The following is a 57671-nucleotide window of genomic DNA, read 5'->3' as shown; positions in this document are numbered from 1 at the left end:
GGCTTGTAGGCGCCGGTCTCCTCGGCCGTGATGACCATGTGGAAAGGTGCGCCGAGTTTCTCCACGTTCGACATGATCAGGCTCTTCATGGAGTTCGACAGGATCACCAGCGGAATCTCCTTGGCGACCTTGGCCAGCCCCGCCGGTACATCCGGGTGCGGACCCCATGTCGGTATTTCCGCATAGATGCGCTGGGCGTCCTCAGGCCGGAACGTCACATTGTTGCGCTTGCAGGCGCGCTCCACGGAATTGTGCACGACCTCGCTATAAGGCTTCCAGGCGCCAAGAACCTCATCGAGACGATAGGCCGAGAAGTCCTTGATGAACTGCGCCGTCACGGTTGCGGATAGTCGCGCGCCATAAACGCGTCGCGCCGCGCCGGCCATGTCGAAGTTGGTCAGCGTGCCATAGCAGTCGAAAGTGATGTATTTCGGTCTGAACTGGGTCATGGGCGTCGATCCTTCCAATCTTTCGGCACTGCGTGCCTTTAACAGCGAGGATCATAATGAGAGCCGAACAAGACGAGTCGCCGCATTCGATGCGCCCCGAAGCAGATTGTTTCGTATCGCGGTAGAGCCTTGGCAGAGAGTTGCGCCCGAGACCGTTTCGGTCTGCGAGGGGAGCGCGATCGGCCCGCTGTCCGTCCGCATAACATGCGGCGCCGGCGGCAAAGGAAAGTCAAAACACCTATCGCTCAGCTCCTGGTCGGAAGGAACTGCTGTCTGCGGCAGCCTACCTTGAGCTCAGAGAATTCAGGCCCGGACTGAACCATGACCACGCAGCAAATTACGCTGGAAACGATGACATTCGCGCATCTGAGGGATGCTCTCGAATTGTCACGTCATGTTGAATGGCCGCACCGTCGTGAAGACTGGGAACTGATGCAATCGCTCAGCCAAGGCGTCGTTGTCCAGGAGGAAGGACGCGTGGTGGGGACGATCTTGATGACGCCCTATGGCGACGATGCCGCCACCGTCAACATGGTCATTGTCGATGCCGCAATGCGTGGTCGCGGGCTCGGTCGCAAGCTGATGGAGGAGGCGCTTGCCAAGGCAGGCGGGCGCACCTGCTATTTGGTGGCGACGCAGGAAGGGCTCGCGCTCTACGAGAAGCTGGGATTCGTCGCGACCGGCAAGATCGTGCAACACCAGGGCCTGGCGCCGTCTGTAGACGCACCGGCACATGTGTCATGGGGCAAGGACGGCGACCACGCGCGCCTTGTTGCTCTGGATCGCGCGGCGTTTGGTCATGACCGGTCGGCGCTCATGCGCTCGTTGCGCGAGCGCGCGAAGTTCGCCGTCGTTCGCGATGAAGGCAATGTTCAGGCGTTTGCCGCAGTTCGTCGGTTTGGCCGAGGGCTGGTGATTGGGCCGGTGGTGGGGAGGAAGCTTCACGAAGCGAGATGCCTGATCGACTTCCTGCTGGCCGACAGTGCGGGCGAGTTTGTCCGTATCGACACCGACGAATCCACGGCTCTCGGCGAGTGGCTCACCCGTCGCGGGCTGGCCCACGTCGGCGGTGGCATCACGATGCGACGAACCGCAGACGAGCCGAAGGTCGAAATCAGGTCACACCAAACTTATGCGCTCGTTAGTCAGGCGCTAGGCTGAATCGGAGGAAGAAATGCTGGCCAACTCATTGATCGAACTCGATCGTGCACATCTGGTTCACCCATTTTCAAGCTATCGGAGCCATGAAGAGACGGGCGTGCGGGTGCTCAAATCCGCCAAGGGCGCAACGGTGACCGAGGCAAGCGGGAAAACCTTGCTGGACGGGTTCGCGGGTCTCTGGTGTGTCAACATCGGATACGGGCAAGAAAGCGTCGTCGAAGCAGCGGCGAAGCAGCTAAGAGAGCTTCCTTATGCGACAGGATATTTCGGGCTAGGATCTGAGCCCGCCATTCGTCTCGCAGCGCGCCTTGCCGAACTGGCGCCTGGCGATCTGAACTATGTCTATTTCACGCTGGGCGGTTCCGACGCGATTGACAGCACGATCCGTTTCGTTCGCTATTACTACCATGCCAAGGGGACGCCGCGAAAAGACCAGTTTATCTCGGTCGAGTATGGCTACCATGGATCCTCTACGGTTGGCGCAGGTCTGACCGCGCTTCCGGCTTTCCATGCTGGCTTCGGCGTGCCTTACGACTGGCAGCACAAGATACCTTCGCACTACGCCTATCGCAATCCGGTCGGTTCCGACCCGCAGGCGATCATCAACGCATCGGTCGCGGCACTGCGGGACAAGATCGCCGAACTGGGTGCTGATCGCGTCGCGGCCTTCTACGCCGAACCCATCCAGGGTTCGGGCGGTGTCCTGGTTCCACCGGCAGGCTGGCTGAAGGCACTGCACGCCGTGTGCAAAGAACACGACGTCTTGTTCGTTGCCGACGAAGTCATCACCGCCTTCGGCCGCACCGGGCCCCTGTTCGCATGTGAGGAAGACGAGGTCGTGCCGGATTTGATGACCACGGCAAAAGGACTGACGTCGGGCTACGTGCCGATGGGCGCCGTCTTCATGACCGACCATGTTTACAATACGATCGCGGACGGGGCCGGCAAAACGGCTGTCGGCCACGGCTATACCTACTCAGCCCATCCGGTGAGCGCGGCGGTCGGGCTGGAATGCCTGCGTCTCTATGAAGATGGCTTGCTCGAGAACGGCCGGAAGGCCGGGAGGCGCCTGATGAAGGGCCTCCGCTCGCTCGCCGATCACCCGCTGGTTGGCGATATTCGCGGTCGCGGCATGCTGGCCGCGGTCGAACTGGTGACCGACAAGGCGCGCAAAACGCCGCTGCCGGCGGCGGCAGATCCGGGACGCCGCATCTTCGACCGCGCTTGGGAGAATGGCCTTGTCATTCGCGCCTTCAACAGCGGCATTCTCGGCTTTGCACCACCGCTCTGCTGCACGGACGACGAAATCGATGGTATCCTGGAACGCACCCGGATGACGCTGGATCAAACCCTCGAAGACAAGGATGTGCGGGCGGCGATGAAGGGCTGATCCTCGCCATCGCCGGAGCTCCCCCGTCCAGGCGGCAGACGCCGAGCGGGGACGAAGCAAACCCTCAGGGTGGTGCCGCATTCCGCCAGGTGCCAAGCAAGTTGCAGCTATGGGACCTCAGCAGAAGAAAACACCGGCGCGCGCTCCAGGTGTTCAGACCGCGGAGCGGCTTTTCATTTGTCGAAAATGACATCGAGAGGCAAATGGGATTTTACGATCGGTGACTTCAGCACGACGAAGCTGAAATATTTGTCGATCCCGATATCCAGTTCGAGCATGCGCTCCATGATCGTCTGATACTCGCTTATGCCCGCTGTGACGAACTTCACAAGATAATCATACCCGCCCGAAATCAGATGGCATTCGATGACGGAATCCACTTTCTGAACGGCTGTGAGAAACCTCGCGAAGTCGTTTTGTTGATGGTGCTTGAGCGTGACCTCGGTGAAGATCGTTAGAGTCTGTCCGAGCTTGGACACATCGATCTGGGCGGAATAGCCGGTAATGAAGCCTTCCGCCTGAAGCTTTTTCACCCGCATCAGGCAAGGGCTCGGCGAGAGGTTGACCAGGTCGGCAAGCTCGACGTTGGTGACCCGCCCGTTCTTTTGCAGTTGGGATAAGATCTTGATGTCGATCTTGTCGAGCTTCATCGCAAACCTGTCACACGTTCGAACTGCGGATCGTCCGGCAGACGGCGTCCGTCACGTCCTGCGTGGTCGCTGTGCCACCCACGTCCGGCGTCAGCACGCCCTCACTGGTCACTGTTTCCACTGCGCTCATCAACCGGACGGAGGCTGCGCTTTCGCCCAGATGTTCGAGCATCTGGGCAGCGGTCCAGAAGGTGGCGACCGGGTTGGCAATACCTTTGCCGGCGATGTCGAAGGCCGATCCGTGAATTGGCTCGAACATCGAGGGGTAGCGCCGCTCGGGATCAATGTTGGCGGTCGGTGCAACGCCGAGACTGCCCGCCAGCGCGCCCGCAAGGTCCGACAAAATGTCGGCGTGAAGATTGGTGGCGACGATCGTATCGAGGCTGCGAGGTTTGAGTGTCATACGCACCGTCATAGCATCAACCAGCATCTTGTCCCACGAGACGTCTGGGAACTCTTGCGCCACCTCGGCTGCGATTTCATCCCACATTACCATGCCGTGACGCTGCGCGTTGGATTTCGTAACCACAGTCAGGAGCTTTCGCGGCCGTGACCGCGCCAGCCGGAATGCATAGCGCATGATGCGCGTGACCCCGACGCGCGTGAAGATCGCGACTTCGGTTCCGACCTCCTCTGGGAGGCCGCGGTGGGCACGGCCGCCATGGCCGGAATACTCACCCTCCGAATTCTCCCGCACGATCACCCAATCCAGATCGCCGGGGCCAACGCCCGCCAGCGGCGAAACGATGCCCGGCAATATCCTGGTCGGCCGCACATTCGCGTATTGATCAAAGCCTTGGCAGATCGGCAGCCGGAGACCCCAAAGCGTGATGTCGTCGGGCACATCGGGAGCGCCGACCGCACCAAAGAAGATGGCATCGAAGCGCTTCAGTTGCGCCACTCCATCTTCGGGCATCATCCGGCCATTGGCCTTGTAGTAGTCCGAGCCCCAGTCGAAGTGCTGGACGCGCAGCTTGAAGTCGCCGCAGCGCTGCTGCAGCGCCTCAAGCGCCTGGAGACCGGCGGCGATCACCTCCGGGCCGATCCCGTCGGCAGGAATGGCGGCAATCTCGTATTCGCGCATCGTCACTTCCCTGTTTTCAGCACGGCTGCTCGCAGCCTTAATCTCGTGTGCGACCGATTGTTACCTGTAAGTTGATCTTCTCAGAATTCAGCGACCTTGCCCCACGCAGCGGTCTTCAGGCGTTCGGGCCTATAAGGACGCGGGTCGACAATAGGCTCGCTGCCTGTAATGATGTCGGCGATCATATGCCCCGCGCCGGGGCCAATGCCGAAGCCGTGACCACTGAATCCCGCCGCCAGGATGAAGCCCGGAATCCCCTCCACTTCACCGATCGCGGGAATGCCGTCGGGTGTACTGTCGATATAGCCCGCCCAGGCATCGGAGATTGCGACGCGCTGGAGTTCGGGGATCAATTCACAGGCTCTTCGATATGTCAGTCGAATCTGTCCCATGTCGGGCTTCGGGTCGAGAATCCGGTTCCGTTCCATTGGCGTAATATCGTCAAGGCCCCATTTGCGCAGGCTTTCATGGCCTTGGCGCCAGCCCTCGAAGGCGCCCGGGGCGAGATTGCGCCAGCGGCGGGCGAACATCGGGATAAACTCGCGGCTGAACCTGAACTGCTGCGGCGTTGGATCGACGCGAGCCCGCCCGCTGATAGCCAGCGTGTATCCACCGTTGCTGCGCCGCGTCAGCGAGACGCTCGCTGTATGCAGGGCATCGGGCAGGCCGCTTGCGCCTGGCGCCACGGCTAGAATGGATTGACGCACGGCAGCTTGCGGGAAGCGCATACCAAGCTGGTTGCAGAAGGAGGAAGCCCACGCGCCTCCGGACATGACCGCGGTCTTCGTACGGATGGTTCCCGCTTCCGTAACGACGCCACTGACCCTGCCAGCGCTCAACTCCAGCCCGCGCGCCGCGCAATGCTGATGGACGGTACCGCCGGCCGCCATGATACCGCGGGCGGCAACCGGCACTGCCTTGGACGGATCCGCCGTTCCGTCAGTCGGTGAGAAAACGCCGCCCTTCCACTTGCGTCCGGTCACCTTGCCCTTCTCGGTGGCTTCCTCCGCGCTCAGCACATGCGTCGTAACGCCCACTGTCCCGGCGAAGTCACGCCACTTCGCCCAGCCCGCCAGCTCATTTTCGTCTTGTGAGAGATAGAGGAGCCCGCACCGGCGAAATCCAGTGTTCTCGCCAGTCTCCTGTGCCACCTTCTCCCAGAGATCGAGGCTCTTGGTCGCCATCGGCAGCTCGCGCGCATCACGGTTCTGCTGGCGGCACCAGCCCCAGTTTCGACTGGACTGCTCGGCGGCCACCCGCCCTTTCTCGACCAGGGCGACGCTGAAGCCGCGGCGTGCGAGATAATACGCCGTGAACACGCCCACGACGCCGCCGCCGATCACGACGACGTCCGCCTCGCGGGGCAGGGAAGGGCTGCACTCGATGTGCATTAGCGGCGCGGGCATCTACGGGACTCCGGTTACTCTGAAGCATTCTAACCCGCGCCGAGAATAGACAGGCTGCGGAGTTGTGTGCCTGGACGGAATATCCTGCGGTTAGTGAGCCTTAGGACATGCAAATTATTGCGTGAAAAGCTCGCTGGCGTCCCACCTCACAGAGGGGAGGTAGGCTGAAGCCTCAAAGCCATCTCGTGTGAAGGGGCGTCGATTGCGTAAGCGGCCTATGGGGTCGAATCCCACGTGCCCGCATGGCAATCCGCGCCGTCGCTGGAGAAGACGTTGTCGCTGCGGCATTGCGGGGCCGGGCCAAGCAAGGCCTCGGCCGGTAGCGAAGCAGACGGCTTGATGTCGGCGTCGGCGAACAGTTGGACAAGGCCGGGCTTCGTCGGTTTGTCGCAAGCGGCTGCGCAGAACGAAAACCGCACGCCTGATCCGCTCTGGATCCGAAGCGCGGTGCCACATCCGATGACAACGCCCGCTTGCGGCCCGAGCACCAGCGGGCCGTCCCGGTCGCCGTGGGGATCAGCTCTCCTTCCACCACGACGATGGTTTCGATGTGGGGGAAGCTTGCGACTTCGAGCTCACCAATAAAGCTGGTTCGGCCCACGATCATCGAGTCCGGTCCTTCCCAGGCGATTTCGCGATGCCCCACCAAGGGGTCGTCCTTGCCGAACGCTGCCCTGCGGAAAGAGCTTGCAACGGGTGCGCCGTCGGCGCGATGCAGCACTATAGCCACGGTCATGATTGCTCTTGCGCCTTGCGTCATGATTTCACTGAAACCTAGCAGTCGGTTCCGTCGTGCTAAGCAGTCAACTGGGATCGCTCAGAGTGTGCGAGATCAGTTCCCGCGGGTGGGTAGCAGGGTAGAGCGGTTGACGTTGCCAGCAACACTTCACATCCTTCCTCGCCCAAGGCCACCGCACTGTGCTCAACGCCATATGGAACGACGATGAACTCTCCGGGTTCGATGATCTCTTCACGGTCACGAAATTTCATGAGCAGGCGTCCCCGGTGAACGAAGAACAGCTGATCGTCGTGCTGCCGAAATGACCAGTTAGAGCTTCCCTTGAACAGGGCGACCTGGATTTGCATGTTGTTGACATGCACCTCGACTTTAGGCTCCCAAGGCGCGTGCAGCCCGGCAAACTCAATTGACAAATTCTTCTTGTGAATTGGCGAAAGGTGCTTGTTCAGGGCAGCGACGTCGCGAATGATCGCGGTGAGTTGGCTTGGTAGGTCATTCCCATTGGCCGGGTACTTGCCATCCAAAGCCGCAGTCCCAATCGTAAAACCAGCTGCGCCTGCGCTTTGGACGACTGCGATTCGTTCAGGGGTGTCGATCGAACCTGCAATGTAGACAGGCTTGGTGACCGCAGCGCAGACAGCCTTCATCAACTCGGGCACGTTCTGCGCCGAACGGTATGCCAGCAGGTCCAGGCCATGCACTCCATCGCGCCCTGCAATCGTCTTGGCACTTTCGACAATTTCGTCGATGGCGCCTTCAAGCACGCTCGGATGACCGGCAATCCGACCCGGAAACGGGAAGTACTGGATGCCGGTGTCCCTGAGGATCGGCAGCACATCGTCGACCCGCGTGCCACCAAGAAGAACGTCAACGCCGATTGCGGCAGCTGCCTTTGCCGAAGCAATTTCGCTTTCGCGGTCCAGTGACACGACTTCCAGATAGGAAGTTGCACCGCCCGTCCTGATGGCTGCATTGAGGCCTTTCAGCTGCTCGATCGGCACGCCGATGTCTTTGAACCCGATGTGCCGCACGCCAAAGCTGAGCGCGGTTTGAAGTTGCTGCGACGCGTCCGGAACCGTGCGGTCATTGCGCGTAAGCATGAAGATAAAGCGTAACCCCATCGGTGGTGGTTCCTTTCGAATCTAGTTCGTTTTGGTTCGCGCCGCTACCAGCCGCTTGGCGTAGGCAAGCGCCGTTTCCAAGCTGGCCTGGTCTGCAATCCCCCGGCCCGCGATGTCGAAGGCCGTGCCATGATCTGGGCTGGTGCGGACGAACGGCAGGCCAAGCGTGATGTTCACGCCCTTTTCCAGCCCGAGATACTTCACAGGGATCAGCCCTTGATCGTGGTATTGTGCCACCACAACATCGAATCGGCCTTGACGTGCTTGCATGAAGACGGTGTCGCCCGGATAAGGGCCAGTGGCGTCGATGCCCTCGGCTCGGGCCGCGTCGATTGCAGGTTGTATGATCCGGATTTCCTCGTCCCCGAAGAGGCCGCCTTCACCTGCGTGCGGATTGAGACCTGCTACGGCGACACGCGGGATCGCGAAGCCGAGAGCTTTTCCACCGTCGTGGGCGAGCCGAATGGCGGATAGCTGAGCGTCGAAATCGCCCTGTTCGATCGCCTTGCTCAGCGACGTGTGGATCGTGACGAGCACCGTGCGGATGTCATCGTTCGCAAGCATCATCGCCACGCGCTTGGCGCAGCCGTAGTCGGCCAGAATTTCGGTATGGCCGGGGTAGCGGATTCCCGCGCTGGCCATCGCCTCTTTATTGATCGGGGCCGTGACGATGCCGCTCACTTGTCCGGACTTCGCTGCTGCGATCGCTGCAACGATGGCGTCGAAGGCCGCCTGCCCGGAGATCGCGCTGATACGCCCGATTGGTGGGGACCCGGTAATGCGGGTGGTTTCGATAACTTCAATTCGCCGCGGCTCGAATTGAGCTGCATCGGCAGCGTTGATGCGTCGCACCTCGATGTTCAACCCGAGCCGGCGTACAATATCCTGCATGACAACATAGCTGCCGAACACGACGACGCGTTCGCCGCCCTTCGCAAGCACCTTCGCCACGATCTCCGGTCCAATGCCGGAGGCGTCGCCCATCGTGAGAGCAAGCGGGGGAATGTTCTTCATTGGGTTGCTCCACGTATCCGCGCGACGGCGCGCGTCAGGGCGTCGTCACTGCCAAAGCCACCGGCCTTCATCGCGAACAGGAGCGAGCGCCCATCGCCAAGCCTGGCGAGACCAAGTGGGAATCCGGGATCGAGTTCTTGCAGGATCTCGAACTCACGGACGTTGAGAAGATCCAGGATCGCGTCCATCGTGTCGCCGCCGGTGGCGATCAAAGCGCCGAAGCGTGGGCTTTGAAGCTCTTGCGCTGCGTCTTGTGCGATACGGCGCAGCACCGCTGCCGAGTCCGCCTCGCGCGCCCTTGGTCCGCGCAGCAGCATCACGCCCCTGACCTCCTGGAGTTGGTCTGCCTGCTGATGACTGCGCAAATTTGCGCTCCCAATGACGACCAAGACATCGCTACTGATGCCATCGAGCAATGGCGGTGGGGTCTTCGCTTGCACAAAACGCCGCGATAGGGCTGCAGCCATTCCGGGAGAACCAACCCAAAGGACCGACTCTGGATCCTCGATGGAAGCAATCTGCGAATCGAGTTCTTCCTGCGTTTCTGCATCAAGCAGCCTGACATTCTTGATGCAGTTGGGGACCAGGTCGACTAGCGCGGAATGCCGCACGGGATGCACGGGGTCATGGCTATACGCACTTTCCGACACCGGGATGCCGTCAACGAACTGAATGCCCCTCACTGTCGTACGTCCGGCCTGGGGGAACGCCGGCGCGAAGAGCAGCGATTTGCGGCCGCTCGCCGCAAAACATGCTTCAAGCTCCTCCGTTATGTGGCCGCGTAGAGTGGAGTCCACCGTTTTATAGAGCACGGCACGGCTGGCAAGTCGTGCGGTCAATCGAGCGACCGCCTCGAACGCTTGCGACGAAGTAGCAGACCGCGAACCGCTATCGACTGCGATTACCGCTGCCGCTTGGTTCGGAAGCTGGCGTCTGCCGATCGATGCAGTCAAGCCGCGGGCGACGAAAGGTGCTGCGCCATCTGCCGCGCTGGTGAGGTCATCGGCGAGGACCGCTATGCTGGGTTGATGATGGGTGCGCATGCATCAATTAACAAAACGTCGCCAAGTATGAATAGCGATAGTTTCTGACGAAATCGGTGATAGATTGTCACTGATGGATCGCTCGGACATACCTTCGCTCGACGACCTGCGAGCGTTCGAAGCAACAGCGCGGCTGGGTTCGGTCCGGCTTGCAGCAGACTCGCTTGCGCTCACGCACGGCGCCGTGAGTCGCCGTATCACCAAACTCGCCCATGACATCGGGGTCAGGTTGTTTGAAAAGAATGGGCGAGGCCTGCGGCTCACCCCGGCTGGCGAGACACTCAACCTGACTCTCGGGAAGTTCTTCGGTGAGTTGGCCACCACAGTGCAAAGCCTGCGTACCGCCAATGCCGGGAAGAATGCCCTTGTGCTCTCCTGCGAGCCTTCAGTTGCCATGCGTTGGCTTATTCCGCGCCTGGCGGCGCTTCAAGTGGCGCATCCGAACATGGCCCTCCACCTCTCCGTGGGTGGTGGGCTTGTGGAATTTCGCAAGAAACAGGTCGATCTCGCTATTCGACGGCTGGACTTCGCTGTGCCCGAGACATGGAACGTCCGGACCCTTTTCCCCGAAACGGTTGGGCCCGTTATGAGGCCGGAAGTGGTGCCAGCGTTCGAACGTGGCGACTATCTCGCTCTCGGGTCGAAGACTCGACCTGACGCGTGGGCGCAATGGCTGAAGACCCATCCGTCGGCGCGTCGACCCACAGAAATGCGATACTACGACAATCACGCGCTGATCGTCGAGGCAGCGTCCGCAGGCTTGGGTGTAGCCCTCAGTCCGCTCGTACTCGCGGTTGACGATGTGGAACGAGGAAGCCTGGCGGCGCCTGCTGGCTTTGACCCCGACGGCAGTCAATATGGGTTGATATGGTTGGGGTCGAGTGAACTGCAAGGTGTGGAGTTTGAACTCGCAGAGTGGCTCCAAGCGCAGTTCAGCGGCCTGAGCCCCCAGCACCTTTGAAAGAGCGCCCTGCGAGCTTCGCCTAGCTGAATGTGGTCGACCGGCATCGAAAAGCAGCAACCGAGCATTGATAGGCCGGGTAGAGTTTCTCGATGAGCGGCACAGTTTGCCGTGCTTGGTTCCGCACTACCATTTTACAGGCATCCTGATGAGGCATCGCATGGGCGCATCACGGGCTTCGTACAGGTGACGCCGGTTACTACCTACCTTCAACGCCTGGATGGGTGCCAATCCATTTCAAATGCGGAAAATCCCGGCGCGGCGGATCGTGCAAATTCCTGTGACAAGGAATGCCGTGCCCGCCTTGGACAGGTCGGCACGGCGGCTGGCCTCATTGCTCATTCATTTTTGGGGCAATCACTCTCAGACTCTCACCTATCCCACGCTATCATCATCAGGCCAAACAGAGTGAAATGCCAATTCGGACGCTCTTTTCAGAAGTTCGTGCTGCTCGCGGGCCAAGTTTCGATGACTCTGCGGAAACAGAACAGTCAAACTGGCTGAAAGAACGGAGCCAACCTCTTTATGGCGGGCAGGCTCCAGAGGACATCCGATAAGGCACAGTTTGCCCCATCGGTGAGTTCTCCAAGAAAAGGGAACACAGTTCGGTACACGGCCGGATTTTCATAAGGGAGTGGCCTGGATGAGCAGAACCCGTCTCTCGCGGCCTCAGCGTGCGAAGCGTCGAGATGCCCAGGCTACGGCTGTTGCGGTGAGGCGCTTCTGCTCAAAGGGCGATGATGCGGTCCGCAACAGCGTGGACCCGCTCGGTTGAAGGGGATCTGATCCAGATGGTCGCAAGCATCCAGGCTGTTGCCCCCCATGACATAGCGCTTTCGGTGCGCGATCTGACCGTAAGCCTGCCGGCCGGGATGGAGCGGGTCCATGCGGTCGAGAATATCTCGTTCGATCTGAAACGCGGCCAGATCCTCTGCATCATAGGCGAGTCCGGATCAGGCAAGTCGGTCACGGCGAACGCGATCATGGGGCTCCTGCCCAAGGTGATCCGCCTCTCATCGGGTTCAATACAGTTGGAGGGGATGAACATCATCGGCATGTCGCCCGACAAGCTGCGCAACCTGCGTGGTCGGGTCGTGTCGATGATCTTTCAGGATCCGCTCTCGGCGCTCAATCCCCTGATGACCGTGGGCGCGCAGATTGACGAGGTCATGGCCGCGCATGGATACGGCACGCCAAAAACCTGCCGCGACCGCGCCATCGAGCTGCTCACTGAAGTGGGCCTGCCTGACCCCGAACTCATGTATCATCAGTACCCTTTCCGGCTTTCGGGCGGGCAGCGACAGCGCGTCATGATCGCCATGGCCTTGGCGCTCGAGCCGACGGTGCTGATCGCCGATGAGCCAACCACTGCGCTCGACGTGACCACCCAGGCACAGATTCTGGAGTTGATCCGCGACATTCAGCGCCGCAAGGGCATGAGCGTGATGTTCATCACCCACGATTTTGGCGTGGTGGCGGAGATCGCCGACAGCGTCGTGGTGATGGAAAAAGGTCACATCGTCGAGCAGGGCAGCGCCGAGCAGGTGCTGAAGTCGCCCAAGCATCCCTATACGCAGCGCCTGATCGCGGCCGTACCGCATCTGACCGGCGAAGATCGCCCTCGTGCGGAAGCCGCCAGCAAGGAGCCGATCCTGAAAGTCGAAGGTCTGGTGAAGACCTATCGTGGCGGCAGCGCGCTATTCGGAGCGCAGCGGATTGTGATGGCGGTGAACGAGGTTTCGTTCGAACTGGCGCAAGGCCGCACCCTGGGCGTCGTAGGCGAGAGCGGTTCAGGAAAATCCTCGCTGGGCCGGCTTCTGATCAAATTGCTGGACAGCGACGGCGGCGAGATTTTGTTCGAGGGATCTGACATCGCCAAGCTTTCCGAAGCGAAGTTCCGCCCACTTCGACCGCGGATCCAGATGATCTTCCAGGATCCCTTCGCGTCTCTGAACCCACGCTCAACGGTCGGCCATATCATCACGGTCGGTCCGGTGGCACACGGAATGCCTTACGCCCAAGCGCGCGAGGAAGCGCGGGCGCTCCTGGCCCATGTCGGTCTCGATGTCGGCGCCTTCGGCCGCTATCCGCACGAGTTCTCGGGTGGGCAACGCCAGCGCATAGGCATCGCGCGCGCGCTGATGTTCAAACCGAAGCTGCTCATTGCCGATGAGGCGGTTTCCGCGCTCGACGTGTCGATCCAGGCGCAGATCCTGCAGCTTCTGGACCAGATCCAGCGCGAGACTGGCGTATCGATGGTCTTCATCACGCACGACCTGCGAGTCGCCAGCCAAATCTGCGATGAAATCGCCGTGATGCAGAAGGGCCGGATCGTCGAGCGCGGACCGCCCTCGCAGATATTCCTGAACCCGCAAGCAGCCTACACGCGCCAACTCGTGGCGGCGATTCCGGGGGAGCGGCCAGGCAATGCCCGTCCCATTGCAGCAAACGCATGAAAAATAACAAGAGAGGAACTACGATGACCAAAAATGCAACGACTACATCCAACTATTCGAGACGCCAGGCACTCCGACTGATGGCGCTAGGGGGGGCTGCAGGCTTGATCGCGCCCAATCTTCTGGGCAAGTCCGCTTTCGCCAAGACCCCTGCCACGGGCCCGGCCGGTCGCGTCGTCGTCGGCCTCTCACAAGAGCCGACGGTGTTCAATCCGCTGATGGCGCATATCGAAGTCGATGACGCGGTCCATTTCTCGGTTTTCGATGCGTTGGTCAGGATGGATGCCGAAGGTGTCCTTCAGCCGAACCTCGCGGCCGAGGTGCCAAGCCAGAAGAACGGCGGCATTTCGGAGGATGGTCTCAACTGGCGCATCCGGTTACGTGACAATGTTCGCTGGCACGACGGCGAGCCCTTCACGGCCGAGGACGTGAAATTCACCCTTGAGCTCATCACCAACCCGAAATTTCGCGCTTGGCGTACAAGCGGCCATTCGCTCGTGCAGGACATTACGGTGGTTTCGCCCACCGAGATCACCTGGCGGATGAAGGAGGCTTTTGCGCCCTATCTGTCGTTCCTGGCCGAAACCTTCATAGTGCCCAAGCACATCCTGGGGAAAGAGGGCGATCCGAATACAGCGGCGTTCAACCAGGCGCCGATCGGCACCGGCGCTTTCAAGTGGAGCCAACGGGTAGCCGGCGACCATATCGAGCTCGTCGCCAACCCCGAGTATGCCGGCGAGGGCCCCTATGTCGAGCAGCTCATCTTCAAATACATCCCCGATATGACGGTGCTCTACACGCAGTTCAAGAGCGGCGACGTCGACCTGGTCGATCAATCCTACATTACCGCCGACCATTATGCTGAAGCCCGCGAATTGCCAGACCGCGTGGTGACACTGGAGACCGGCGCATCCGTGGAGTCGATCTACCTCAATCTGGGGCGCCCGCAGTTCAAGGACCTGGCAGTGCGCCAGGCGCTTTACGCCGCAATGGACAGGAAAGCGATCGTTGACACGATCTATTACGGCGTGGGCACTCTCACCGAGACCTTCATGCCGAAGGAGTCCTACTACTACAATCCGAACCTGCCCGCGCAGGAATTCAATATGGACCGCGCGCGACAAATTCTGGATGAGGCCGGCTGGGCGCCAGGCCCGGATGGAATTCGCGCCAAGGATGGAGTGCGACTGTCCTTTGCCAATTCGACGACGTCAGGCAACAATCTTCGCGAGCAGACGCAGCAGTTCCTGCAGCAGACGTTTGCCGAGATCGGCGTCGAGATGACGATCTCGAACTTGCCGGCTGCGGTCATGTGGGGCGAATTCTGGCTGAAGTCGCAGTTCGACACCGCCATGGTGGGCGTTACCTATCTGATTGCCGCGGACCCCGACGCCACAAACCGCCTCCATACGAAGGCAATCGCTGCTCAAGGCGGGCACGGTTCGAACACCGGGCAGTATTCCAACCCCGAAGTCGATGCCCTGCTTGAAAAGGGTGCTCGCAGCTTCGATCAGGAAGAGCGGCACGGGATCTATAACCGCGTGCAGGAAGTGGTGCGTCACGATCTGCCCTTCCTGCCGCTGTTAGCGATCACCAACGTGCTCGGACGCAAGGCAGGGTTGGACGGTTTCAAGCCCAATGCCAACACGCGCACCGCGTCGTGGCATGCCGCAGACTGGCGCTGGAAGGCCTGATCCATCCTATTGCCGTCGCCGGATTTCACTGCGGCGACGGCAACAGCCTAAAATCGCCAACCCACAACGGAGGACTCAGAATGCGCGGCTTCCTGCTCAATCGCCTCTCGCAGAGCCTGGTGCTGCTTGTGATCGTTTCGATCATCGGCTTCGGCATTCTGAACCTCCTCCCGGGCGGCCCACTGGCGCAATTCGGGCTCGATCCCGGAATGACCCAGCAGGATATCGAGCGGCTGAAGGGATTGCTTGGCCTCGATCGGCCTATATGGATCCAATACCTGGACTGGGCATGGCGGCTGCTGCAGGGCGACTGGGGACACTCCTTCCGCGACGGAGCGCCGGTATTGCAGATCATTGGCAGCCACGTGTTCGCCACGCTGCTGCTGATGGGATCTTCAACCGTGATTGCGATCTCCATTGGCGCCTGGATTGGAATTCGGGGCGCCACACGCCGCTACTCGCTATTCGACTATCTAGCGACTGTCGGTGCCATGATCGCTTTGTCGGTCCCTACCTTCTGGTTCGGACTCGTCGGCATCTACATCTTTTCCCTGAAGCTGGGCTGGCTGCCCGCGGGCAATATGTCCGAGATCGGAGATGCCTCGATCCTGGGATATCTCCACCATTTGATCCTGCCAAGTATCGTGCTGTCGCTGGTCCATGTCGCGATCTGGAGCCGCTACATGCGGACGGCGACCCTCGACGCCATCAGCCAGGACTTCGTCAAGACGGCTCGGGCCAAGGGATTGAGCGAACGGCGGATTCTGATGAGGCATGTCGTCGGCAACGCACTCTTGCCGATGATTACCTTGGCCGGGATGCAGCTTCCCAGTGTTCTCACCGGCGCTCTGGTGACCGAAACCGTCTTTACCTGGCCGGGAATGGGACGGTTGTTCCTGGATAGCCTTGGCTATAGCGACTATCCGGTTGTGATGGGGCTTTTGATGTTCTCGGCCATCCTCGTTCTGCTTGGAAACCTAATCGCCGACATTGTCGTCGCTATTGTCGATCCACGTATTCGCCTGGCTTGAGCGCGCAACTTCCCCGACAGGAGACAGCCGATATGACCGCTCTCACCGCAAATGCAGCTCCAAGCCGATGGACAAACAACCGCGCGGCGCTTCGTTTCATGAGACACCGCCTGGCGCTGCTCGGGTTGGCGATGATCATTTTCCTCGTGCTTGCTTGCGTGCTCGGCCCCCATCTACTGCCTTATGACTCACTGTATATCGATCTGCGGGCCCGCTTTGCCCCACCGCTGACGGGCCACCACTTTCTGGGCACTGATCCGCTTGGCCGCGACCTTGCGGCAAGATTGTTGATGGCGGGACGAATCTCGCTGCTGGTGGGTTTCTTCGCCATGGTGTTGTCGACCCTCGTCGGCACGCTTGTCGGCGTGATCGCCGGCTATCGCGGCGGCTGGATCGGGGCGACGCTGATGCGCACGGTCGATGGCTTCCTGTCGTTCCCTTCGATCTTTCTGCTCCTGGCGCTGGCTGCGGCACTGAAGCCCAGCCCTGTGATGATCACCGTCATCATCGCCCTCACCAGTTGGATGGAGGTTGCCCGTATCGTGGAAGCGGAAGTCCGCTCGTTGCGGGAACGCGAGTTCGTCCTGGCCGGGCGCATGCTGGGATTGAGCGGCACCCACATCATGTTCCGCGAGATACTGCCCAACGCCATGGGACCCATTATCGTTGCTTCCACCCTGACGGTCGCGCGCGCCATTCTGATGGAAGCCTACATCAGCTTCCTGGGCTACGGAATTCAGCCGCCATTGCCCAGCTGGGGCAACATGCTCAACGGCGCCCAGCAATATCTGGGCAGCGCACCTTGGCTGGCCATCATTCCCGGAGCTGCAATCACCATCGCGGTGACCAGTTTCAATTTCATTGGTGACGGACTGCGTGACGCGCTGGACGTCCGGGACGACCATATTTGAAGTGCCGCGAGCGGCCGCTTTCTTAATCCCTGGAACATCAAGAGAAGTCAGTCACGTGCAAGAGCCCAAAGTCGCCGAAAAGAACACGCCCTACTGGTGGGAAGCGGCGCCCGTCATGCCGCTGCCGCGGCAGCCGCTGGCAAAGAAGCTCGATGTGGTGATTGTCGGCGCCGGCTATGCCGGGCTTTCGGCTGGGCTTGTGCTGGCGCGCGAGGGGCGCTCGGTCGCCGCTTTCGATGCGATGCATCCGGGCGAGGGTGCTTCCACGCGCAACGGCGGGATTACGAGCGGCAGCATCCGGCCGGACCATGCCACGATCACCCGGCGCTTCGGTGAAGAGAAGGCCATGGCGATCGAGGCCGAGGGCAAGATCGCGCGCGAATTCCTCTACGACTTCATCAAGACCGAAGGGCTCGACTGCGACTTCCGGCTGGTTGGCCAGTTCAAAGGCGCTTTCGGGTATCAACAGTATGAGATAATGGCGCGTGGCGCCGAGACACTGGCGAAGAAACTGGGGATCCAGTCCTACGCCGTTCCGCATGCCGAGCAGCGAAATTATATCGGCACCGATTTCTACCGCGGTGGAACCGTCCGGATGGACATTGGCGCGCTGCATCCCGCAAAATTCCACGCTGAACTCCTGCGGGTGGCGCTCGGATCCGGGTTGACGGTCCATTCGCATACAGCGGTCAAATCGATCGAGAGGAATGGTTCGGGGTTCCGCGTCACGACACCGGCAGGGACGGTGGATGCACGGCAGGTTCTGGTCTGCACCAATGGCTATACCGACGGCGCCGCTCCGTTCCTGCGTCGCCGCTTGGTTCCGGTCCGCAGCCGGATCATCGTGACCGAGGAACTTGCGCCCGATGTCATGGCGCAACTGATGCCGAAGCTGATGACGATCACCGAAAACCGGCAACTCGGTTTTTATTATCGTCCCTCGCCCGACGGGAAACGCATTCTGCTGGGCGGGCGCGACAGTTCTCGCGTCGGCGATCCGGTGGCGCCGAAACTTCTGCTACGCAAGGGCTTGGTGAACCTTTTCCCGGAATTGGAAAACGTCCGCCTTTCGCATTGCTGGTTCGGCAACGTGGCGATGAACCGCGATATGCTGCCCCGCATCTTCGAGAAGGAAGGTGTGGTCTATGCCACCGGCTTCTGCGGTTCGGGCGTGGTCTGGGCGCCATGGATCGGCATGCGTGCGGCCCACAAGCTGATGAGGCATGGCGAGCAGTCCCGCACGGCGTTCGACTTTCGACCGCCTTCGGCCATCCCGCTCTATCGCGGCGATCCGTGGTTCATGCCTGCGATTATCCAGGGCTACCGGTTGCAGGACCGTATCGCCTTCTGGCGCGCCAGCCGCTGACGGCCAAAGGTGACGGCCTTTTTTGACTATTCGTCGCTGCGGCCCGGCTGGAGGCACCGCGGAGCTTGAGGGCGCTGGCGAAGCGCTATGGAATCAACCAGAAGACCGTCGCGAAGTTGCAGAGTCGAATCTGTGTCCTCGATCTGCCGATTGGGCCGAAGGAGGCGCGGTCGACCCTGCTCACGGTCGATGAAGAGGCCGTCATCGTCGCCTTTTGACGCTATACGCTGCTGCCGCAGGATGACTGCTTCTATGCGTTGCAGCCGACGATCCCGCATCAGGGCAAGCAGCACAAGTTCGTCGCCATCTATCGTACCTCGAAGGGCGCCTTCATGGAATTGCATGAGAAGGCCACCACTGTCGTCTCCCGAGAGTTCCTGCTCCGGCTGATCGCGGCCGTTCCCCATAAGATCCACACAGTGCTCACCGACGATGGAATCAGTTCACCACACCTAATGCCGGAGGCTCGGCCGTGCCGCAGATCAATGAGGCTATCGCCAACGGCGAACGCTTCTGGGCGCACGCCTTCGAATATGCCTGCGCCACGAACGACATCGAGCACCGTACGACTAAGGCCAAGCATTGGACCAATGGACAGGTCGAGAGGATGTACCGCACGATTAAGGACGCCACGGTCAAACGCGTCTACTAGGGAAGTCACGATCAGCTCAGGTAACACCTCGGACTTCTTCGCCGACTACAACTTCGCACGCAGGCTCAAGACCCTCAAGCGCGTTCCAACGGACTCGCGAAGCGGTTACGCCGCCCTGCGCCGAACTGGAACTCGGTCGGGCTTGAGCAGATCGTATCGGTCAAGGGATCAAGAAACCGCACATCTGGCGAAGTCCTAGATGATTTCGGCACATTCTTTCGAGCGCACGATGCGATGAAGGGCTGATCGGAACTTTGCTTCCGCATTCATGGCAGCCGAGGTTGGTTGGAACATGTCGCCCCGAGTCGAGCGCATTCACAGCGATGAGCGTCTCCCGGCCGAAGTCGACGTCGTCATCGTCGGCGGCGGCATCCTCGGCTCTACGGCCGCCTATTTCCTGGCGAAGCGTGGCCTCTCTGTGGCTCTGCTAGAGAAGGGCCACGTCGCCTGTGAACAATCGAGCCGAAACTGGGGTTGGTGCCGTCAGCAGAACCGCGATCGGCGCGAACTGCCGCTCTCGGTGATCTCCATGCGACTGTGGGACGAGCTGACGCGCGATATCAATCGGGACCTTGGATTTCGACGCTGCGGTCTCGTCTATGCGACTCACGACGAGGCTGTGCTCGCCGGCTGGGAAAGGTGGCGCGAGGTCGCCAGGGAGTACGAGGTCGACACCCGCATGCTGAGCCGGGCGGAGGTGGCCGAGCGCGTCCCCGAAGCACGCGACAAATGGGTCGGCGGGACCTATTCAGACCGGGATGGTAAGGCAGAACCTGCGCTCGCCGCGCCGGCTATCGCCGAAGGGGCCAGAGCTCTGGGCGCCACCATCCACCAGGAATGCGCCGCGCGGGCGCTCGACTTGGCCAATGGCAAGATTGCGGGCGTGCACACGGAGAAGGGCTACATCAGAACCGGCGCGGTGCTGTGCGCCGCTGGCGCCTGGTCCTCGCGCTTCCTTAGGCCGCTCGGGATCAGTTTCCCCCAAGCAAGCATCCGGCAGACCGCGCTGCGTTCCACCCCGACAATCAACATAGGCGAGGCGGTCTCCACACCCTACTGCACGATCACGCGCCGACTGGACGGCAGCTATACGCTTGCGATCAGCGGCAAGGCGAACCTCGAAATCACGCCCCAAGCTATCCGGTATAGTCGGGAATTCATGCCGCAATTCTTGCGTCGCCTAAAGAACGTCAGGCTCGGCATCGGCCAATCGTTCCTTTCGGGGCCGGATTCAATGCCGGCGCTGCTGACCAGCGACGATCGGATCTTCGAACAGAATCGGGTGCTGGATCCTCCACCCTTAAAATGGCTGGTAAGCCAAGTGGTGGAGAGTGTCCGGAAGACCTTCCCCCAACTCGGCGACATAGAGATCGATAGTGCCTGGGGCGGCTTCGTCGATTGCACGCCGGACGCAGTGCCTGTGGTGTCGCAGGTGGACGCGGTGAAAGGTCTCGTCCTCGCGGCGGGCTGCTCGGGCCACGGCTTCGGTTTGGGCCCGGGGCTTGGCTATCTGGCCGCAGAGCTGGTCGTAAACGACACGCCTTGCGTCGATCCTACACCGTTCCGCCTGTCGCGTCTGGTCGACGGCTCGAAGCTGGACATCGCCGCTATCTGAAGATCAGTGGGAAGTCAGGCCTGACGCGCACCAACAAGCGCCGCTATGGCCTGCAGGACAAGATCGCCTGGTGGCGGGCCCAACGCTGACGGCTAAAGCTGGCGGCCCATTGACCATGCGGCGCTGCGGCCCGGCTGAATGATCGCGTCTCCAACGAAGACCATCACATGCACTACATCTCCACACGCGGCCATTGGTTGGGACTAGCCTCAAGGGGGCGATCTACGGCACGAACGTCCATGGCAGAATTCTGATGGCGACGATGACGCTGGTTTCTCACTCAGGCTATCGAATCTGGGACTTGGTTGCCATTCGGTCGTTGGCGGTGGACCGGAGTCTTGAGCTCCATGCGGCGCCATGAACCACGGCTCGGCTGTAAAGGTCTTTTCCAGTGCAGCGGAAAAATTCGTCGGCTGGGATCTGCCGGTGTGAAGGCGGTCAGTGGTGGGACGCTTTCGCGCGGATCAGCGCGTTGGCCATGTAGAGATCCTGGAGAGAGATACCGGAACTGTCGAAGACAGTGATTTCATAGTCGAAGCGGCGTCCGGGGGCACGCCTTTCAATGACGTCGCCGATTGGTGTTATCGCATGCACGCCGGCATCGATCTCGTCGAGCACGTGTTGGAACTCGCCGATCTGGACGGACTGGGAAAGCAGATCACAAAAGAGACGTGCTCTGGGAAATAGTTCTCTCGGCAATTCGCACTTGCCCGGAGCATCCGACCCCATGCTGACGATATGGGTTCCGGGTCCCACCCAAGCGGAATCGAACAGGGCTTCGCGTGAGGGTGTCACTGTGACCACGATGTCGGCTGCGCGGACGGCTTCTTCGGGCAAGGCAGCGCGCGCGTCCAGGCCCCTTCTCGCGATCTGATCGAGAAGAGCGTCGCGCCGTGGTGAAGGCCGGGCGACGACCAGCACGGTTTCGATTGGGCGGATGCGTGCCAGCGCCATCACTTCGAAGCCCGCCTGATTGCCGGCGCCGAATATCGCCAGGACCTTGGCTTGCTTGCGCGCAAGGAAATCGGCAGCAACCGCGTCGGCTGCGGCCGTCCTGTAGGCGTTGACCTTCCCAGCCTCGATAACGGCGCGGAGCCGACCTGAATGCTGATCGAGCAGCACGATTGTGGAGTTGTGGCGGGGAAGGCCACGTGCCGGGTTGCCCGACCAGAAGGAGCCAATTTTCACCCCGGTTAGGTCATCCGACGAACCGGATTTGATTGAGAAGGTATTGGTTGCCTCCTGTGTGCGCCCGAGAACAGCGGGAAAGATCCAGCTCCGCCGCGACGCTGCTGCCACGAAAGCCTCCCGCGCCGCCTCGAAAGCAAGCTCATGCGTGACAAGGGCGGCCGATTCCTCCTCGCTGATGTAGATCATCCAAAGTTCCCCATGTGCGTCAGTCGTTTATCGCTGGTTGCAGCTACGGCGTTACCGAGGCTGAAATCGCACCCCACGGCGAACGATGCGGACCTCAGCCGATCGCAGGGCAACCAGGCGGAGCGATTCTAGGTGCCCGATAGTCCTCGCCTGATTTGCGCAATTTGGGATGCCGAGGAACTGCTTAAAACGAACAATCCCGCTGAATTGAAAGCGCAAAACAGCAGCGAAATCTGTCCGCCGGACGCCACTCTAAGGTGCGACTTCAATCCTGGATCGAATGACAGCGTTGCACTTATGGCAATTGAGCATGGCACAGACATCGTCAGCAACCAGATGGAGCTGATGAAATTGGAGCCCCGCCATTTGCCGGGCGCGTTGAAGCTGTCGCAGGAGATGGGCTGGCCCTATCGCCTGGAGGATTGGGAATTTGCCGCAATGGTTGGAAATGGTCTGGTCCTGGAGCGGGGAGGACACGTGATCGGCACGGCCATGTCCTGGAGCTACGGACCGACCTATGCTTCCGCCGGAATGATCATCGTCACCGGCTCCGCGCAAGGCGGCGGCAACGGCTCCCGGCTCTTTGATGGATTGCTTGCGGCTACACAGGGGCGCCACGTGCTGCTCAATTCGACCGAAGAGGGGCTCGCGCTCTATAAACGGCGTGGCTTCACTGCCTGGGGCACTGTACTTCAGCACCAGGGCCCGCTGACTGTTGCCGTGACGCAGACGACCCCTGACATCCGTCAGGCGACGGTCTTAGACCTCGCGGCAATCCAGGCCTTCGACGAACGGGCCACCGGCATGCCCCGGACGGCGATGGTGGCTGCGCTCGCCGATGCGGGCAAGGTCGTCGTTATCGAGCGCGCGGGGCGGGTTGCCGGCTACGCCATCGCCAGGAAGTTCGGGCGCGGCTATGTTGTCGGCCCCTGTGCGGCCGAAAGCGTGGAGGACGCGCGGCTTCTGATCCTGGCCCAGCTTTCGAAGCTTCGCGATCAATTCGTTCGCATCGACGTCTATGCCGAGGATGGATTGGGCGACTGGCTTGAGAGCCTCGGCCTCAAGCGGACCGGCAGTGCCACCGCTATGGTCAAAGGGCAACGACCCGTTTCTGACGGGCTGGCCCACATGTACGCATTGGCAAACCAGTCGTTCATTTAGGAAACAAGGTCATGGACAATAGGGCGGCAAATCTATCAGGGAGCGCGACGGCGAAGAGTATCGACGCCCTTGTGACGCCGACCCTGCTGCTGGACCGCGGACGGCTCGGACGCAACATTCAACGCCTCGCTGAACGCGCCAAGAAGCTCGGCGTGGTGCTGCGTCCGCACATGAAGACGGCCAAGAGCATCGACGTCGCTTGCGACGTGTTTCCACAGGGACCCGGTCCCATCACGGTCTCGACCGTCGCCGAGGCGGCGTATTTCGCGGACCACGGCTTTCGCGACATCACCTATGCCGTCGGCATCTCGCCGGCTTCGGCAAGGCGCGCCATGGAGCTTTGTCGCCGTACCGGCGCCGATGTGAAGCTGCTTCTCGATTGCGTGGACCAGGCCGACGCCCTGGCCCGAGTGCGCGAAGCCACCGGCATGACGCCCTCGGTCCTCATCGAACTGGACTGCGACTACCATCGCGGTGGCTTGAGGCAGGACGACCCAAGATTGCTCGACGTGGCCAACAGGGTTGTCGCTGCCGGTGCCAAGCTCGTCGGCGTTCTCGCTCACGCGGGCGAATCCTACGGCTTGAACACACCCAATGCGCTGGTCAAGGCAGCGGAGAACGAGCGTTCAGCCGCCGTGCGCGCCGCTGAAATCCTGCGCGCTTATGGCCACGCCTGTCCGGTCGTCAGCGTCGGCTCGACGCCGACAGCGCATTTCGCCCAGAACCTGGAGGGTGTCACGGAGCTGCGCGCCGGCGTCTACATGTTCTTCGATCTCGTCCAGCATGGGGTTGGCGTCTGCGACCGCGACGATCTCGCAATTTCCGTTTTAGCCACCGTTATCGGCTCCAAGCCGGAAAATGGATGGGTGCTGGTTGACGCTGGGTGGATGGCGCTATCGCGCGACCGGGGAACCGCAAACCAGCAGATCGACCAGGGTTACGGCGTGGTCTGCGACGAAAAGGGGCGCGTGCTTGAAGATGTGATTGTGGCCCAGGCCAGCCAGGAACACGGTATCCTCTCCATTCGTGCCGGTTCCGGGAAATCCATGCCCGAACTGCCGCTCGGGTCTCGGGTCCGGATCCTGCCCAACCATGCGTGCGCGATGGCTGCCCAGCATGACTTCTACAGCGTCGTCAACGGGGACAGCCCCAAGATTGAAACGCGTTGGGAGCGGATGCGCGGCTGGTAGACGCGCGAACACACGCCTCGGACGAGCCCACTCTAATCAGCACTGGCGGTCAAGAAAATGAAATTTGCCTCTTACTGGTTGGATAAGTCGACGCTGATAGGCAGCACCATGACTGATGTCATGGATGGGCGCCCCGACCTGAACCTCTGGAAGGATTTCGAATGGCCAGCGATACCCGGCTATTTCGGGCGCCCCTGGTTCCTGCCGGTTCTGGGTGCCTATTCCCGTATTAAGGATCTTGTCGCGTGATCCCGCCCCTCGAACATCTGTCGCGCAACGGCCACCTGGACAAGTTCTTCATCGACGGTCGATGGGCCGAGCCACGCGGCACCGCCAAGGGCTTGGTGGTGAACCCCTCCACCGAAGAGGTTGTGGCTCGGTTTCCGCTCGGAAACAGCTTGGACGTGGATGCGGCCGTTGCAACGGCCCGCCGGGCATTCGCCGCCTGGAGCCGGACCACGCCGGAATATCGTGCCGGTCTGCTCGACCGCCTGCAGGCGCTGGTCGAGGCGCGCAGTGAACTGCTTGCGCAATGCCTCACCCTCGAAATGGGCGCGGCGATTGGATATGCGCGCACCGCCCAGGTGCCGCTGGCGATCGCGCATATCAAGGTCGCTCGCGATGTGGTGACAGCCTTTCCCTTCGTCAAGCAGCGGGGCCAAACCGCCGTCACCCACGAACCGATCGGTGTCTGCGCCTTGATCACGCCATGGAATTGGCCCCTTTACCAGATCACCGCCAAGGTTTCGCCCGCGCTCGCGGCAGGCTGCACGGTCGTGTTGAAGCCGAGCGAGCTTTCTCCCCTGGACGCTCTGCTGTTCGCCGAGGCGATCGAGGAAGCCGGCTTCCCTGCCGGCGTTTTCAACCTCGTGCAGGGTGATGGTCCGGGCGTAGGTGCTTGTCTCGCCTCCCATCCCGATGTCGACATGATCTCCATTACCGGGTCCACCCGCGCGGGCATTGCGGTGGCCCAGGCGGCAGCGCCGACGGTCAAGCGTGTCGCGCAGGAGCTCGGCGGCAAGTCGCCCAACGTGATCCTGCCGGACGCCGATCTCGACCGCGCCGTTTCCCTGGGCATAGCCGCCGCCTTCCGCAATCTCGGCCAGTCATGCAGCGCTCCGACACGCATGATCGTGCCACGTCCGCTGCTCACCGAGATTGAGGCAATCGCCAAGAGGGTCGCGGCCCAGATCGTCATTGGCGATCCTCTTTGCGAAGCCACCACTCACGGTGCGATCGCCAATCGTGCCCAATTCGACCGCATCCAAACCATGATCGGCGTCGGCATATCGGAAGGCGCCAAGGTCGTCATCGGCGGACCTGGTCGTGCACACGATCTGAACGTCGGCCTCTATGTGAAGCCGACGATCTTTTCGGCCGTGCGCACTAACATGCGCATTGCACAGGAAGAGGTTTTCGGTCCAGTTCTCTGCATCATCCCCTACGACACAGTTGATGAGGCCGTCAGCATTGCCAATGACACGGTCTATGGTCTGGGAGCCCATGTGCAGGGCAATGATATGGACGCCGTCAGAGACGTCGCATCGCGCATTCGCTCCGGTCAGGTGCATCTCAACTACCCGGCCTGGGATCCGCACGCGCCGTTTGGCGGTTTCAAGCAGTCCGGAAACGGACGCGAATATGGGATCGAGGGCATGCTGGAATATCTGGAGGTCAAATCCATCCTCGGCTATTTCTAGGCGATCTTTGCCCGGCGCAGAGGCGCGCCGTCGGAGCCATTCATGCCAAGAGTACAAGAGACCGACGGTGAATTGGTCGAGATCATCATGAACGAAGCCAAGTTTCGCGGCCAGTTCGTCCTGTTCGACCTCAGAGAGCCTTTATGAGCCTCCATTGGTTCAATCCCCCGGTCTCTATCAGGACTGGCAAGCCTGGCATGACGTATAGCTGCAACAACGTCGAGGGTGCAGCTCGGGAGCTCATGGGGTGGAACGATCGCGGCCCCAAATGGGACCTTGCGGTACGCGCCTGCCTGTCCTGTTTGGCTGGCGACATGACACCTGAGGATGTCCGCCAGGCGTTCATTGCCGCTGCTGAGGAGGGAGGCAAGCTGCTTGCCAGCGGTTGAGACTATAGCTTACTCCATGTCTGGCACGTCGCCACCCACAAACAGCGTCGTCGGCTCCCGTATTCGCGCAGTACCGGGTTGGCTTCACGCGACCTCGCAATGACGCCGGCATGGTTCCCCGCCAAGTCCTTGCGGTCCATATCGCCCGATCTCCAGTCGGCTGGTCCGAAGACAGGCCGGAGGTCGCCAGTCTCATCGCGGCCAAAGGCGGTGACGACGATTAGCTTCGGGGCTTTATGTTGCGGCATCAGGTTATCTGAGATGGGGGTCCTCTTTGGGCTGGAGCAAGAGCCGGTGGACGTTGAGCGGTGGAGGGGGCAGAACCTCGGTCATCTCGAATAGAGGCACCGATAGGCCGCCTTGCTCTGGCGCTGTGTGCTTTGACTTAAGGTCCGCTATTTCCTCGTCGCGTCTGGCAATTCGGCTTTCCAGATTGGCGATACGCTCAGTCAGCAAATACCGTCCAACAGCGAAGCCGCCGCCTCCAAACAGCACGGCAAACGTGGCAAAGGCTGCCGGGTTGGCCGCTACCAGCGCAGAGTTACTCTCAATGAAAGCGATAAGGTCATGCATTGAGGGTTGTCTGTCTCACCCCAGCACAGGCGGCGTAGGATCGAAGCTGATCGCCACGAGCCCCGGATGCCTGTGAGCGAGGGCGAGGATCTGTGTCTCAAGCTCGCAGTTGTAAGCCATGAGCGCCTTTACGGTCTCAAGGGGCGTTTCGTAGCGGGCGATGAGCTTCTCCGCCTCCGCGTGTAGTTCGGCTTTGGTTTCGGCGTCTAGGTGCATCGTGCCCATTGCAGTATTTTCCTAACGGGTTGCTCTGCGGGGTGCCGAGCGCGCGTCAAGGCGGTCCTGAAGGTAACCGTTGAGAACGATCATTTCCTTGAGGGCCTTCATCAACGTCGCCCTTGTGTACGGCAACGAACCTGTCGACGGTGGCTTGAAGGGCAGCCTCTTGCCGGCTGTCGAGTGACACAACGCAATCCACCTGAACGCCTCCTAATGTCGTGGACAGTGAACAAAAATGGAACAAAACTGTCAAGAGTGAAATGACTAGACGAGGAATAAATCCCTTTTTTTGGGCTCTGCCTGACAGGGATGGAAGACGGAAGCGCGGGCCGCACGCCGACACCTGAAGCGTGCGCGTCAGTGCCTTCATGGGCATGATCAAGTGAGCAGAGAAACGGTTGAGAGAATCGATGGGATGATCATAGCCCTGGCCGCGGAGGAGTGCTCTTTCTTTGCTTCCTCTTCCCCTTCGGCCATCGAACGACGCGGAACTCTGAGGCCGCCTCGTCCCTTTAAGGCATAGCTCTACCTGCTGAAGGCAACCAGGATGCCGAGCTCTTCCTGCATGGCGCCATGTGGCCCTCGATGCAGGAACTCGCAGTCCATCGAGGGGCCCCGCTGGCTCCCGCCGGCGGGCTCTTCAGTCACCCAGCGAAACGAAGCCGCTTCCGGCAAGTCCGGAGACTAAAGGAGGTTCCGATGAGAGAGCACGGCGGCGGACCCGAAGATGACGAGGGCATGCAGTTGCTTGCTCGGCGGCTGGCTTGAGAGGTCGGCATCCCGGAACGAGAACCGCGCGGTCAAGCTCATTGGTACCGACTGGAGTTCTTTGGGCGCGAAGCAAGTTTCCTGAAAAACCAGCGCTGGCCATTGTGATCTCGGCCAGGATCGCTGCCCTTGAAGGTCTTGCACGGCCGGAGGTCTTGCTGCATGTTTTCGGTGTTGGATTCCCGGGAGAAAATCATGCCAATTCAACAAAAGGCGGCGGAGGCCGGTATTTTCGACGCATCTGAGTTGGCACTGCTTGGGCGGGTTTTCGACAACCTTAAGCTAGGCAACCCATCGCCGGATGAGCGCGAGTTCATTGCCTCCCGAATTATCGCGAATTACATGGCAGGTGTGGTCGACGAGGCGGAGTTGGTTTTGCTCTCGAAGCAGCCGCTTGGCCGTTAGCCAACTCGCGGAACTTACCGCCTGCCCAGTTTTTGCGCTTCGGGGCCTTGTCGGTCTTTTTCTTTGACGCGAACAACGTACTCTTTCCGAAGTTGGAGCGCCGGAAGCTTCGCAGCGATACTCCCAGCTTCCGCAGCCCGTCTCGCCCACGGCAATGGCTTGCGGCTGTGGTATCCGAGTCGGCAGGCAGAATGATAACCATTCGCGCCTGACGCCTCGGGAAGAGCGGTCTTCCCGCTACCAGAAACACGATGACGAGAGCGCATAGCGCCAAGACTGCGGCGAAGGTGTTTGCTGTGAACTCGCCAAGTTGCATGACCATCCTCGTAAGGGACACGCGGTTAGACGAGTACCCGAAGATACCGACGAACAAGGGATCTTATTCCACGGTGCTTCGCAAAGGGCGGCAAAAAGATCGATTGGAATGGAATAATATCGGGCACAGCTCAGTAGATGGCCCAAGAACGAGCGTGAACGGAAATGCGTGGCGCGTAAACCGATCGTCACGATGATACAGGGAGCGGTAGCGAGTGCTGGAGGGTGGCTTGCCTCTCGCAGCTTGCAGGCGGGAGGAGCACGCTCCCATCGGCCCAGCGGTTGCCTGTCCCTGTCCCTGACCGCTGGGCCGATCCTCGGGTTTTCGGCCGGCAGACGATGAGTCCGAGTTGGAAATGGCGCTCGGGCTAACGCAGTATGAGACGGGATGAAAACGACGATCGACGTCATACCGCATCTGGAGGATCTTTGGCGCTACGGCCGGGTGCTCACAGGCAACGATTCCGACGCCGACGATCTGGTGCAGGAGGCCCTCGCCCGTGCGCTGTCGATGGCGGGCGGCTATGACACCTCCAGACCGCTGCTTCCCTGGCTGATACGGATCGTTCGGAACACTTTTTTGACCGGCGCTAGCCAGGCCAATGCCGACCGACGACGCTTGGCGTCCATCGCGGACATGTCCGACACTGCGTGGCCGCCATCGCAAGAACATTGCGCCGAGCTCTCCAAAGTCGGAAGGGCGCTCGCGCGAATGCCGGCCGATCAGGCCGAAATACTCCATCTGGTTGGAGTGCTGGGCTTTACCTACTCCGAAGCGGCCGAACTGCTTGGAGTGCCGCCAGGAACCGTGATGTCCCGGCTTAGCCGAGCTCGCGCTGCCTTGAAGCACAACATGGAAAATTTGGACGATGGAGCTTCCCCTCATTTGAAGGTCGTGGGAGGGCGTTATGTGGCCCGATAATCGTGTTTCGCAAGAGGATATCGGCCGCTTGCTGGATGGCGAGCTGTCGCCGTCGCAGAGATCCGAGCTGGAAGCCAGGCTTGCCCGCGATCCGGAACAGGCGGCAGAGGTTTTTGCCCACGCGCAGCGCATGGAAGCGTTGCGCAAGTCCCAACCCCGGCGGTTGTTTCCGCCCAGCGTGAGCCTGAAGAAAGCCAGGCAGCTGGAGAGGGCGTTTCGCCGCAGGAAGATGTTCACATTGCTCAGACTTCAAGTCGCGGCCGTCGCGCTGGTTGCGATCGGGTGGTCGGCCAACTCGCTGACCGTGCCGCTTCGCCAGGGAGGCAAGACAGCCGATGAGACCTTCATCCTGGCCGCCCGAGATGCCTTGCGGGTGGCACAACTGAATGCAGGTCCGGAGACGGGCACCGAGCCGAAGCAGGACAAGATCGAGCGACTGGTTGGCGCCGTCAACGTCAGCATGCCGACCCTTCCATCGGTATGGGTTGTGAAGGATGTCCAAGTACAGCCTTGGAACGGACAGCAAAGCCTGGTCGTGACGGCCGACACACCAAGCGTCGGTCGGATCACACTTGTCGCGGCTCCGATGAACGGCGAGGACGCCGTTTCGCCGACCACAGCGACCGACGGTCGCGTCCCGACAGTCTATTGGCAATCGGGAGGCACAGCCTACGCCCTGATGGGCTCGGCCGCGCCGGACCGGCTTGAGGTGGAAGCAAAGCAAATCGAAGTGGCAACGCGAAGAAACGTCTCTGCGAAGATCAGGGGCTAAAAGGTTGGCAATGGCAGAGGGAAACATATGCGCTCAGCAATTGGTCTATGGAACTCCGTACCGTTCGTGATCAGTTGGAAAGGTACAGGTTGGACTTGCTTTGATCGGTCGGCGACGGCCAGCGCGCCGATAGCAAAGACAGAGCAATGAACGTCCTGTCATTCGCAAGGCGGTATTTTCCCGCCACGTGCCCTGTCTGCACCGGCACGGCGCTCGAGGCCGACGTCACTCTTCGCAAGATCGAATTCCAATGTGCGTCTTGCGGAGGTTTCGAGATCACTTCCGCCGCGCGCTCTGCAATGAAAGGGCTGTCGCAGGAAAACCGTTCACTGTGGTTGTCGCAAGCTAGGCAACAGGGTTCCACGATTCCGCTGGTTGCTTGCGCAAACGAGACCCTCCTAACCGACCACTTTGATGACACAGGCTGATGTCCAAGGAAGTGCGACCGCGCGGGCACTTCCTGACGGCCCGGCACCAGGCTGGGGTGGTGTCGGGCCGTTTGCATCTTGGCGCAATGAGTTCCATCCCAGGGTCCTATTCTTGATATCGTGACGATCACCATGCGCAGATTGGAAGAGTACGAGGAAATTGGTCTCATAGGGTATCCCGGTGACGGAGAGTACATCGCCGTTCTGCGAGACAGCGAGCGCCAGAACTGGCTGCTCGGCGGTGAACGGTGTGGGCTGAACGGGACCCTCCTGGCGCATCAAGCAGCGGCTCTGCCCAGGTACTACCCGCACGGATCTCGCCTCGTTCTGGTGACGATAAGAGACAATTGGATTGTTGCGCTCCGGGACTACGGCGGCGCGGAAAACAGCCAAAACGCCAACGGATGATCGCGAGAAGGGCCTTGACTGCTGGGAAGAAGGATACGGCCAGGCGGCACACCGATCTTCAGGCCGCGGCCATGCTACGTGCTTCGACGATAGCCTTTGATGTGCGCACTGAAACGGCAATTTCGGAAGTCGCCGCCGAGATGAGCCTCGATCGGTTGGAGGTCATTCGCCTTGCGCTTCGAGAATGGCTGGCGATGCGCAAAAGCCTGCGCTTTCCCTCGGACATCCCGGAGTAGTTCATCATCCCTGGCTGAGGCAAGCCATGCCGCACAGGCACGTCAAGGCCGGCACAGTCTGGACTTCTACGAGCCGATCAACGTCCTCAAGCCCGTGGCCTCGATCTGGATTGTCGATGGACCTGAAATCAGGTTCGGCGTGGGCTGGCTGAAATTCCCCTTCACGCATAACGATCCTTCGGCCGCGCTGTGGCGAGCTGGTCCTGCATTCGTCTGTGAGATCTTGCGTCTGTGAGATCTTGCCCAAACTGCGATCGGGGATCGGAATGCTGGGATCAATTCGGTTCCTGGTTGCGCCGAACTGGTTTCACCGTTGGTGCCTGCCTGATTGGAAAGCTGCTGTCTCCCCAGATATGCTGGTGGCCACCGGCACCGGCCCTTGAAGCCACGCTTCATACATGGTCGCGCCTCCATTGCGACGGTCGCGCGACATAGCGCTGCCTGGCGAAAGTCCAAGATCGGCAATCAGCTCTTGGTGTTGTCCTGAGCTACGCTGTTCGCCGGGATTGTGTCCATCGCTGCCAATTTGTCCGCACATAGATCTGCGGCGCCTGGCACATCCTTCTTCATGCCGGCCAGTTTGACCCACCCGCCATCGCTGATGAAGCTGTCTCTCTGGTAGGAAGACGTATCCTTCAGCTTGGCCAGGTTGTCGCTCGCGTTGGACGCAGTGATGAATTTTTCCACACAAAGATTGGCCGCCAGTTCAGCCTTGGCCTTGATAGCGGATGTATTCGCCATTTCCGATGCCGTCCCTGCCGTCGTCCAGCCACCGGCGGTGAAGCCGACGATCATCGTCAATACAGCAGCACCCACTAGCGACCAAAACCAAAGTGTCTTGGAAGGTTGGTATTCGTCGAAGCGTTGCGACAGTGTTCGATCGGTTGTCATAGTTTCCTCCTTTTGAGATACGCTCTTCGTTTCGGGGTGATTTCCGCAGCCGTGGGCCGACAGTGGCCGGAATTCGAGCGATCATCGGCAGGACAATGCTCCCCGGCAAGATCGATCCAGTTCAGGAAACAGGGCAGGGGGATGCAGGGTCCGATTGGCAGCACTTTCGGGCGCGAGCACGTGGGCGCCGATCCTCTATCGTCCTCACCCATCTCCCGCACTCTGGCGCCTGAGACGACGTGCTTGAGCATCCGGAAATTTCCCAAAACGGCAAGAGCGGACAAACTTCACCTCGATGCTGCATATACCGAGCCTGCCGCCAAACTATTCCAAGCTAGTCTCGATTATGTGAAGTCGCGGTAGGCTCCGTCGCCAATAGCCGGAGCTGACGACATGGCGCAAACGGCGCCCTCATAGGATTGAGGCCCCGCAAACAGCCCGGTCAACTACGTCGGCAATCAACGGGAGGTGAATGGCTGCTCAGCAACTCCTTGCCTGGAAGCTGACGATCGGATTGCAGTCCCACCGCAGTCGTCCAGTGGCAGATCAGTTGGATATCCGGCAACGTCCATAACCATCATCTTTTTTTGCTGGTCTGCGGGCATCTGATCGATCAGTTCGGCGCGCTACGGCTCCTGCTTCTCCATCTCATTCGATTGGCCGCTTCTTCAGCGGGTGTGGCGCGGATTGAGCAACCGGTTCCGCGAGGGGTAACAGAAAGGGCCAAAGGCTCTAATCGCCACTGGATCACAGTGCAGTGGCAGGTCAGGAAATAGCAATCCCCGACCGCAAGAGCAGAACTGCAAATCTCACGCTCCGCCCATATAGATGTCCATGATCTGCCGGTCGTCGTGCACGTCCTGAGGCCTTCCCTCGAAGCGCCTTTCGCCGGCCGCCAAGATGTAAAGTTTGTCTGCAATGGGCATGGCCTCGCGGATGTTCTGCTCCACCATCACGATGCCGATGCCACGCGAGGTGAGGGTGGTAACGCGTTCGAGCGTCTCAATGACCATGGCCGGCGATAATCCAGCGGAAGGTTCGTCGAGTAGAATGAAGCGAGGTTGCGAGACCAGCGCTCGCGCCAGCGCAAGCATTGCCTGCTCGCCGCCTGAAAGCGAACCGGCCGCGGTGCGCCGCCGCCGCGCCAAAGAGGGATATTGCTCGATCAGCGCCTCGATGCGCTGCTCGACTAACCGGCGGTCCGCGATGGCGTAGCCACCCATACGCAAATTTTCCATCACCGTCAGGCGTGGGAACACGCCGCCGCCCTGGGGCATCAGCACGAGCCCTTCGCGCACTATCTCATGAACGGCAAGGTTGGAGAGCGTTGTATCGCCCAGGCTCGCCCTGCCGCTCCACACCGGCAGCGCGCCGGCAATGGCCTTGAGCAAGGTCGACTTGCCACACCCGTTCGGTCCGAAGATGCAGGTGATCTTGCCAGCCTCCGCATTAAGCGAGACACCGTGGACGATCTCCTGCTTGCCATAGCCGGTGACGATGTTTTCTGCCGTGAGCGTGGCGCTCATTGCGGCCGCCCCAGATAGGTCTGCATGACTTCCGAGTCGCGAACAATGTCGTCGAACGAGCCGCTAGCCACGACACGGCCTGCGTCCATCACGATGATGCGGTCGCACACATTGCGCACAATCTCCATGTCGTGCTCGATGATCAGGAAGGTGACGCCGCGCTTGCGCAGCCGCGCGATGGCCTCGACGATAATGTTCCGGATATTTGGATGCACGCCCGCCGTCACCTCGTCGAGCAGAATGAGCGAGGCCTGGCGCATGATGACGCGCCCGAACTCCAGCAGTTTCTGCTGGCCGCCCGAAACGTCGGAGGCGCGATTGTCGGCGACATGGTCCAGCTTCAGCAGCGCCAGTGTTTCGGCCGCCCGTTCACGCGCGCCCTGCCAATGGCCCTCGGCCGCTGCTGCCAGTAGGTTTTCTATGACGGTCATATTGTCGAACATGGCCGGAATCTGGAAGGTGCGGGCAAGCCCCAGCCGCGCGATAACGTGAGTCTTTCGGCCGCCGATCTCGTGACCGTCGAAGCGGATCTGGCCGCGATCAGGGGTGACCGCGCCCGATACCAGGCTGAACAGTGTCGACTTGCCCGACCCATTAGGCCCGATCAGGCCGGCGATCTCGTGCCGAGCGACGTCCAGGGAGACACCGTTGACGGCTTTGATGCCGCCGAAATGGCGGTAAAGTTCGCGCACGACGAGGATAGGGTCGCCGCCGCCAGCCGTTCGGTCGTCGGCCACGCTCAATTGGGCTCTCCCTGGTCACCGCCGACAAGCTTGTCGACCGCCTTTTCCAGCACGGCGCCGGAGTTGCCGGCGCGCTTCGAAAACAGGCCGGCGATGCCGTTCGGCATGAACAGCACCACCAGCACGATGGCCGCGCCCAATATGGCGATATAGAAGGCGGTGTCGCCCCAATACATCCAGATCAGCCGGTTGACGACGAACAGCCCCACGCCGCCCAGTGCCGGCCCCCACAGGCTGCCCAGCCCGCCCAGCAGCACCATGACCACCATCTGGTCGGTGATGTCGCCGCCGAAGACGCTCTTCGGATTGATAAAGGTGACCCAGTAGGCGAAGATCGCGCCGAACACGGAGGCGGTGACGGCGCTGAGCACAAAGGTCTGCAGCTTGACCAGCGAAGTGTTGATGCCCATTGCCTCGGCCGCCAGTTCGTGGTCGCGCAGCGCCTTGACCTTCAGCCCAAAACGTGAGCGCTCGAACAGCGCCCAGGTGATTAGGTAGGTCAGCGCCGCTGCGGCGAACATGGCGAAGTAGAAGAAGCGCTCATCGAGAAACGGCGGCAGTCCAATTCCGCCGATGCCGCCGGTGAAGTCCATCACCGAGGCGAACTGGATAAGCACCTCGGCGAAGGCCCAGGTGGCTATGGCGAAATAAGCGCCACGCAGGCGCAGCGTCGGCGCTCCGATTATGATGGCAAACAGCGCTGTCACAACCATACCGGCGGGGACGGTGGCGAAGAAGGGCCAGGCGAGCTTGTCGCCCATCAGCAGCGCGGTGACGTAGGCGCCGAGCCCGAAAAAGGCCGAATGGCCGAAATTGATGTAGCCGGCATAGCCGCCAAGTATGTTCCAAGAGCAGGCCAGCCCCGCCCACATCAGTGCGCCGGTGGCGATACGCAGCCAATAGTTGTTGACCAGCATCGGCAGCAGCGCCAACACGCCGATCACCGCGATCAGCAGGAGGACGCCGGCCCAGCGTGGGTTCATGTCCGGTCTCACAAGCCGTGCCGCAGGATCCCGCGCGGGGATACGAGCAGGACGAGGAACAGCGTGGCGAATATCGCCAACAGTGAATAGCTCGACCCGACATAGGTCGCAACGAAGGCTTCGATGACGCCGAGCAGCAGCGCGGCGACAAGGGCACCGCCGACGGAGCCTAAGCCGGCAAGCACAGCCACGAAGAATGCGAACAGCGTATAGCGCAGGCCGACCTCCGGATTGACTGAAAAAATTGCACCCATCAACACACCGGCCATGGCAGTGATGCCTGCATAGAGTCCGTAAACATTGGCGCTTAGGCGGCGGATGTCGACGCCCATCAGCGCCGCGTTCTGCCGGTTTTCGGCCGTCGCTCGGATCGCCAATCCATAGCGGGTGCGGTAGAGGAATATGAACAGTCCGCTGGCGATGGCGACCGCGAACACCGCCGCCGCCACGCGGATCAGCGGCACCGTCAACGGGCCGACGGCGAGGCTCTCGCCGCTCAAGGCCGTCGGAACGCTGTGGGTATTGAAGCCCCACGCGGTCAGCATGCCGCCGCGCAGCAGCGTGAACAATCCGAAGGTCAGCGCCAGCGCCATCAATTCCGGCCGCGCCGTGCGGCTGTTGCGGACATTGTAGAGGATCGGCCCGATCAGATAGCCGATGGCGCCGAACAGCACGAAGGCGACCGGGATCGCAAGGAATCCGTCGACGCCCAGTCCAGCGGCCATGTAGTAGCCGAGATAGCCACCCAGTACGACCCAGCCGCCCACGGCGAAATCGATGACGTGCAGCACGCCGAAAGCGAGCTGGAATCCGATCGTAAAGGTGGCGATGACGCCGCCGATCAGAAGGCCGTTCAGCAAGGTCTGTAGGAAAAGATCCAAGGTGCAAACCGTCCCTCAGTAGGCAAGCGAAAGAGCGGGAATGCCATGGCGAGGCGAGCGCGCTCAACGGCATGGTCCGTCATTTTCCGCGCACGCGCAACCGTGGTTCCGCCTGGCAGAGTGATGGCGACGAGGCCGCCCACACCCTGTCCAAAACCGCCTATTTCCAGGCCGGCAGCGGGTAGGTGAGGTCTGCTGCCGCGGCTTCCTTCGGCCCCACCGCCACGGTCTTGCCACCCTGAATCTGGATCAGCACCGGCACCGGCTGGACGTTGTCGTGGTAGTGGTTGCCTTCCTTCTCGAACTTGATCGGCCCATAGAAGGTCTGGATGTCGGTGGCGGCTATCGCGTCCTTCAGAGCCACCCTGTCTTCGGGCGTGAGCGCCGGCTTCTTGCCAAGCCGCTTGACGGCATCGCCGAAAACGAGTCCGCTGGCCGCGCAGGCCGCTTCGGTATAGTCGGGCTCGTGTCCAGACTTCTTTTGCGCCATCTCGGCAAACTGCCTTGCGGTGCCGAAGACGTCGTCCTTGTACGGCACCGATGGCAGCCACACGGAGACGCCGCAGGTGCCGTCGGCGTCAGCGGCAAGCGCCTGGGCAAAGGCCGGGTCGGTGACGCCATAGTGCATTATCAGCGCCTTGGGCCGGAAGTTGAGCGACTTCGAGGTCTTGACGACGTTGATCAGCGGCTCCTCATGGCCGCCGACGGCGACGATGTCGGGGTTGAGCGCTGCGATCTTGGAGATGACCGGGGTCAGGTCGCCCGAGGCCGGTACCAATTCGTAGGCGACGAGTTCCAGTCCGGCTTCCTTGGCCCCGTCGCGAAAACCTTCGCCGGTTTCCTTCGAGAAGGGCTCGTTGACACCAATCACTGCAATCGTCTTGGCCGCTGGGTTGGACAGTTTCGCCAGTACGGCCAGCGACTTGCCTGCGGTGGTGTCGACGGCCGGGATGATGCCGAAGTTGAATTCCGGCTTGGCCTTCCAGACGTTTGGCGATTCCGCGGAGCCGGAAATCATTGGCACCTGGTACTTCTGGCAGATCGGCTGCACGGCGATGGTCGAGCCGCTGGTGTAGGGGCCGAACAGCACATCAACCTCGTTCTGCACGATCAGGCGCTCGGCGGCATCGGCTCCCGTCGCCGGGTTGCTCTGGTCGTCACCGTAGAACATGTCGACCTTGAAACGCTGGCCGGCGACCTCGACGCCGCCCTTGGCGTTTATGGCCTCTGCCCAGAGATCGTAACCGCGCTTGGTCAGGTTGCCACCGAGTATGTTCTCGCCCGACAGCGAGGTGATGACACCGGCCTTGAAGGTCGCCACCTGCGCGCGTGCCGTTCGCACGAACGGTATCCCCAACGTGCCGGCCGCCAAGGCGACGGCGCTGCCGCCGAGGAACCGGCGGCGAGAAACTTTGCTTTTGATGGACATCATTCAACTCCCTTTGTCCGACTGTCAGATTGGAAACCGATGATGTTCTTGTTCATACCACAAGACGCGGTTGTGCGGCCAGGAAGATTGCCTCACGAGGCGGCTTTGGGTCCGAGCGGTCTTCGCTGGATCGAAAAGACGGAGAGCTTTGCGGGAGCTACAGGAGGGTTGAGGATGAGAAGGACGGTTCACACCGAGCAAACGGGGTGGCGCCCAGGCTGAAGGAACGGGCTGGCACGACAGGCCGAGGTTCTCGTAGAGCGTGACGCTCCCGGCGCTGCTGGAAACGGCGGTCGCCGAATGGTCGATGCCAAGACAAGTTTCGCCGTCTGATCGATCGCCCGCTTGAACTTCAGCACCTTGTCCGGCGCGCTGAAAGACAGAAACAACACGCCCAACAGGCAGCGCACAGGGAACGTGGCGAGGATAGCGGGCGTCGGATGCTTTCTTCGGGCTCCGGCTGAAGTGCGCGCTCGGCGCGCTCCCGACTCAGTCTTACATTGGAGCGTTGGATTGGTTCGCAAGCCGCGATCACATTCATGTTCCTGCGCGTTACCGCATTGTAATGGCGCCAGCCGGACCTTTTGGTCCGCGGTTGCGTTTCATGGGAGCCGGCTGACCTGGCAGTGGCGATAATTTTAGTTCCAGGCGAGCTTCTTTTCGAATGAGTTCTCCATGTCCGATCACAAGCCTCTGGCGCGGCAGAAAGCCATCGTAACGGGGGCTAATTCAGGCATCGGCGAGAGCGTTGCCGTTGCGCTTGGCCGGGCGGGCGCCGACGTGGTGGTGAACTATGTCGAAAACGAGAACGCCGCGAACGCCGTCGTGGACCAGATCCATCGGGCCGGCAGCAAGGCGATCGCCCACATGGCCGATGTCTCGATGGAAGACCAGGTTCGAGACATGTTCGAGCGCACGATGCGCGAGTTCGGCACCATCGACATCCTTGTCGCCAATGCCGGCCTGCAACGCGACTCGGCGTTTGCTGACATGCCTTTGGCGACCTGGACTAACGTTCTCGGCGTCAATCTGACCGGCCAGTTCCTTTGCGCCCAGGCTGCGACACGCGAGTTCCTGCGGCGCGGCGTGGTGCCGTCCGTCTCGTGCGCGGCCGGCAAGATCATCTGCATGAGTTCGGTGCACCAGGAAATCCCGTGGGCAGGCCATGCGAACTACGCCACCTCCAAGGGCGGCATCAAGCTGCTCATGGAAAGCATGGCGCAGGAGCTGGCCCCCAGACGCATCCGCGTCAACGCCATCGCGCCCGGTGCGATACGCACGCCCATCAATACCTCCGCCTGGGATACGCCCGAAGCGCTCAAGGGCCTGCTGACGCTGATTCCGTATGGGCGGATCGGCCTGCCGGAAGACATCGCGCGGGCAGCCGTCTGGCTGGCGTCCGACGATTCCGACTACGTTGTCGGTACCACGCTTTTCGTCGATGGCGGCATGACGCTCTTTCCTGGCTTTTCGACCAACGGCTGATCGGAATGGACGGCGGTCGGCGATGCGAGCTTCTTCCCTCGATCGCGGTGGTCAATCCCACACTGACAATCATCGCCAACGCGCGTCGTGTGGCGGATAGGAGCGGCTTACATGACGGCGACATTTTCATGTGACCTGAACGGACTGGCGACGGAACTGCCGCATTTCTGGGAACACACGATCGGCAGTGGGCACGCCACGCTCGGCCTGCGCGCAGACTGGCAGGCGCAACTGAAGCGGACGCATGATGAGCTCGGCATGCGCTATGTCCGCTTCCACGGCATATTGTGCGACGAGATGGGCACGCTGATCGGCGAGGGCAACACATTGTTCTATTCGTTCTTCAACGCCGATCTCATCTTCGATTATCTGCGCTCGATCGGTATGAGGCCGTTCGTCGAATTGAGCTTCATGCCCGTCGCCCTGGCGTCCGGCGACAAGACCGCCTTTCACTACCGCGCCAATGTCACGCCGCCGAAGGACTACGCGCAATGGGCGGTGCTAATCCGCAAACTGGTGAGCCACTGGGTGGGCCGCTACGGCCTGGACGAGGTGCGCCAATGGTTCTTCGAGGTCTGGAACGAGCCGAACCTGACCGCCTTCGGCAGCGGCAAGCAAAGCGACTATTTCGAGCTTTATCGCTATACCGCCGAAGCCATCAAAGGCGTCGATAAGCTGTTGCGGGTCGGCGGTCCGGCGACGGCCGATAACGCGTGGATCGAGGATTTCCTGAATTTCTGCCGGACCGGCGACCTGCCCGCCGATTTCGTCAGCACGCACCATTACCCGACGGACGATTTCGGCCAACCAGGCGACGACACCGAAGCGCAGCTCGCCGCCAGCAAACGCAGCGCCCTGCGCGACGAGGCGCGAGGCGCGCGCAAGCAAGCGGGCGACGTGCCCCTCTATTATACCGAATGGTGCACCTCCTCGAACCCGCGCGATCCCTTGCATGACGACCCTTATGCCGCCGCGTTCATCGTCAAGACCGTTCTGGAAGCGAACGGACTGGTTGAGGGATACAGCTACTGGACCTTCTCCGATATTTTCGAGGAGAATTATTTTCCCTCGCTGCCCTTCCAGGGCGGGTTCGGACTGTTGAACATCCACGGCATCGCCAAGCCGGCCTATCGTGCCTTTCAATTGCTGCATGGCGCTGGCACCGAGATGCTGCCGGTCGAGGGCGCTCACGAGACGGTCGACGCCTGGTTCGTCCGCGGCGACGGCGCGTCTACGCTGATACTGACGAATTTCGCCCTGCCGCGCCATCCGATCAAGACCGAGGAGGTGTTGTTCACGCTGAAAGCCGCGTCGACTGCGACCACGGCTTGCGTGCAACGCATCGACGCCGAGCACGCCAACGCCAAGCGCCGCTGGGAAGAAATGGGCAAACCCGAATATCTCGACGCGCCGACCGTGGATAGACTCAAACATCTTTCGGAGCTTCGCAGCGAGCCGGTCGCGAGCAAGAGCGAGGCCGGTAGCTTGGTCCTCAAAATTGCGCTGCCGCCGCTATCGGTCGCCGCCATTCGTCTGGCGAACACGTAAAGCCGAGGCCCGCTTTCGGAGACGTACGCTAGGCCGGCCGCTTCACGACGCTGACCACTTCTCTGGCTTGCATGAATTCAGGACGGCGTCTCGCGCACGCTGACCGTCCTCGGTATGGTTTGGCTTGCCATTCAAATCCATTGCCAGGTTGGCGTGGCAGCAAATATGCACGCCCCGTTCGGGTTCGGGCTGAACGGGGATTTTCGTAACGTGATAGCCTTGTCGTCGGAAACTTGTGGGGATTGGCGCCTTTAGGTCGCCAGAATCGCGATAGCTGTGGCATCGCTCGTGACCGCCTGGGGTCGACATCTGGCGCGCCTTGCCAGGTGGTTTGAATCGGACCGCCCAAACCCGACCAAAGTCTGATTCCGAAGCGCAAAGGTCTGAAGCGTGAAACAACGCAGGCGAGGTCACATTAGTAAGGCGACCGCCGATCACCAGTCCCTTCATCGCCGGTCGATTGAGTACCCGCTTCATGTGGCGGGTACTAATATGGTGGCTTGGCCGGCAGCCTGGTACATGATTTGTGTTCGCAGCGGTTTTGGTGAGTGTTCCTTGTTTTCGGCAAGCCGTTGTAGCCCAAACGACAGGCTCGATGGTGATCATGCTGCCCGTCCATACAATCGGCCCCGCTCTGAATGGCTGACTGCCAAGCGACATGGCTGACGAAGAACGGCTGGTCCTTAAGATCCTACAGGCCGGCACCCAAGAATTCCGCCGGCGTCGGCATTGAAGTGACCCATCAAATGTGCCTAGATTGGACAAACATCGCTGGGGAGGAATGGCGATGATGGCCACGCAAACAGATACCACTCGAATGCTGGTCGAGGCTGCGCGGTTGAGTGTTCGGCGTACCGGACTGGAGATTGACGAACTTCACCGGAGCCTGAGCTTTTCCCGGAAGGCCGTCGAAGCCTCGCGCCAACTCTTGAAGCGCCTTCATGAGCAGCAGAAAGATCGCCAGCCGGGATCGTGCTCCGAATTTATCGGGCAGGCGGCAAAGGCACCGAGCGACATCTCCGCATTTGATTGCGACATTCTGCGCGAAGTGTTCAAAAAACTGGTTTTGGAAACCAAAGTGCCGGAAGACAAATGGCGCGATCTGGCTACAAGCCTGATCGTGGAATTTACCGACCGCAAACAGATCGAACCCGCCTTGATAAACTGGATCATCCGCAAGTAGGCACTGCCGCCGTGGAGGGTTGCCAGCCCCCTCTCTCGTCGCGAAAAGTTGTTCGGCGAATCTCGCTGGCTGAACTTCAGGTCCTGCTTCGTCACTGCGTGCCCCTTAACGCCGGCCTTGCCGATCTCAGGCACCCGCATGAAGGAACTGCTTCTCGACCGCCCTAGTATCGCGCTCGCCTTCTGGTGGAACACGCTTCAGGATGAAGGGCTGTTGCGCGAACGCATTATCGATGAGGGAAGGCGCGACGCCTTTTCGCGCATTGGATTTCTGATATATGAAATTTTCGTGCGCATGCGGGCTTTCGGCGACATTGTTGACGAGAATTTTGAATTCCCGATTACCCAAGTGGATCTGGCGGACGCGACAGGCCTCACACCTGTTCACGCCCGATATACCGAGACCTGCGCCCGCAAGGACAAAGACAGGGATAACCGAGAGGCCATCGTCAAAGCTCCCCACAAGACGAACAATTGGGATCATGGTGCGGTCTATGTGACGGCGACGCAATCGGCGTTGAGTCGGAGCAAGGCGTGGAATAGGCAACGCCAGGGCAAATGAACGCGTCGGCCAAGACATGAAGCAGAGATCGACGATCTGCGGCGCAAGGGGCTCGTCATTGGCATAGCAGCCTAGCGGTTATGCTTTCATCCGCTAGGAAAGCGCGCGGAGCGCAGCGGCATTCTTGACTTCCGGCGAACGTCGGCAAGTTCGTCAAGCAACCGCTATATGATCCCTGCCGAAGCATGGAACGATTTCGAGCTGGCGATGTTGGACCCTCGCACTGTTCCCATTCAGTGCTGTGTTCCCGCTGATTGCCCGCCGCCGAAAGGTGGCGGGCTTTTTTAGCATCGTGGAACATACCTCCACCTTCGCAGTTTATAGCGTTCCGATTGCTGCGTGTGGGGAAATCATGAAGCGAGACTTTGCAGACCTGTGCGCTTGGGCGAGCGCACGGGGCGTTACAATCTACCAGCGTTCAAAGACAGTATGGATCGCGGCTGGCGGCTATCGAGGTCGCGATTTGGAAGTTAAGGGGCGGTCGCCAGCTATTGCCCTCGCACTATGGATTGAGGCTACCCGGTACCGAGGCTCGATGTATGGCTGTTCTTAGCAAACAATTTGCTCGCACCCGTGCCGAGCCAAGGTGGCCGGCGCCCTTGTTGCGGGGGCGGGTGGGATAAGCCTGCCAGCCGCGCGGTGCAGCCTGGACCCTACAGCATGCCCACTACACGGGCAGGAGGGCACCTACCCCACCATCCGAAGCGGCATGTCATGACGGGAAATGATGCGTTCGAGTTCGCCTTCGTCCTCGATGCCGGCCTGAAACAGCGCCATCAGCTCACATGCTGCGTCGTTGGCCATGGCGGAATCCAAACTGCACCGTCTCTCTGAACAATACTGGATAAGAACCCGCTGCAGCAGTTCGAGATCGGTTGGATAAATGGCGATGTCTGCTGGATGATGCATGCGCATGCTGTGGTCCTCCGCAAGCCGATGCCTTTGTTCAGCAGCTTAAGGGGAGCCGCTGAGCACCCCCATCGCATCCTGCTCCTGCGCCGTCATTTAACTATGATATGCCCGCCCTGGATCTGCCGCCACCAGCCACGTCGCGGCTCTGTTTCCCGATCTTGTTCGTCGGTGGTCAACTAGTGCTCCCGAGGCATCGATCCCGCGCCGCAGGGAACACTTCCGCCAAGTCGAAGTTCGGCTTCCACAACGGAGAACCAATATGGCGGCCACTCGAAATTCAAACGACAATCGCATGCCAGAAAAGATGCTGCTCGGTACGGTGGAGATATCGCGCAAGCAAGCGGAGGATGAAGTCAGGGCACGACGCAGGTACAAAATGGCGAGGCGGGCTCGGGAATCAAGGCGAGGCCCGGCCATGCCTCGCATGGTTCTTGACGGACGCCACTAGCAGACCGCGGTTGCAGCCGCCTGGATCGACCTCTCTATCTAAGAGATGTGGCACCCTCGGCACCCGCGACCCGGCAGATCGGCACGACCTTTCACTTGGCAATATTCAATTCCCCAACTGCGATGCCGAACCTCCGAGCACCATAGGTTTCAGGGGATGCGCATGCCGCCGTGGGGCGTGCCAGGGTAGAGGTTGGTAGCCGCGGGGACGAACTGGGCTCGCGTTGCGGAACCGGGGTTCGTGTTCCCGAGACGACATGCTGAGTGCAAGTTCCGGGGATGCTGCCGACTTTCTCGGCCCCCCAGAAGGCGAAGACCGCAGCCTTCGCGTGGTTCCTGCTGTCGGATGCTGCTGCAGATGTGACCGGCAGGCAATACGTGGTCGATGGCGAGTTAACGATGCTGTAAACCGCGATCGCCGTTGGAGCTCTGGTAGCGTGGGCTGATCGACGGGCGGCGAGAACCGTGCCTACGCTGCCCGTTCAGATCCGAGCACTTCCGTTGCCGACTTGCCGAAATCGATCATGTGATGCTCGTTGGCATGAGGGGCACTCAGATGGGCTGTTGATGAGGCAAACCGACCCGATCCGATCAGGTCCGCGCGGGTCGTCGCAGACGAGCGGAAACTGTTCCCTCGTTAAGCATGCAGCTGGCGCTCTCTTCCGAGCTTGCAGAACTACTGCCAGGCGAGCGGTCGGCAACTGCCTGCATCATCATCAACTCAGTTCGAGCAACCTACACCTTCCCTCAGACCCCGCCGCTGTCTCCGCGATTATAGGCTTCGCGAACTGGCACATCGTCCGCCGACCTCAGATTGACGCACGGCCCTTTCGCTGCAAAGATATTAAGCATTTGTTTACCAAGCATCAGCAAGCGCTGACGATCGGAGGGGGTGTGGAATCGTTTCTGGGTACGAACCGCCTTAATTGGGATGATCGGGCCGAACTGCATTCGACTGACACAACGGGCAGCTACCAGATCGAAAACGTGCTGGCAGGGGGATCCAATCTCTATGAGCTTGAGACGAGCGAGCTCGGTAATATTGTCGGCAAGGATATCATCCATCTACAATGTCACATTGGGCTCGACACGATCAGCTTGAAAAATCTCGGCGCGCGCAGCGTGACCGGCCTCGACTTTTCACCGACTGCCATCGCCGCTGCGCGGGATTTCGCTTCCAAGGCAGGCACTGATGTGCGCTTCGTGGAAGCGCCGCTATTCGAGGCAGTCGAAGCGCTTGGCCGGACCTTTGACGTCGCTTACGTGACTTGGGGTTCGGTAAACTGGCTCGACGACGTGGGCCGGTGGGCGCGAGTGGTTGCCGATCTCCTGCGACCCGGCGGTCGGCTCTATATGGCTGAGGGCCATCCGTTAATGTTCCAGTGTGATCGCAAGGCCGCGGCACTCGAGTTGAAGCACGACTGGCGAACACCCATAGCTCAGCCGCTCGCCTGGAACGAGGAACTTACCTATACCGGCGACGACCGGCGCTTGAAGCATCCTCGCTACTATGAGTGGATTCATCCCATCAGCGATGTCGTGAACGCCCTGATTTCAGCTGGGCTCACGCTCGATTTTCTGAATGAGCATGACACGGTTTCGTGGCAGCACTTTTCATTTGCGGTGAGGGCCGGCAAGAATATGTACGGCTTGCCAAAGAACTCTCCCAGGATTCCGATGGCCTATTCCATCGGCGCGACGAAGCGGAGCGTCGGTATGATCCCATATCTCGCTGCTCCTAAATCCATGTGACGGTATGATCCCGCTTAAACGACTGTCGCCTGCGATCAGGATTCTTTCCGAGCACAGGGCTCTTGCTACGACGCGCAGTCGAAGGCACCCGCCTGCCGAGCACCGGCTGGTCGGGCTTTCGACGGCGATCTGGTTTGCTAGGCGAACGCCCTCAGCTTGAGCGTAGCCGTTTCTAAATCTTGCGTATAGGCCAGCCGCGCCGTGTAGCGCGGCTTGTAAGGGGTTGGCAGCAGCCCAGGTTCGTGCCGTTTGTAGCCGTTTCGCCTGTCTTCTCTGATTGCGGTCAGGGCAGGTGACGAAGTCGCTTGTCGACGATTCCCATCAATATCAGTGTTGTCATCGGTGTCGTCGGCAGCGTGAAAACGTCGAGGGGACCGGCGTCGACCCGAGATGACATCACCGTCGGAAGTGCAAAGTTTTCAGAAGTGTGAAGTCTAAAATTAAGCAATCAACGCTAGTATTGTAGCACGAGTCCATCCGAACACCGGAACCACACAGGGAGTTCGACCCCATTGCCCCTTTTCGGCGCTAGGTTCGGCGGGATGAAGGATGCCGTTTTTTCTTCGGTGAATATTCCGGCCGCCATGGCGGTCTTGGTTATTGCCATCAGCGCAGCGTATGCGGACCATCAAAACAAAATCGTTTCGGACCAAGCCGCCCGCGCGGATGTCCTGGTCAAGGTAAATCTAATTCGCGCCAAGCTAGAAGGTAACATCAGCGGAAACCTCCAACTTGTGCATGGACTGGTCGCGACGGTCGTGACGGAACCCTATATGGGACAGCAACGCTTTGCTTCTCTCGCGAGAAACCTGTTCAGCGAAAACTCACAATTGAACAACATTGCCGGCGCGCCCGATCTGGTCGTTTCCTTGTTGTATCCGCTGAAGGGCAACGAGAAGGCGATGGGCCTCGACTACCGCAAGGATGATTGGCAACGCAAGGCCGCGCTAAGGGCGCGAGACGAGCGCAAGTTGATTCTTGCCGGCCCCGTCGACCTGAAGCAAGGAGGCCAGGGCTTCATCGGCCGTTTTCCGGTTTTCGTGTCGAGTGCGGGCAACAGTGAAAGATTTTGGGGCATCATATCCGCGGTCGTCGATGTGCAGCGCCTTTACAAGGCGAGCGGCCTGTTTGACGATGATCTCGGGATTGATATCGCGCTCATAGGGAAAGATGCCCTTGGCCCAAGCGGAGTTCAATTTTTTGGCTCTGCAGACATCCGCAAAAGCAATCCGGTGACGGCCGAAGTTCTGCTTCCGTCCGGTTCGTGGCAGATCGCAGCCGTCCCCAAAAACGGCTGGCCTTCGACCCCCAGCAACGCTTGGCTCTTGCGTACCATCATGGCCGCGGCCGGGGCGCTGATCCTGATCCCATTCCTGGTAGCAGGTCGGCTGCTTAGTGAAAGGCAGCGCAATTATACGGAACTGCGTCGATTGTCCCGACGCCTAGAACTTGCTCTGGAGGCGTCAGCCATTGGCGTTTGGGAACATGATCTCGCGACCAATGACCTGTCGTGGGATGATCGCGTGAACGAAATATATGGCAAGCCCAGCGATGGAGGTCCTCGCGGCTATTCGGATTGGGCGGGCGCAATTCACCCCCTGGATCTGGCCCGCGCCAACGCAGATTTCAACAGTGCTGTGGCCAGCGGCGGAACATATTCGTCGGAGTACCGGATTGTCCGTCCAGGTGGTGAAATTCGTTACGTCCGATCCAAGGCCACCATATACCAAGCCCCAAACGAGACGCCCAAGATGATTGGCGCGGAATGGGATGTAACGGCCGACGTCCTGCTCAACAGCGACCTGGTTCGCGCAAAACAGCTGTCGGAGACGAAAAATGCAGAACTCGAGTCTGCCAAGGCGCGCATAGAGCATATCGCACTTCACGACTCTCTGACGGGTTTGCCCAACCGTCGTTACCTCGACCAGGTACTGAAAGACTTCGTAGCAAAAGCTAGGCGAGACTGCGGTCATGTGGGCCTGCTTCACATCGACCTCGATCGGTTCAAGCACATCAATGATACACTTGGCCACGCCGCGGGTGACGCGATGCTGGTTCACGCATCTACCGTGCTGCGATCCAAGGTAGGGGAGGGCGGCTTCGTCGCTCGTATTGGCGGCGACGAATTCGTGGTCCTGTGCACTGTGCAGCATACTAAGCAACTGGGGCTGCTGGCTGACGACATCATCAGCAAGATGAGCGAACCTGTTTACTACCACGGCCACCGCTGCCGCTTTGGTGCTAGCGTGGGGATTGCAGTCGAGAACGACAATGACATCGAAGGCAAGCATCTGCTGGTGAATGCCGACATCGCGCTTTACCAGGCAAAGACGCGTGGGCGCAACCGATATGATTTCTTCACCGAGGTGATGCAAAGCGAGATCGTCGACACGAAGCGGATTGCCGACGAAGTTCTCGGCGGCCTGGAGCGCAATGAGTTCATAGCCTTCTACCAGCCTCAATTTAATGCAAAAACCCTCGAAATCGTCGGCGTCGAGGCGCTTGCGCGATGGAGACACCCAAAGCGGGGAATTTTAGCGCCGGATGCCTTCCTAAGGATTGCCGACGAGTTAAATGTCGTCTCGATGATCGATCGATCCATACTGAATCAATCACTTTCAGATTTTGCAAAGTGGTCCAATGCAAATCTCCATATACCACGGGTATCGGTCAACGTTTCCGCGCGACGTCTTCATGACGAAGAACTCATAAAGAGCTTAAGGAAATTAGATATCAAAAAGGGAACGGTTTCGTTCGAGCTTGTTGAGTCTATTTTCCTGGATGGCAGCGATGATTTGATTGCATGGAACGTCAATCAAATAAAGGAACTCGGCATCGATATAGAGATAGATGATTTCGGCACGGGCTATGCCTCTATAGTCAGCCTGCTCAAGCTACAGCCCCGCCGGTTGAAAATAGATCGGCAGCTGATCATTCCAATCGTCAAATCTCCGCAACGAAGGCAGGTTGTGTCGTCGATCATTGAGATCGGCAAGTCCCTGGGTATCGAGATTATAGCAGAAGGTGTCGAGACGATGCAGCACGCACGGATGCTTGGAGATTTGGGCTGCGACATACTGCAAGGCTATGCCTTCGGCCATGCGTTGGATTCCGAGGGACTACAACTCTTTGTTCGGTCTCGGCGCCTGCGCGCAGTCAGCTAAGTGTCAGACGCGGCCCGGGTTAAATCGGCGGGCGATATCCAACAATGCTGCGCCATAGCTTTAACCCTATCGACCAGTTTGCCGGCAATTGGGATCACCGGATCCAGCGCGGGTGGCGGTTTTCCTCAGTGGACCCACGACAGGCTGAACAGGGCCGGGCTGTGGCAATGCGGGCGTCCACCCGCGTCTATAAAAGAGCTTCTGGCATCTCCAGACGGGGACGCTGGGCCCTTTTCAATGCCTTTCCCGATATCCGCCAGCAAATTGCCGAAAACCCGGAACTCTAGCCGCATCCGAGTGTGCGGGTTCGCGCCACCCCGCTTGCGCCGTGATGTAATCGGCGTCGACCAGATTGCAGGGCTCCTCAGTTTGCGTAGGCGGCAGCCTTTCGCCTCTTTTGCAACGAGCAGGTTCTGGCGGTCATTGCTTCTGATCCGACAATAATCCGCGTAGTTCGATAGTTAATCCGCGGGCATCGATGGCACGCCGTCCATGTTCTGGCGTCAGGTCGGGTGATGCGCGGCGATAGAGCTTCGTGTTGGCCGCGCTACTTCTCATCGGGGGATGCCTTCGCTGCCAGCGAGCGCGGCTCCTTCGGCCATTCCCAATCAGTTCCAGGAGTATGTCCTTGCCGTTCTCCAAACGGATTCCAGACGGCCAGGACGCGCGGTCAAACGGCCTCCTACCTCGCCCTTTATTCACGCCGCTTCATTGAGCTTTGGGCTTAATCAGGTCGCGAAAAACATCAAACCAGAAAAGAAAATCGGCCGTCCGCCCAGCGAAATGTGCTTCCATGGCGCAGTAGACCACTGCCGTTGCCGCGTCTGGGCCATAGAGTTCCCGGGCCGCACTTGCAGCAGCAACTAGGTCGGCGGTATCCGAAAGCATTAGGTCGCGAGTTGCGTCGATCCTTGAAGTCATTTGGTAGTTCTGTGGCGGTGATGCGTCTCGTCAAGAAGGGCGGCCCAAATTCGTCAATACAATCCGCCCGCTTGCTCCGGCCGGCGGTTTTTTTTGCCTGGCGAAACCAAACCAGCGCTGCCACGTTCGGCCGTAGGAGGTTTCGATGGAAGATGACGGCAGCGAACGCGAAGACGAGGGCATGCGGCTTCTTGCTCGGCGGCTGGCTAAAGAAGTCGGCATCTCGGAACGCCAGGCGCGTGACCTGATCAAGCTCATCGGCCCCGATTGGAATTCATTGCTGCGGGAGGCGAGGTTTTTGAGAGACCGCAACTAGGGACGTCAGGTGTTCAAGCAATACGCGGTTCGCGGCCAGAAATCGCCGGTATGCCGACGCGAGCAAATCGCCAGGCGTGCTGTTCTCACTGACCCGGCCTTAGCACCTCCTGCAGGTCGGAGCCGAAGGCTGAAAAAGGCGGTTCTTTCGCTGGAGTGAAAAATTGAATGTGTGGCAGCCATGGCAAGTTATTTTCCGCGAAACGGGATTAGCGGAACCTAAGATCTCCCCGCAGCTTGTTGCGGAATGGACGATCGAACCAAGCCTGAAAAGGTGGTGCCTCCGCCGCCGCCCGGATGGCAGAACGGCAGGGGCATTTTGATAGCGGTCTCAGCGGTTGTGGTTGGGGCTTGCGCGCTGTTCATCTGGTGGTTGTTTTCTCGATGAGCACGCGTGGAACCAACTTCCTTCACAAATGGATATCAAGCAACGTCCCGGAAACAGTCGGGGCGGATGTCACCTCGGTTGCCCAACTCACCCAGAAGCTTTTTTCGGATGCGAAAGCGGCTGGCATCAGCAGCACAGAAATCGAGGAAGATACCGTCAGTTTGTACAACGCAATCCTCGACGCAATAGTACCCCATGAGGCCGGCATGGCGGATTGAGGGGAACGTCCGAATCTCTCCGCCTCATCGCCTGATCAGCCGTCCTTGCCGCTCGCGGTTCAAGCACCTGTGACCGGGCTTCTCATGCCAAAAGAGAGCTGCCGCAGGCCGCGCATGGCCACCTCCCGCCGCAGGTCAGGTGAACAAATGGTCCTCTTCGCGGCCATGTTCCCGGGACTTGGCGGGCCGAGACCGGACAGCTTTGGCGCCCGCGCAATTTTTCTGCCTCAAGCGTGTCGCGATTAATCGGCCTCATATCCGGCCGCTTTGAAGAAGTTTCTGCATTCGGCTGGCTCGAACAGGTGGCAGATATCGCCGAGAGCCTCGCAAAGCGTGTCGAAGGTTCTGGCCGCCTTCTTTCGCAGGTGCGCCTTGAGTTTTGAGTAGGCCATCTCGATCGGGTTGAGGTCGGGCGAGTATGGCGGCCAGGAACAGGAGCCAGGCGCCCCTTTGGGCGCTACTGCATGTCTCCACCTCCACGACCCTGTGAGAAGGATTGAATCTCCTCGAGGTCAATCCTGCCATCGCCGTTCTCGTCGACGGCGTCAAATATCCGCCCGATCACATCCTGGATCTCGCTGTGCGAAAGGGCTCCATCGCCGTCGGCGTCCATTATCGCAAACATTATTTGCATACGGGCAAAGTACATCATGCGGGGCCCCATGCGATCAGCCTTTCGAGATATCCTGCCCGCCTCGCGAGGCCCTTGTGCGATGTCCCGGTGCCAACCTTTGCGGTGCGGAGGTCCTCCTTCGGGACCGCCATCTCCCTGCAGCTTTTCCTGCAACATCTCGTCTATCATCTGGCGCATCATTTCACGCGTCTGGTCGTCGATATGTCCGGTGGGGCCGGGGGGCGGCGTGGATCCAGACTGCTGCGTTGGCAGCTTAAGGTCCGGTGTCCCGCTCGTCTGGGCCATCGCCGGCAAGCTCAACAAAACCAAAGCAGCGGCAAACTGCCGCCGGCCCGCATTGCGCTTTCATCGGCTTCTCCTTCCTTGGATGGTTGTGCCAAACTTCGGCGTTCACGGCCAAACTTGCTCCTCAAACTTTGGTTCCGATTCGCACGCTCGGCTAGCAGCCGAGCCGGATGCGTCGGTCCTTTCCGACTGACGGTCCGCGACGTTCAGGTCGGGCAGCGGGAGCACCTTCGCTTGCGTCTGGAAAGCGGTCGTCGATGGCATCCGTTCAAGAAGAGCGGCTCCGTGCCGAACGGCCCCGAGCTCTAACTGCCGACCGAAAAAGCGCCGGTCAGGAAGAGGGCGAGCAGTCCTGGAGCAGACATCGCCGAGAGACGGGCAGGACATCGAACGCGCATAGCCGGTGTGCAGCCTCTCCAGCGATCTATGGTAGTCGCGCCACCACGGGCCGATATTGACGGTCGGGAGATTGGCTAACCCACTCTGCGACGTCCATCGTAAGGTGTCCTTCCATGCGGGCGTGTTTGCGTGCACGATGTCGAGACAGCGTTTGGCGGCTTCGCCGAAGAAGCTCACATCGGAAATCCCTGCGACATACTCCGAGTAGCCAATCGCGCTGCCGTGGTGTGCCGATGCCCTTCGGCAGTTCCATGGCCACGGCCCGAAGCCGGACTTCGGTCGAAGTGACGGAGAGATTTGTCGGCACTATGGTATCTAACCAAACCCGGTATGATTGCAGGCCCATGCTATTGGCCTGATACCAGGCCTCCTGGGTTGTCAGGCCAGGCAAAATGGATCCGGTGGTCTGTATGCGTACAGTCGCAATCGATCAGCCGGCCAGCTTGGAGCGTACCAATTCGCGATAGCAACGAAGATTACGTCCGTTAATTTCAAAGCCAGGGCTTCGCCAGCACTGGCTGCCGGCTGTGACGCTCAGCCTTTGTTGTCGAGCTCCTGCAAACCGTTTTGGATGGCTTCGATGAGCATCGCCGTAGAGTAGGGTTTCTGAACCCAGCCGAGTGGTCTTGCCGCTTCGGCTCGAAGCTTTACGTCGCGGTCAGCGTGCGCGGTTGCGAAGATGCACCGTATGCCGAAGTCCCGGTAGAGTTCCAACGCTGCGTCAATTCCGTCCCGCTTGCCAAGCAAGCGGATATCCATCAGGGCAATCGCAGGCTGAGCCGAGCGCGCAATTATGATCGCCTCCTCGGCTGTGCTGGCTATCCCAGCCAACACAAAACCGGCATCGCTAAGACTAGCCTCGACATCGAGGGCTATGAGGTAGTCGTCTTCGACGATCATGATGCATGGTTTGCCGGAAATTCTCGCTTCTGCTCCAATCCCATCATCTCTGGAGAAAACCAACTGAGGTCTGAATGGCTGGTTCGACTCCCCCGTTCGGCCTGTCTCAAACATTGCCGTTTTTAAGGTCAAAGCCGTTCTCCCCGGGAGCCTGAGAAAAAATCACGATGCAACGAGACGGATCTCGCTCAACTTCGAAAATCCCACCAATCTGTCGCGCCAACCCCTCAACCAACCGCAAACCTGACGAGGAAGGACGCACCGCCCTCAGATCGAAACCTGAACCTTCATCCTCTACCGTCAACACCTGCTTTTGACCGTGCTGCTTGATCCCAACCCGAATGATGCTTGCCTTGCCCGCAGATCCATGTTTGACGGCATTGACCAAAAGCTCATTGAGTATGAGCGCAAGCGGCATCGCGATATCGTTGGGCAACTGGATGGGATCGGCGTCGCAAATGAGTTGGACGTTCGCTGGAAACACCTGCTTTGTCGTTTCGCAAATGGCCCCGAGAAAAAGTGGCGCGCTGAAATTGGATGCGTCTGGGGTGTCGTAGAGAACACGTTGAGCCGCAGCCATGGTTGCCACTCGCTTGCTCGCCTCGTCGAGCGTCTTGCGAGCCTCCGAATTTTGACTGGTCCTGGCCGCTACCGAAAGCAAGGACTTCAACATCATCATGTTGTTCTTAACGCGATGGTTGAGTTCGTTAAGCAGGATCCGCTGTTGTGTCTCAGCTTGCTTGCGCTCGCTGACGTCGACCAGCATGTTGATGCCGCCGACAATTGCTCCAGCTGCATCCCGCATCGGCGTCGGATAGGGAATGAATGGAATCCGCGTGCCGTCCGGCCGCTCGGCAATCGCCTCAACTCCCCGGACCGGCCGCCCTTCACGAAGGGAAACAGCCATTGGACACTGGTCGTGAGGAAGTGGCGTTCCATCTGGCCAATAGAGCTTCCAGGTGACGCACCATTCATCACTGCCGATCACCGGCGTGCGGCCGGCGAGTTCGACCGCTGCCTCATTGAAATAGGTGATCTTGCCTTGCTCATCGGTCGTGTAGATTGCAGCAGGGATGGCCGCGAGAAGATCCTGAAGGTGACGTTCACTGTCGCGCACCTTTGCTTCCGCAATTTTCTGCGCAGTTATATCCCGGGCAATTTTGGAGGCGCCAACGATACGGCCCGCTGCGTCTCGGACAGGCGATATAGTCAGAGAAATGTCCACTAGCGACCCATCCTTGTGGCGCCGGACTGTTTCGAAATGATCGACAATTTCGCCCTTGCGTATTCGACCCAGGATGAGCGGCTCCTCTTGCAGCCGATCCGGAGGGATGATGATCGTGATCGGCTTGCCGAGCACTTCCGAGGCCGAATAGCCGAACAGGCGCTCAGCCCCGCGATTCCATGTCAAAATGATCCCATTCAAATCCTTGCTGACGATCGCGTCATGGGAAGACTCCACGATTGCTGCCAGCCTTTGAGCAGCAATTTCGCCCTTTATGCGTTCGATACCGAAACCGAGCTGACGAGCGATGGTCCGACCCGTTTCAATCTGCTGTTCCGAGTGCTCTTGAGGCTGGTCGAAGTAGGCCATGAATTTGCCCAGAAGCCGTCCACCTTGTGTGATCGGAATGAAGTAGACCGCACCAATGCCCTCAGTCTGGATCGCTTGTTTCAATTCTTCCGGCAAATCCGCTTGGTGTGCATCGTCAACACAGATCGGCTGCGGATCTTGGCTCTCCGCTGACCAAGGCGAGTGTCCTTCCACCGCTACGCGGTAAGTGTCGGACAGGCCACGCCAAGCCACAAACTTCATGCGCCCGTTTTTATCCAACAGCAATATCGAAGCACGCTGGCATTGGAGCGCACGTTGGATTGCATCGAGCGCCGGCGCATACACATCCTCTTGCGTGCGCGCATGCTGCAGCATTTCGGTGAATCGATGTATCGCACCCTGTTCCTCGGCACGTTTGGCAAGCGCCGCCTCAACCCGCTTGCGCTCGCTGATATCGTGCTGGACACGTACAGCGTATCGAAATGACCCGTCGCAGTCATGAACGCTCGACGAATTCACAACAGCCCAAAAAACTGATCCATTCTTGCGAACAAATCGCTTTTCAAGTGTGTAGCTGTCGATCTCGCCAGCCACTTGCCGTCGATACTGCTCGCGATCTGCTTCAGCATCGGCGGGAAAGGTGCGGTCAAAAATCGATCGTCCAATCAGCTCATCCTGCGTGTAGCCCAAAAGGTCACACAGATGGGAATTTACCCGCAGCAGTTGGCCTTCGGCGTTTGCTTCCACAATACCAGCGGCAGCGTTCTCATAGGTGATGGCAAGGCGCCGCTCCTGTTCGCGGATAAGCTCCTGCGCCTTGACCGTTTCAGTCACATCGATGGTGATGCAGCGGGTATTGAGGAAGCGGTCACCCAATGCGCGAACGTTGGAGGTTATCTCCACCCAGCGGGTCGAGCCATCTTTGGCACGCAGCCGGGCGCGGTGGTTTTTAAGTTCCTCCCGCCGGGACAGGCGGTCCAATATGTCTCCAATAGCAACCTGATCTGCGTGGAAATCGCGAATGTTGCGGCCTACATATTCGTCGGCCGTGAATCCCAACATTTGCAATTCCGCGCGATTGGCACGCAGGATGGTGCCATCTTTCCCGACGAAGTGAAGTGCGATGGCGGCATTCTCGAAGAAATCCTCAAACTCATTGGTGAGTATCGGATCGGGAACCTCCGAGAGAGAGGCTACCTCGTCGACTTGAGCAGGAAGAATCCCTTGCTTCATTTGGCACCCCGTCCCCACAAGCCCCTTCGAACGCTTGTGGGGATGAAAAGTTCCAAACTGACCGCTTTAATCGGCGCCAGACGCATCAGATCCCTTAGCCCAAGATGCATGAACACCGCGGATCGCGTGCTTGAGGGCCGCCCGGATAGGTTCAATTGCAGCAGAGGAGCCTGAAGAAAATCGCCTGCCGTGCGGCCGAAGCACTATCCGTTAGCACGATTGTGCACGGGCCGAGGTGGTTGAGGAGTGCGTCGGCAATTTGCCCGTTGGGGTCCTCCACCTGCCTCTCAAGCCGAGCGTGCCGTGCGCCATTGCTTGGGCCATCATTGCTGCTGGGAGGTGACGAAGCACGCGAGTAAAAGTCTCTATCGCGGCTCTTTGCGAAGGTTGAGATAAGTCGCGTCGAACTCGGCGGCTCGCACCAAGCGATCCCAGTTCGTGATGGTCACGACCTTACGCTGCCAGGTGATAAGGCCAGCACGGCGCAATGCCATAAGCGTCCGATTGAGATGGACAATCGACAGCCCCACCGTATCCGCCAGCATGCTTTGCGTGACAGGAAATTCGAATGACCATTCCCGGGTCAAGCCGACGACCTCCATACGCAGGAACATCTCGCAAATGATGTGCGCCAGGTGGGCCTCTGCGGACCGGCGCCCGAGGCACGCGATCCAAACCCTCTGAATGGCGGCATCCACCGCCAATACCGTTGTCAGCACGCGGAACAGATGCTGGTGGGTCTCAGTGATCCGATGCAGCGTATCATGCCCGATGAACGCCATGCGAGTTGGCGCCAAAGCAACGACGTTGTGGTCCATAACGTGCAACAGGAATGCATGCAGATCAACGAAGTCGCCTGGAATGTGGAGGGCCGTTATCTGACGCCTGCCGTCGGCGAAGGTGACATTTCTTCCCGTGATCCCCGAGACGATAACGCAGCTCTCCTTGGGTTCGGAGTGCTCCACGACGATTTCGTCGTCGACTTCGTAGTCACGCACGCGCCAGGGGCCGTCCTTAAGTACTGCCCGGTCTTGGGCCGTGAGATCGTCCCGTCGTTCCAGCACCTTGAACAACACGGAGAGATCGAAACCTGATCTGTTCGGCAGTATCGTCTCACCTGGCAAGGGGTTACCTCCTTAATATCGAGCGGGCTCAAAAGCTCAGGTCAGGTTGTATCGCGTGCCATACCTCGCCCCAAGTAGTCACGTTCCGAGAATCGCCGAGTGTCGGACCATTAGGATGGTACGACTGTCCGCGGGTCGAAGGCGGCAAGCTAGCGATCCATTTCTTCGCGCGGACATCAGAGTGGTGTCACCGCGCGCTCGCCCGCGTGCTGCACACCACCACGCCAGCGAAGACGAGCTACATCTCCCCTCATGATCTCCACCTAAAGAACGTAAAGCTGCACGACGCCGAAGGTTCCGCCACACATGAAGAAGGCTTCATATCTGCCGTGGAACGACACCTTCACGCCAGCGCATCCGACCATCGTCGCCAAGTTCCGGCTTCGTCCAAAACTGTGGCCGCCCAAGATGTCGGATCAGCTTGCGGCAAAACCCTTCAAGCACGTTCGCGAGCTTGGCCCAAGAATGGGAACCCGCGTTGCAGTCGAAAGTTCTTGATGATGGCAAATCACCCGATCACGAGCGTGCTCACCTCAATTGGCACGTTGACCTCTCGGCCGGCAGCATTCCTGGTGCTGCTGGCTTACG

48 protein-coding genes and 2 pseudogenes (1 of these 50 running past the window's edge) are annotated in these 57671 nt (G+C 60.0%); 27 read left to right on the top strand and 23 right to left on the bottom strand.

What is annotated here, in order from left to right:
• On the bottom strand, positions 1-449 hold the 5' portion of the coding sequence (locus tag FJ946_RS29915; RefSeq protein ID WP_140523330.1) for a haloacid dehalogenase type II. 241 nt of this gene lie to the left of the window's left edge; 449 of the gene's 690 nt are visible here — the first part of the coding sequence; its start codon is at positions 447-449; its stop codon lies off the left edge, out of view.
• 321 nt (positions 450-770) lie between these two features.
• On the opposite strand from FJ946_RS29915, the gene FJ946_RS29910 reads away from it, so the two are divergent.
• Entirely contained in the window at positions 771-1610 is an 840-nt protein-coding gene (locus tag FJ946_RS29910; protein ID WP_140523333.1) for a GNAT family N-acetyltransferase, read from the top strand.
• A 13-nt stretch (positions 1611-1623) separates the two neighbouring features.
• Complete coding sequence (locus FJ946_RS29905) at positions 1624-3000, top strand: aspartate aminotransferase family protein (RefSeq protein WP_140523335.1); 1377 nt, start codon at positions 1624-1626, stop codon at positions 2998-3000.
• A 173-nt stretch (positions 3001-3173) separates the two neighbouring features.
• Here the strand turns inward: FJ946_RS29905 and FJ946_RS29900 are convergent, their stop codons facing one another.
• The 6 genes from FJ946_RS29900 to FJ946_RS29870 form a co-directional block, all read right to left on the bottom strand.
• Complete coding sequence (locus tag FJ946_RS29900; protein WP_140499549.1) at positions 3174-3650, bottom strand: Lrp/AsnC family transcriptional regulator; 477 nt, start codon at positions 3648-3650, stop codon at positions 3174-3176.
• Between the two features lie 10 nt (positions 3651-3660).
• Positions 3661-4734 carry a tartrate dehydrogenase gene (locus FJ946_RS29895; protein WP_140523338.1) on the bottom strand — a complete coding sequence of 358 codons (1074 nt, stop codon included), beginning with the start codon at positions 4732-4734 and terminating at the stop codon, positions 3661-3663.
• 80 nt (positions 4735-4814) lie between these two features.
• On the bottom strand, positions 4815-6140 hold the full coding sequence (locus FJ946_RS29890) for an FAD-binding oxidoreductase (RefSeq protein WP_140555434.1): 1326 nt from the start codon (positions 6138-6140) through the stop codon (positions 4815-4817).
• Between the two features lie 795 nt (positions 6141-6935).
• Positions 6936-8000, bottom strand: a complete 1065-nt coding sequence (locus FJ946_RS29880) for a cupin domain-containing protein (protein WP_140499543.1) — start codon at positions 7998-8000, stop codon at positions 6936-6938.
• 21 nt (positions 8001-8021) lie between these two features.
• On the bottom strand, positions 8022-9014 hold the full coding sequence (pdxA, locus tag FJ946_RS29875) for a 4-hydroxythreonine-4-phosphate dehydrogenase PdxA (protein ID WP_140523343.1): 993 nt from the start codon (positions 9012-9014) through the stop codon (positions 8022-8024).
• Complete coding sequence (locus FJ946_RS29870) at positions 9011-10057, bottom strand: four-carbon acid sugar kinase family protein (protein ID WP_140499539.1); 1047 nt, start codon at positions 10055-10057, stop codon at positions 9011-9013. The genes pdxA and FJ946_RS29870 overlap by 4 nt, the downstream gene beginning before the upstream one ends.
• A gap of 73 nt (positions 10058-10130) precedes the next feature.
• Between FJ946_RS29870 and FJ946_RS29865 the strand changes: the two genes are divergently transcribed.
• From FJ946_RS29865 to FJ946_RS29830, 8 genes and pseudogenes are all read left to right on the top strand, one after another.
• Positions 10131-11018: a LysR family transcriptional regulator gene (locus FJ946_RS29865; RefSeq protein ID WP_140499537.1), complete on the top strand. Its 888-nt coding sequence runs from the start codon at positions 10131-10133 to the stop codon at positions 11016-11018.
• A 791-nt stretch (positions 11019-11809) separates the two neighbouring features.
• Positions 11810-13474 (top strand): ABC transporter ATP-binding protein, encoded by a 1665-nt coding sequence (locus tag FJ946_RS29860; protein WP_140499535.1) that lies wholly within the window; start codon positions 11810-11812, stop codon positions 13472-13474.
• A gap of 23 nt (positions 13475-13497) precedes the next feature.
• Positions 13498-15168, top strand: a complete 1671-nt coding sequence (locus FJ946_RS29855; RefSeq protein ID WP_140499533.1) for a peptide ABC transporter substrate-binding protein — start codon at positions 13498-13500, stop codon at positions 15166-15168.
• Between the two features lie 80 nt (positions 15169-15248).
• Positions 15249-16199 (top strand): ABC transporter permease, encoded by a 951-nt coding sequence (locus FJ946_RS29850; RefSeq protein ID WP_140499531.1) that lies wholly within the window; start codon positions 15249-15251, stop codon positions 16197-16199.
• 32 nt (positions 16200-16231) lie between these two features.
• Positions 16232-17110: an ABC transporter permease gene (locus tag FJ946_RS29845; protein WP_140499530.1), complete on the top strand. Its 879-nt coding sequence runs from the start codon at positions 16232-16234 to the stop codon at positions 17108-17110.
• A 55-nt stretch (positions 17111-17165) separates the two neighbouring features.
• A complete protein-coding gene (locus FJ946_RS29840; RefSeq protein ID WP_140499527.1) occupies positions 17166-18476 on the top strand; it encodes an FAD-binding oxidoreductase in 1311 nt (436 codons plus the stop codon).
• A gap of 62 nt (positions 18477-18538) precedes the next feature.
• Positions 18539-19149: pseudogene (locus tag FJ946_RS31405) on the top strand (IS481 family transposase); the annotation flags it as partial.
• Positions 19150-19420: 271 nt separating this feature from the next.
• Positions 19421-20743 (top strand): FAD-binding oxidoreductase, encoded by a 1323-nt coding sequence (locus FJ946_RS29830; RefSeq protein ID WP_140499813.1) that lies wholly within the window; start codon positions 19421-19423, stop codon positions 20741-20743.
• 438 nt (positions 20744-21181) lie between these two features.
• On the opposite strand, the gene FJ946_RS29825 is transcribed toward FJ946_RS29830, so the two are convergent.
• Positions 21182-22120: an ornithine cyclodeaminase family protein gene (locus FJ946_RS29825; RefSeq protein WP_140499525.1), complete on the bottom strand. Its 939-nt coding sequence runs from the start codon at positions 22118-22120 to the stop codon at positions 21182-21184.
• A gap of 132 nt (positions 22121-22252) precedes the next feature.
• Here FJ946_RS29825 and FJ946_RS29820 point away from each other — a divergent pair, with 132 nt between their 5' ends.
• The 5 genes from FJ946_RS29820 (at position 22253) to FJ946_RS29800 (ending at position 26560) form a co-directional block, all read left to right on the top strand.
• The gene (locus FJ946_RS29820) at positions 22253-23281 is read left to right on the top strand and encodes a GNAT family N-acetyltransferase (RefSeq protein ID WP_224646636.1); all 1029 of its coding nucleotides are present in this window, start codon (positions 22253-22255) and stop codon (positions 23279-23281) included.
• Positions 23282-23292: 11 nt separating this feature from the next.
• Positions 23293-24471: an alanine racemase gene (locus tag FJ946_RS29815; RefSeq protein WP_140499523.1), complete on the top strand. Its 1179-nt coding sequence runs from the start codon at positions 23293-23295 to the stop codon at positions 24469-24471.
• A 57-nt stretch (positions 24472-24528) separates the two neighbouring features.
• Complete coding sequence (locus tag FJ946_RS29810; RefSeq protein WP_224646634.1) at positions 24529-24720, top strand: hypothetical protein; 192 nt, start codon at positions 24529-24531, stop codon at positions 24718-24720.
• Positions 24717-26171: an aldehyde dehydrogenase family protein gene (locus tag FJ946_RS29805; RefSeq protein WP_140523349.1), complete on the top strand. Its 1455-nt coding sequence runs from the start codon at positions 24717-24719 to the stop codon at positions 26169-26171. The genes FJ946_RS29810 and FJ946_RS29805 overlap by 4 nt, the downstream gene beginning before the upstream one ends.
• Before the next feature lie 143 nt (positions 26172-26314).
• A complete protein-coding gene (locus FJ946_RS29800; protein WP_140499519.1) occupies positions 26315-26560 on the top strand; it encodes a DUF982 domain-containing protein in 246 nt (81 codons plus the stop codon).
• A gap of 252 nt (positions 26561-26812) precedes the next feature.
• On the opposite strand, the gene FJ946_RS29790 is transcribed toward FJ946_RS29800, so the two are convergent.
• Both FJ946_RS29790 and FJ946_RS29785 read right to left on the bottom strand, forming a co-directional pair.
• Positions 26813-27133, bottom strand: coding sequence for a hypothetical protein (locus FJ946_RS29790; RefSeq protein ID WP_140499517.1), 321 nt, complete (start codon positions 27131-27133; stop codon positions 26813-26815).
• A 15-nt stretch (positions 27134-27148) separates the two neighbouring features.
• Positions 27149-27358, bottom strand: coding sequence for a hypothetical protein (locus FJ946_RS29785; protein ID WP_140523352.1), 210 nt, complete (start codon positions 27356-27358; stop codon positions 27149-27151).
• A 957-nt stretch (positions 27359-28315) separates the two neighbouring features.
• On the opposite strand from FJ946_RS29785, the gene FJ946_RS29775 reads away from it, so the two are divergent.
• The 4 genes from FJ946_RS29775 to FJ946_RS29760 all read left to right on the top strand — a co-directional run bounded on the left by FJ946_RS29775 (position 28316) and on the right by FJ946_RS29760 (position 31606).
• The gene (locus tag FJ946_RS29775) at positions 28316-28525 is read left to right on the top strand and encodes a hypothetical protein (protein WP_140499810.1); all 210 of its coding nucleotides are present in this window, start codon (positions 28316-28318) and stop codon (positions 28523-28525) included.
• 703 nt (positions 28526-29228) lie between these two features.
• Positions 29229-29762, top strand: a complete 534-nt coding sequence (locus FJ946_RS29770) for a sigma-70 family RNA polymerase sigma factor (RefSeq protein ID WP_140499513.1) — start codon at positions 29229-29231, stop codon at positions 29760-29762.
• Between the two features lie 28 nt (positions 29763-29790).
• Positions 29791-30534, top strand: coding sequence for a hypothetical protein (locus FJ946_RS29765; protein WP_224646632.1), 744 nt, complete (start codon positions 29791-29793; stop codon positions 30532-30534).
• Between the two features lie 850 nt (positions 30535-31384).
• The gene (locus tag FJ946_RS29760; RefSeq protein WP_140499509.1) at positions 31385-31606 is read left to right on the top strand and encodes a hypothetical protein; all 222 of its coding nucleotides are present in this window, start codon (positions 31385-31387) and stop codon (positions 31604-31606) included.
• Positions 31607-32071: 465 nt separating this feature from the next.
• Here FJ946_RS29760 and FJ946_RS29755 read toward each other — a convergent pair whose 3' ends face one another.
• The 6 genes from FJ946_RS29755 to FJ946_RS29730 form a co-directional block, all read right to left on the bottom strand.
• Entirely contained in the window at positions 32072-32497 is a 426-nt protein-coding gene (locus FJ946_RS29755; protein ID WP_140523354.1) for a hypothetical protein, read from the bottom strand.
• Between the two features lie 809 nt (positions 32498-33306).
• Positions 33307-34023: an ABC transporter ATP-binding protein gene (locus tag FJ946_RS29750; RefSeq protein WP_140523358.1), complete on the bottom strand. Its 717-nt coding sequence runs from the start codon at positions 34021-34023 to the stop codon at positions 33307-33309.
• Positions 34020-34760: an ABC transporter ATP-binding protein gene (locus FJ946_RS29745; RefSeq protein WP_224656199.1), complete on the bottom strand. Its 741-nt coding sequence runs from the start codon at positions 34758-34760 to the stop codon at positions 34020-34022. The genes FJ946_RS29750 and FJ946_RS29745 overlap by 4 nt, the downstream gene beginning before the upstream one ends.
• Before the next feature lie 2 nt (positions 34761-34762).
• Positions 34763-35749 (bottom strand): branched-chain amino acid ABC transporter permease, encoded by a 987-nt coding sequence (locus FJ946_RS29740; RefSeq protein WP_140523360.1) that lies wholly within the window; start codon positions 35747-35749, stop codon positions 34763-34765.
• A gap of 8 nt (positions 35750-35757) precedes the next feature.
• Positions 35758-36630 (bottom strand): branched-chain amino acid ABC transporter permease, encoded by an 873-nt coding sequence (locus tag FJ946_RS29735; RefSeq protein WP_140499499.1) that lies wholly within the window; start codon positions 36628-36630, stop codon positions 35758-35760.
• A 160-nt stretch (positions 36631-36790) separates the two neighbouring features.
• A complete protein-coding gene (locus tag FJ946_RS29730; RefSeq protein ID WP_210239474.1) occupies positions 36791-38059 on the bottom strand; it encodes an ABC transporter substrate-binding protein in 1269 nt (422 codons plus the stop codon).
• 675 nt (positions 38060-38734) lie between these two features.
• Between FJ946_RS29730 and FJ946_RS29725 the strand changes: the two genes are divergently transcribed.
• From FJ946_RS29725 to FJ946_RS29710, 4 genes are all read left to right on the top strand, one after another.
• Positions 38735-39544, top strand: coding sequence for an SDR family oxidoreductase (locus tag FJ946_RS29725; protein ID WP_140523363.1), 810 nt, complete (start codon positions 38735-38737; stop codon positions 39542-39544).
• Between the two features lie 111 nt (positions 39545-39655).
• A complete protein-coding gene (locus FJ946_RS29720) occupies positions 39656-41092 on the top strand; it encodes a glycosyl hydrolase (protein ID WP_140499496.1) in 1437 nt (478 codons plus the stop codon).
• A gap of 787 nt (positions 41093-41879) precedes the next feature.
• Positions 41880-42275 carry a hypothetical protein gene (locus tag FJ946_RS29715; protein ID WP_140499494.1) on the top strand — a complete coding sequence of 132 codons (396 nt, stop codon included), beginning with the start codon at positions 41880-41882 and terminating at the stop codon, positions 42273-42275.
• Positions 42276-42413: 138 nt separating this feature from the next.
• Positions 42414-42836, top strand: a complete 423-nt coding sequence (locus FJ946_RS29710; RefSeq protein WP_140499492.1) for a hypothetical protein — start codon at positions 42414-42416, stop codon at positions 42834-42836.
• 687 nt (positions 42837-43523) lie between these two features.
• Here the strand turns inward: FJ946_RS29710 and FJ946_RS29705 are convergent.
• Positions 43524-43751, bottom strand: a complete 228-nt coding sequence (locus FJ946_RS29705; protein ID WP_140499490.1) for a hypothetical protein — start codon at positions 43749-43751, stop codon at positions 43524-43526.
• 1296 nt (positions 43752-45047) lie between these two features.
• Here FJ946_RS29705 and FJ946_RS29700 point away from each other — a divergent pair.
• Together FJ946_RS29700 and FJ946_RS29695 are read left to right on the top strand one after the other, a co-directional pair.
• Complete coding sequence (locus FJ946_RS29700) at positions 45048-45947, top strand: class I SAM-dependent methyltransferase (protein ID WP_224656190.1); 900 nt, start codon at positions 45048-45050, stop codon at positions 45945-45947.
• Between the two features lie 542 nt (positions 45948-46489).
• Positions 46490-49111 (top strand): EAL domain-containing protein, encoded by a 2622-nt coding sequence (locus tag FJ946_RS29695; protein WP_224656188.1) that lies wholly within the window; start codon positions 46490-46492, stop codon positions 49109-49111.
• A 708-nt stretch (positions 49112-49819) separates the two neighbouring features.
• Here FJ946_RS29695 and FJ946_RS29690 read toward each other — a convergent pair.
• Positions 49820-50032 (bottom strand): hypothetical protein, encoded by a 213-nt coding sequence (locus FJ946_RS29690; protein ID WP_224646616.1) that lies wholly within the window; start codon positions 50030-50032, stop codon positions 49820-49822.
• A 145-nt stretch (positions 50033-50177) separates the two neighbouring features.
• Here FJ946_RS29690 and FJ946_RS30925 point away from each other — a divergent pair, with 145 nt between their 5' ends.
• Together FJ946_RS30925 and FJ946_RS29685 are read left to right on the top strand one after the other, a co-directional pair.
• A complete protein-coding gene (locus FJ946_RS30925; RefSeq protein ID WP_181165432.1) occupies positions 50178-50348 on the top strand; it encodes a hypothetical protein in 171 nt (56 codons plus the stop codon).
• A 383-nt stretch (positions 50349-50731) separates the two neighbouring features.
• Positions 50732-50953, top strand: coding sequence for a DUF768 domain-containing protein (locus tag FJ946_RS29685; RefSeq protein WP_140523490.1), 222 nt, complete (start codon positions 50732-50734; stop codon positions 50951-50953).
• Positions 50954-51195: 242 nt separating this feature from the next.
• Here the strand turns inward: FJ946_RS29685 and FJ946_RS29680 are convergent.
• From FJ946_RS29680 to FJ946_RS29660, 5 genes and pseudogenes are all read right to left on the bottom strand, one after another.
• A pseudogene (locus FJ946_RS29680) lies at positions 51196-51394 on the bottom strand (transposase); the annotation flags it as partial.
• 16 nt (positions 51395-51410) lie between these two features.
• Entirely contained in the window at positions 51411-51872 is a 462-nt protein-coding gene (locus tag FJ946_RS29675; protein WP_140523369.1) for an EF-hand domain-containing protein, read from the bottom strand.
• 933 nt (positions 51873-52805) lie between these two features.
• Positions 52806-53171 (bottom strand): response regulator, encoded by a 366-nt coding sequence (locus FJ946_RS29670; RefSeq protein WP_210239475.1) that lies wholly within the window; start codon positions 53169-53171, stop codon positions 52806-52808.
• Between the two features lie 106 nt (positions 53172-53277).
• Positions 53278-55959 carry a PAS domain S-box protein gene (locus FJ946_RS29665; protein ID WP_140523372.1) on the bottom strand — a complete coding sequence of 894 codons (2682 nt, stop codon included), beginning with the start codon at positions 55957-55959 and terminating at the stop codon, positions 53278-53280.
• Between the two features lie 365 nt (positions 55960-56324).
• Positions 56325-57083 carry a Crp/Fnr family transcriptional regulator gene (locus tag FJ946_RS29660; RefSeq protein ID WP_224656184.1) on the bottom strand — a complete coding sequence of 253 codons (759 nt, stop codon included), beginning with the start codon at positions 57081-57083 and terminating at the stop codon, positions 56325-56327.
• Positions 57084-57671: the final 588 nt, after the last annotated feature.

Source organism: Mesorhizobium sp. B2-4-7, assembly GCF_006442685.1.
Taxonomy (GTDB): Bacteria; Pseudomonadota; Alphaproteobacteria; order Rhizobiales; family Rhizobiaceae; genus Mesorhizobium.
This window is presented reverse-complemented; position numbering and strand designations above follow the sequence as displayed.

What these genes read in the sequence shown, in the direction of transcription:
- FJ946_RS29910 (WP_140523333.1), top strand. Translation starts at nt 771, where the DNA reads ATGACCACGCAGCAAATTACGCTGGAAACGATGACATTCGCGCATCTG.
- FJ946_RS29905 (WP_140523335.1), top strand. Translation starts at nt 1,624, where the DNA reads ATGCTGGCCAACTCATTGATCGAACTCGATCGTGCACATCTGGTTCAC.
- FJ946_RS29900 (WP_140499549.1), bottom strand. Translation starts at nt 3,650, where the DNA reads ATGAAGCTCGACAAGATCGACATCAAGATCTTATCCCAACTGCAAAAG.
- FJ946_RS29895 (WP_140523338.1), bottom strand. Translation starts at nt 4,734, where the DNA reads ATGCGCGAATACGAGATTGCCGCCATTCCTGCCGACGGGATCGGCCCG.
- FJ946_RS29890 (WP_140555434.1), bottom strand. Translation starts at nt 6,140, where the DNA reads ATGCCCGCGCCGCTAATGCACATCGAGTGCAGCCCTTCCCTGCCCCGC.
- FJ946_RS29880 (WP_140499543.1), bottom strand. Translation starts at nt 8,000, where the DNA reads ATGGGGTTACGCTTTATCTTCATGCTTACGCGCAATGACCGCACGGTT.
- pdxA (WP_140523343.1), bottom strand. Translation starts at nt 9,014, where the DNA reads ATGAAGAACATTCCCCCGCTTGCTCTCACGATGGGCGACGCCTCCGGC.
- FJ946_RS29870 (WP_140499539.1), bottom strand. Translation starts at nt 10,057, where the DNA reads ATGCGCACCCATCATCAACCCAGCATAGCGGTCCTCGCCGATGACCTC.
- FJ946_RS29865 (WP_140499537.1), top strand. Translation starts at nt 10,131, where the DNA reads ATGGATCGCTCGGACATACCTTCGCTCGACGACCTGCGAGCGTTCGAA.
- FJ946_RS29860 (WP_140499535.1), top strand. Translation starts at nt 11,810, where the DNA reads ATGGTCGCAAGCATCCAGGCTGTTGCCCCCCATGACATAGCGCTTTCG.
- FJ946_RS29855 (WP_140499533.1), top strand. Translation starts at nt 13,498, where the DNA reads ATGACCAAAAATGCAACGACTACATCCAACTATTCGAGACGCCAGGCA.
- FJ946_RS29850 (WP_140499531.1), top strand. Translation starts at nt 15,249, where the DNA reads ATGCGCGGCTTCCTGCTCAATCGCCTCTCGCAGAGCCTGGTGCTGCTT.
- FJ946_RS29845 (WP_140499530.1), top strand. Translation starts at nt 16,232, where the DNA reads ATGACCGCTCTCACCGCAAATGCAGCTCCAAGCCGATGGACAAACAAC.
- FJ946_RS29830 (WP_140499813.1), top strand. Translation starts at nt 19,421, where the DNA reads ATGTCGCCCCGAGTCGAGCGCATTCACAGCGATGAGCGTCTCCCGGCC.
- FJ946_RS29825 (WP_140499525.1), bottom strand. Translation starts at nt 22,120, where the DNA reads ATGATCTACATCAGCGAGGAGGAATCGGCCGCCCTTGTCACGCATGAG.
- FJ946_RS29815 (WP_140499523.1), top strand. Translation starts at nt 23,293, where the DNA reads ATGGACAATAGGGCGGCAAATCTATCAGGGAGCGCGACGGCGAAGAGT.
- FJ946_RS29810 (WP_224646634.1), top strand. Translation starts at nt 24,529, where the DNA reads ATGAAATTTGCCTCTTACTGGTTGGATAAGTCGACGCTGATAGGCAGC.
- FJ946_RS29800 (WP_140499519.1), top strand. Translation starts at nt 26,315, where the DNA reads ATGAGCCTCCATTGGTTCAATCCCCCGGTCTCTATCAGGACTGGCAAG.
- FJ946_RS29790 (WP_140499517.1), bottom strand. Translation starts at nt 27,133, where the DNA reads ATGCATGACCTTATCGCTTTCATTGAGAGTAACTCTGCGCTGGTAGCG.
- FJ946_RS29785 (WP_140523352.1), bottom strand. Translation starts at nt 27,358, where the DNA reads ATGGGCACGATGCACCTAGACGCCGAAACCAAAGCCGAACTACACGCG.
- FJ946_RS29775 (WP_140499810.1), top strand. Translation starts at nt 28,316, where the DNA reads ATGCCAATTCAACAAAAGGCGGCGGAGGCCGGTATTTTCGACGCATCT.
- FJ946_RS29770 (WP_140499513.1), top strand. Translation starts at nt 29,229, where the DNA reads ATGAAAACGACGATCGACGTCATACCGCATCTGGAGGATCTTTGGCGC.
- FJ946_RS29755 (WP_140523354.1), bottom strand. Translation starts at nt 32,497, where the DNA reads ATGACAACCGATCGAACACTGTCGCAACGCTTCGACGAATACCAACCT.
- FJ946_RS29750 (WP_140523358.1), bottom strand. Translation starts at nt 34,023, where the DNA reads ATGAGCGCCACGCTCACGGCAGAAAACATCGTCACCGGCTATGGCAAG.
- FJ946_RS29740 (WP_140523360.1), bottom strand. Translation starts at nt 35,749, where the DNA reads ATGAACCCACGCTGGGCCGGCGTCCTCCTGCTGATCGCGGTGATCGGC.
- FJ946_RS29730 (WP_210239474.1), bottom strand. Translation starts at nt 38,059, where the DNA reads ATGTCCATCAAAAGCAAAGTTTCTCGCCGCCGGTTCCTCGGCGGCAGC.
- FJ946_RS29725 (WP_140523363.1), top strand. Translation starts at nt 38,735, where the DNA reads ATGTCCGATCACAAGCCTCTGGCGCGGCAGAAAGCCATCGTAACGGGG.
- FJ946_RS29720 (WP_140499496.1), top strand. Translation starts at nt 39,656, where the DNA reads ATGACGGCGACATTTTCATGTGACCTGAACGGACTGGCGACGGAACTG.
- FJ946_RS29715 (WP_140499494.1), top strand. Translation starts at nt 41,880, where the DNA reads ATGATGGCCACGCAAACAGATACCACTCGAATGCTGGTCGAGGCTGCG.
- FJ946_RS29710 (WP_140499492.1), top strand. Translation starts at nt 42,414, where the DNA reads ATGAAGGAACTGCTTCTCGACCGCCCTAGTATCGCGCTCGCCTTCTGG.
- FJ946_RS29705 (WP_140499490.1), bottom strand. Translation starts at nt 43,751, where the DNA reads ATGCGCATGCATCATCCAGCAGACATCGCCATTTATCCAACCGATCTC.
- FJ946_RS29695 (WP_224656188.1), top strand. Translation starts at nt 46,490, where the DNA reads ATGAAGGATGCCGTTTTTTCTTCGGTGAATATTCCGGCCGCCATGGCG.
- FJ946_RS29690 (WP_224646616.1), bottom strand. Translation starts at nt 50,032, where the DNA reads ATGACTTCAAGGATCGACGCAACTCGCGACCTAATGCTTTCGGATACC.
- FJ946_RS30925 (WP_181165432.1), top strand. Translation starts at nt 50,178, where the DNA reads ATGGAAGATGACGGCAGCGAACGCGAAGACGAGGGCATGCGGCTTCTT.
- FJ946_RS29685 (WP_140523490.1), top strand. Translation starts at nt 50,732, where the DNA reads ATGAGCACGCGTGGAACCAACTTCCTTCACAAATGGATATCAAGCAAC.
- FJ946_RS29675 (WP_140523369.1), bottom strand. Translation starts at nt 51,872, where the DNA reads ATGGCCCAGACGAGCGGGACACCGGACCTTAAGCTGCCAACGCAGCAG.
- FJ946_RS29670 (WP_210239475.1), bottom strand. Translation starts at nt 53,171, where the DNA reads ATGATCGTCGAAGACGACTACCTCATAGCCCTCGATGTCGAGGCTAGT.
- FJ946_RS29665 (WP_140523372.1), bottom strand. Translation starts at nt 55,959, where the DNA reads ATGAAGCAAGGGATTCTTCCTGCTCAAGTCGACGAGGTAGCCTCTCTC.